Source organism: Candidatus Cloacimonadota bacterium, assembly GCA_019429305.1.
Taxonomy (GTDB): Bacteria; Cloacimonadota; Cloacimonadia; order Cloacimonadales; family JAJBBL01; genus JAHYIR01.
This window is the reverse complement of the sequence record JAHYIR010000015.1, coordinates 1-46,781: the sequence shown is the minus strand read 5'-3', so window position 1 is coordinate 46,781 and position 46,781 is coordinate 1. Positions and strand designations below refer to the sequence as shown.

Annotated in this window: 33 protein-coding genes; 25 read left to right on the top strand and 8 right to left on the bottom strand. The window is 38.9% G+C overall.

Going from position 1 to position 46,781, the window contains the following annotated elements:
- The coding region (locus K0B81_06875; protein ID MBW6516322.1) for a hypothetical protein at positions 1-4,010 on the bottom strand (4,010 nt) is incomplete at its 3' end.
- Positions 4,011-4,961: 951 nt separating this feature from the next.
- Here K0B81_06875 and K0B81_06870 point away from each other — a divergent pair.
- From K0B81_06870 to K0B81_06820, 11 genes are all read left to right on the top strand, one after another.
- Positions 4,962-8,627: a T9SS type A sorting domain-containing protein gene (locus tag K0B81_06870; protein ID MBW6516321.1), complete on the top strand. Its 3,666-nt coding sequence runs from the start codon at positions 4,962-4,964 to the stop codon at positions 8,625-8,627.
- Positions 8,628-9,227: 600 nt separating this feature from the next.
- The gene (locus K0B81_06865; GenBank protein MBW6516320.1) at positions 9,228-9,716 is read left to right on the top strand and encodes a ferritin family protein; all 489 of its coding nucleotides are present in this window, start codon (positions 9,228-9,230) and stop codon (positions 9,714-9,716) included.
- An 897-nt stretch (positions 9,717-10,613) separates the two neighbouring features.
- Entirely contained in the window at positions 10,614-11,966 is a 1,353-nt protein-coding gene (dnaA, locus tag K0B81_06860; protein ID MBW6516319.1) for a chromosomal replication initiator protein DnaA, read from the top strand.
- A 289-nt stretch (positions 11,967-12,255) separates the two neighbouring features.
- A complete protein-coding gene (locus K0B81_06855; protein ID MBW6516318.1) occupies positions 12,256-13,524 on the top strand; it encodes a hypothetical protein in 1,269 nt (422 codons plus the stop codon).
- A 25-nt stretch (positions 13,525-13,549) separates the two neighbouring features.
- Positions 13,550-14,377 (top strand): peptidyl-prolyl cis-trans isomerase, encoded by an 828-nt coding sequence (locus tag K0B81_06850; GenBank protein ID MBW6516317.1) that lies wholly within the window; start codon positions 13,550-13,552, stop codon positions 14,375-14,377.
- A gap of 9 nt (positions 14,378-14,386) precedes the next feature.
- On the top strand, positions 14,387-15,643 hold the full coding sequence (locus K0B81_06845; protein MBW6516316.1) for a peptidylprolyl isomerase: 1,257 nt from the start codon (positions 14,387-14,389) through the stop codon (positions 15,641-15,643).
- Between the two features lie 27 nt (positions 15,644-15,670).
- Positions 15,671-16,126, top strand: coding sequence for a phosphatidylglycerophosphatase A (locus K0B81_06840; protein MBW6516315.1), 456 nt, complete (start codon positions 15,671-15,673; stop codon positions 16,124-16,126).
- 480 nt (positions 16,127-16,606) lie between these two features.
- A complete protein-coding gene (yajC, locus tag K0B81_06835; GenBank protein ID MBW6516314.1) occupies positions 16,607-16,945 on the top strand; it encodes a preprotein translocase subunit YajC in 339 nt (112 codons plus the stop codon).
- Positions 16,929-17,528: a peptide deformylase gene (gene def / locus K0B81_06830; GenBank protein MBW6516313.1), complete on the top strand. Its 600-nt coding sequence runs from the start codon at positions 16,929-16,931 to the stop codon at positions 17,526-17,528. The genes yajC and def overlap by 17 nt, the downstream gene beginning before the upstream one ends.
- On the top strand, positions 17,467-18,453 hold the full coding sequence (fmt, locus tag K0B81_06825; GenBank protein ID MBW6516312.1) for a methionyl-tRNA formyltransferase: 987 nt from the start codon (positions 17,467-17,469) through the stop codon (positions 18,451-18,453). The genes def and fmt overlap by 62 nt, the downstream gene beginning before the upstream one ends.
- A gap of 46 nt (positions 18,454-18,499) precedes the next feature.
- Positions 18,500-19,276, top strand: a complete 777-nt coding sequence (locus K0B81_06820) for a DUF116 domain-containing protein (GenBank protein ID MBW6516311.1) — start codon at positions 18,500-18,502, stop codon at positions 19,274-19,276.
- Between the two features lie 183 nt (positions 19,277-19,459).
- On the opposite strand, the gene K0B81_06815 is transcribed toward K0B81_06820, so the two are convergent.
- From K0B81_06815 to K0B81_06805, 3 genes are all read right to left on the bottom strand, one after another.
- Entirely contained in the window at positions 19,460-20,257 is a 798-nt protein-coding gene (locus tag K0B81_06815; GenBank protein MBW6516310.1) for a bacteriocin family protein, read from the bottom strand.
- Between the two features lie 12 nt (positions 20,258-20,269).
- On the bottom strand, positions 20,270-20,605 hold the full coding sequence (locus K0B81_06810) for a ferritin-like domain-containing protein (protein ID MBW6516309.1): 336 nt from the start codon (positions 20,603-20,605) through the stop codon (positions 20,270-20,272).
- A 95-nt stretch (positions 20,606-20,700) separates the two neighbouring features.
- Positions 20,701-21,351 carry a fumarylacetoacetate hydrolase family protein gene (locus tag K0B81_06805; protein ID MBW6516308.1) on the bottom strand — a complete coding sequence of 217 codons (651 nt, stop codon included), beginning with the start codon at positions 21,349-21,351 and terminating at the stop codon, positions 20,701-20,703.
- A gap of 675 nt (positions 21,352-22,026) precedes the next feature.
- Between K0B81_06805 and K0B81_06800 the strand changes: the two genes are divergently transcribed.
- The 12 genes from K0B81_06800 to hutI all read left to right on the top strand — a co-directional run bounded on the left by K0B81_06800 (position 22,027) and on the right by hutI (position 38,104).
- Positions 22,027-25,575: a VCBS repeat-containing protein gene (locus K0B81_06800; protein ID MBW6516307.1), complete on the top strand. Its 3,549-nt coding sequence runs from the start codon at positions 22,027-22,029 to the stop codon at positions 25,573-25,575.
- A gap of 40 nt (positions 25,576-25,615) precedes the next feature.
- Complete coding sequence (locus K0B81_06795; protein MBW6516306.1) at positions 25,616-26,500, top strand: DMT family transporter; 885 nt, start codon at positions 25,616-25,618, stop codon at positions 26,498-26,500.
- A gap of 1 nt (position 26,501) precedes the next feature.
- On the top strand, positions 26,502-26,987 hold the full coding sequence (locus K0B81_06790) for an SRPBCC domain-containing protein (protein MBW6516305.1): 486 nt from the start codon (positions 26,502-26,504) through the stop codon (positions 26,985-26,987).
- Between the two features lie 92 nt (positions 26,988-27,079).
- Positions 27,080-28,981 carry an amino acid permease gene (locus K0B81_06785; GenBank protein MBW6516304.1) on the top strand — a complete coding sequence of 634 codons (1,902 nt, stop codon included), beginning with the start codon at positions 27,080-27,082 and terminating at the stop codon, positions 28,979-28,981.
- A gap of 53 nt (positions 28,982-29,034) precedes the next feature.
- Positions 29,035-29,463 carry a hypothetical protein gene (locus K0B81_06780; GenBank protein MBW6516303.1) on the top strand — a complete coding sequence of 143 codons (429 nt, stop codon included), beginning with the start codon at positions 29,035-29,037 and terminating at the stop codon, positions 29,461-29,463.
- Positions 29,464-30,118: 655 nt separating this feature from the next.
- Positions 30,119-30,964, top strand: a complete 846-nt coding sequence (locus tag K0B81_06775; GenBank protein MBW6516302.1) for a PHP domain-containing protein — start codon at positions 30,119-30,121, stop codon at positions 30,962-30,964.
- On the top strand, positions 30,942-31,496 hold the full coding sequence (locus K0B81_06770; GenBank protein ID MBW6516301.1) for a hypothetical protein: 555 nt from the start codon (positions 30,942-30,944) through the stop codon (positions 31,494-31,496). Before K0B81_06775 ends, K0B81_06770 begins: the two co-directional genes overlap by 23 nt.
- Positions 31,493-32,617 carry a glycosyltransferase gene (locus K0B81_06765; protein MBW6516300.1) on the top strand — a complete coding sequence of 375 codons (1,125 nt, stop codon included), beginning with the start codon at positions 31,493-31,495 and terminating at the stop codon, positions 32,615-32,617. The genes K0B81_06770 and K0B81_06765 overlap by 4 nt, the downstream gene beginning before the upstream one ends.
- The gene (locus K0B81_06760) at positions 32,614-33,903 is read left to right on the top strand and encodes a glycosyl transferase (GenBank protein ID MBW6516299.1); all 1,290 of its coding nucleotides are present in this window, start codon (positions 32,614-32,616) and stop codon (positions 33,901-33,903) included. Before K0B81_06765 ends, K0B81_06760 begins: the two co-directional genes overlap by 4 nt.
- Positions 33,900-34,991 (top strand): metallophosphoesterase, encoded by a 1,092-nt coding sequence (locus K0B81_06755; GenBank protein MBW6516298.1) that lies wholly within the window; start codon positions 33,900-33,902, stop codon positions 34,989-34,991. Before K0B81_06760 ends, K0B81_06755 begins: the two co-directional genes overlap by 4 nt.
- Before the next feature lie 277 nt (positions 34,992-35,268).
- Positions 35,269-36,801 carry an AMP-binding protein gene (locus K0B81_06750; protein ID MBW6516297.1) on the top strand — a complete coding sequence of 511 codons (1,533 nt, stop codon included), beginning with the start codon at positions 35,269-35,271 and terminating at the stop codon, positions 36,799-36,801.
- A gap of 10 nt (positions 36,802-36,811) precedes the next feature.
- The gene (gene hutI / locus K0B81_06745; protein ID MBW6516296.1) at positions 36,812-38,104 is read left to right on the top strand and encodes an imidazolonepropionase; all 1,293 of its coding nucleotides are present in this window, start codon (positions 36,812-36,814) and stop codon (positions 38,102-38,104) included.
- Positions 38,105-38,202: 98 nt separating this feature from the next.
- On the opposite strand, the gene K0B81_06740 is transcribed toward hutI, so the two are convergent.
- The 4 genes from K0B81_06740 to K0B81_06725 form a co-directional block, all read right to left on the bottom strand.
- Complete coding sequence (locus tag K0B81_06740; GenBank protein MBW6516295.1) at positions 38,203-38,766, bottom strand: nitroreductase family protein; 564 nt, start codon at positions 38,764-38,766, stop codon at positions 38,203-38,205.
- A gap of 31 nt (positions 38,767-38,797) precedes the next feature.
- Positions 38,798-39,634 (bottom strand): hypothetical protein, encoded by an 837-nt coding sequence (locus tag K0B81_06735; GenBank protein MBW6516294.1) that lies wholly within the window; start codon positions 39,632-39,634, stop codon positions 38,798-38,800.
- Between the two features lie 669 nt (positions 39,635-40,303).
- Positions 40,304-42,007 carry a T9SS type A sorting domain-containing protein gene (locus K0B81_06730; protein MBW6516293.1) on the bottom strand — a complete coding sequence of 568 codons (1,704 nt, stop codon included), beginning with the start codon at positions 42,005-42,007 and terminating at the stop codon, positions 40,304-40,306.
- A 121-nt stretch (positions 42,008-42,128) separates the two neighbouring features.
- Positions 42,129-43,085, bottom strand: a complete 957-nt coding sequence (locus K0B81_06725) for a DUF523 and DUF1722 domain-containing protein (GenBank protein MBW6516292.1) — start codon at positions 43,083-43,085, stop codon at positions 42,129-42,131.
- A 586-nt stretch (positions 43,086-43,671) separates the two neighbouring features.
- Here K0B81_06725 and K0B81_06720 point away from each other — a divergent pair.
- Both K0B81_06720 and K0B81_06715 read left to right on the top strand, forming a co-directional pair.
- Complete coding sequence (locus tag K0B81_06720; protein ID MBW6516291.1) at positions 43,672-46,098, top strand: YfhO family protein; 2,427 nt, start codon at positions 43,672-43,674, stop codon at positions 46,096-46,098.
- On the top strand, positions 46,079-46,781 hold a 703-nt coding region (locus K0B81_06715), incomplete at its 3' end, for a 16S rRNA (cytidine(1402)-2'-O)-methyltransferase (protein MBW6516290.1). The genes K0B81_06720 and K0B81_06715, both read left to right, overlap by 20 nt.

Here is a 46,781-nt window from a genome sequence, read left to right as displayed (position 1 = left end):
AAATAACTTATCCCCGTGATCATCAGGTTTCCGGGAGCATTGATCTCGCTGGCCAGATAGATGGTCTGACTGAGGCTGTTCCGCCAGTTCATACACATCGGTAAGATATTACTGAAATTGACCCTGGTCCCCATTTCAAAAGCCCACTCGTCTGCCAGTTGGAAAACAAAGGTCGTATTCGGTATGGCATCGGTTAAATAGCCGCCGGTAGGATTTGTATGACTGAAGGGTACAGAATTTCCATAGTTAAAACGGCTCTGAGCCGCCAATCCGGTCGAGGTAGTCAGAAATCTATTCTGGTCACTATAAGAAAAAAGTTCAAAGTTTCTTTCGATCATGACTACCAGATTCTGACCACTGTAATAATAATCAGTATCAAACGGGATATTGATCGTATTAGAGCCGGCAGGAAAATTCACCGACCCGTAGAATACCAGTTGCAGATTATTCGACGATATCCAGCCACCGGAGAGATTATTGGCTCCGGTTTCACCTACCCAGACCCTGATCTGCTTATTGCCTACCGCTTCGGTAAAGTTGCTGTAGTATTTGATCCCCTTTACATTACCTTGAAAGGCAAAATTATGAGCTGGATAGATCGTCTGAGAGAGGCTTGTCCTGTTATTCATACTGACCGGTAACCTGCTGTGCAGTTCTGTCCCCGCCCCGACATCGAATATGTGATCAGTTGATGTTGAGGGATTGAGTATAATTCTGATATCAGGAATAGCTGTATGGTAGACATGACCATCTGAAGGTGGATTTTCAGGGTCGAATTGATCATTGCTCATAAGTACCATAGCCAATTTATACTCATCAACCCCCCAGGTACACTTAGAACGATTAAAGTATTGTGGTGGGGCTGTACCTTCAGGATCATAGACCCGGTATGCTTTGATAGCTAAATGCCCGCCATTGTACTCAAAGTGAGTTGACAGGGGTATCTCAATAACACTTGGTCCAATAGGGAATTCTATCATCCCGTCAAATACCAGTTGATACAGATCAGAAGGGATCCAGTATTCGTCGTCCATATAGCTGTCATCAACCTCACCCATCCAGATCTTGACATGCCTCTGACCGGTGTAATTGTTATAATTAGAGGCTGCAAAAAAAGTTATCTGTTCTATAGTTCCCTGTCTTCCTATCAAGTAATTAGGATAGATCTGTTGGGTCAGACTATTTGATTGAACGAAAGAAAAAGGCATTATTGAGCTTGATGTACCGGTTCCGATGAGGATCTCCGTGTCGATTGCCGGCACTACGGTAACACTCTGTGAGGGACCCGATTCAATACCGTCATAGACCCCCTTGACATAATACACATAGGTAGTGCCGTTCAGCAGGTAATAATCACTGTAGGTATTACCCGTTAGGGGAGTGGTGGTGATCAGGACATCGTTACGGTAGACATTATAACCATCGGGTGAGCCGATACCCTCCCAGTTCAGGATAGCAAACCGGTCTCCGGTAGTGAATGTCAGATTCTGGGGTGGTCCCATAAGAGATAATACTGCCGTCCAGCCATCCCTTCTGTTAGTCCCATTGGATAAAAACTTGAATGTAAGAGCACCACTACTATTATTAGATACGATAGTTACCGGATCGGTTGACATCCCATGCAGATACTGGATCAGAGGTTTGCTAACATCGAATCCATCATAGATATATAGATAATCAAAATCCTCTTCTATATCATAGAGAAGGAATTTACACATCATCTGGGCATTGGGGATTGTTGTCCTGAATGTCATTGTTTTATATTCATTATTCCTGTATTGCCCGAACGGTCCTAATGAATCGTAAAAGTACCGGCTATCTTGGCTGTTAAAAAATACTATGTCATTATTCATCCAGTATTCATTTGGACCTGGCGCACCAATGGTCGTGAATGACCACACCGGGCTCCAACCCGATCCGTAGGAGTTATCGGCACTGACCATCCAGCGGTAAAGGGTCTGTGGTTCCAGGGAGCTTGCATTGTAGATATAGCTTGGCTCCGTCAGATTTGATATATTGATCAACTCCTGGTATGGATCATCCCGGAAGAAAATAAATGAATATGTCTGAGCATTAGAGCTGCCCGGCCACTCGAAACTGATCATTGTCCGGTCAGTTTCCGGGTCGCCATTCTCAGGTCTGATCGGTTCGCTCGGACCGATCGGCATTCCGTTCGTTGTAGCAAAGATTCCTGTACTGCTGGTAGCTGAACCGTAAGGATTTTGAGCAGTTACCTTCCAATAATAAGTTGTACTGGGCTGCAGCGTCGCCTGGATCACATATTGCTGATCCATAATATTACTTGCTGATTCTATCAGCAGATAGGGATTATTTTTCCAGACCTCGATCGAATATGATTGGGCATTAACATGGTTCCATTCCAACAAGCAGTTACTGAAGTTGTCTATTAGAGTTCCATTAATGGGAGAGCGTAATGTCGGCTGAGAAGGTGCCAATTCCATTTGAACCTTAAAACTGATCGTCTCTCCTGCTTCGCTGACATCATAAATAGATAAGCCACCCACACTGCCATCCCGCAGAAAACTGGTCGGATTGGTCAAATAATCGTTAATACTAGCTCTGCCGGAGTTAGAAGTGAAATGTGCTCTACTGAGCTGTCCGTTGGAGGCAGAGGGATTATCGGGGTTTAAGACGGTACCGCCTGGTCGATATATATATACCTCCAGACGGTTGGGGTGATTATTACCATGATCGGTTGGAAAGATCCGGTAAACTAACAAGCCTGAACCTGGAAGATTATTCTCATAGTATCCCTCTTTTTTCCTGTATTCAACAACGAAGAACTGATTATCTGCGTTGGGAGAGGCGATCATATAGGCATTATTTACCGGTGAGGTCAAAGGGTTCAGGGTGTAGGTTCCGGAAGCTGTTATCTCAGGTATTGAGGAGATCCAACTATTACCCGTATATTTATATTTCATCCAGGCACCCATGTGGACAAATCCGTGAGCCATAAGATCCCATTCGCCTACAGGCGTATAACCGTATCCGGTATAGAGATCAGGTGCAAATTTTCCTGTTCCCTGTACCCCTTTGGTATGAAAAGTCTCGTGCGATAAGACATAAACACTACTCATATTTTCACTCTGCAGAGTAAATTGCCAGAGCAGTTTATTGTTGATGGAGGTGTCGTAGAAAAGATTATCCCACGCCATTCTGGGCCAGAGCCAGGTACCGCTGGAATGGTTACCCCTGATTATAAAGGTGACGTTATCAAGATAACCGTCGTTATCGGAATCTATTATCAGACCACTCGGAACCTGATCTCTGATGGCGAAGATGGCATTCCTGAACAACGTATGAACTCTCTGCCACTGCTGACCGGTACCACTTTCATAACCTATCGGATTATTCTCCGGATGATAGGGCATATAGTAATTACGGGGTTGAGGATCCTGATAGGAGAGATTGGTGGATATATCACAGACCGGGAAATGATGACTGATAATATCCATCTGATCGTAAGAAACTTCCTGAAAATAGTGCCTGACTGAAGCTGAGGTAAGACTGTTAAATCGATTATCGAAGTTCTGGCGGCTCGTGGCAAACTCTTCCTGGTCAGCAAATCTGATGTAGATCACGATGTTATTGATCACTCCGGTACTCGGTGAGATGCTCAGCCACTCTCTGCCGGTTCTCTCCATTTCATTCCGGCGTGACACATATTCCTGTTCTGATATCCTTAATCCCGGCTCCAGAGCAGCCATAGAGGGATCGGTCTGACTTACCCGGTATGTTGAGGGAACGAGAGCATCCCCTTCCCTGACGGCATAATAATGATAGGCATCCGGACCTTTCAGTATCGTATAACCGGCTGCATCATGCAATCTATTGTAAAACTCGTCGCCGGAAGAAAAGATCTGTAATATCTCTCCGTTAGGCTCGATGATCTCAGTCGGAACATCTGTCAGAAAAGCTCCCGATAATAAACTCACGATAACTATCAAACATGATAAACAGGTCAGAATTTTTAATGATCTTACTTTCATAGTAATCTCCTTTCATTTCAATTTTGGATCTATCTGTCTCTAAGACGGGTATGAGCCGGATAGAGGGATAAAGATAGTCTATTCTTAAGAATATTCTTCTATAGTTTAAGTATAGAGTAATACAAACACTTGAATAACTCAGCTAAAAAAACAAAAGATCGACTACGGTTCTCATAAATACAATATTCCATCAAAATCTCCTTGAATAGTGAAATTAATATGCGCCTTTCCTTGTCAAGATAAAATTTATTTGCTTTTAAAAATTCAACAATTTTTCGTCTATCTGACTTTAGCAGATAATGAAGTTCAGCTCCATTGGGCGGCGGGCGGGATTCGATCCATTTCAATACCTGACATTGAAATGTCAGGCTATCTTATTACATACCCCATTCGGGGCATGATTATTTACGCTTGCTTGGCTCCGGTAGCACCCTTCGATACAATCAGGCAAAAGAGCCGGATCACTCAGGATGACAGATAAACAGGCTGAAGTCTATGTTACAATGATTTTAAATTAAACAAATTTTTTTTAGTGGCAAAAGATAATGCTTGACAAATTGAGTGAGATTGCGGACTAATAACTATAGTAGATATCATGTCGAAATAAAATTCAATGCCGATAGGCAAAGATGTTAGAGCGAGATTTGAACTACTGAATTAACGGTAGTTTGGAGTTCATAGTTAGGATTTTTGCGGCGGTGGCATTACAGATAAAAGCTTAAATTTTATGACGAGGTGTTGTGTTTAATTGTCTATGCTTTGAGGTTAGTTTGGCATGAGGCGATTTTGGATCTATCAGACTATAATCTATTTTTACCCACTATCATATAATATCTATCGCTACCGGCGGTAAACCAACCACATATTTCATTATCTGACGATAACGGACAAAGTGTCCAATAGTGCATCAATAATAAATAACAACTATCTTATTTATTTTAAGGAGAAACAATGAAAGAGTATTTTGCTATGATCTTATCCCTGACACTGTTGTTAGGGTTATTCACCTGTTTAGAAGCAACCCCGACCATGTCTTCATCCGATAATACAAACAGAGACCTGACGGGGTCATATATTGATAACGTCACAACCGGCTATACTCCCGGTGAAAATGGAGTGGTCCTACAATTTGCTACTGCTGCTTATTCAGTTGATTGGGAATATGTAGTTTACGCTGAAATGGACTTTCCGACAGGAATAACGGTAGTTTCGGCAACCATGATGGGTACAATCCCATACAACGGGCAGACCGGCAATGGTGTGATCTCTACCTGGGGCGACATTAATAATTGGAATGATTGGCTTTATAATCAAACGGTCAATTTTAGTGTAACTGTCAATATAGCTGCCGGGTTTTCCGGTGACATGATAATTCCTTGGATGCTGCACGGTGACGTTTATGGCTCTCCCCCACATTCAGTAAACGGAACCGTTGTGATACCTGAGGGTGGTACTCAACCACCGGGTATTCTCTGGTCGCAGATGTCACCATCCGGATTTCTCTGTGCATCTCAGGAGTTTGAGCCGGATTTTGATACTTATGACTGTAAAGGGGCTGATGATTTTATCGTAACGAATGGTCCATGGACGATCAATCATGTTAAATTTGTCGGCGGTTTTTGGAATGGAGCTGGTCCGCTTCAGAGTGTCAATATCGAATTTTATCAGAACAGTGGTGGACAGCCGGGTACTTCCATTGTCAGTTTTACCAATCTCCCCTATACAGAGACAGCTAATACATTTAGTGTAGATCTTCCTGCCGGTCAGCAACCTGTCTTCAATGACGGACATTATTGGATCTCCATTCAGGGAAGAATGGACTATGCTATTGGAGGGCAGTTTGGCTTGAATCCTCATGCCACTCCACAGGTAGAGTTAGAGAGGCATTGGATCAATCCGGGGGGTGGTTTCGGACCCTATACGACCTGGACTGCCGGTTCTGTTGTTTGGGATACTCAAACTGAACGAGATTTCTGTTTTCAGTTAGAAGGAGAATCAGGAGGAGGAGGACCCTTCTACTATTTCGAGGATTTTGAAGGTGGAGACGGTGGTTGGACGAGCGGTGCCGTTACCGGAAATAATCAGTGGGAATTTGGTACTCCGGCACAGGGAACAATCAACTCCGCCCATAGTGGTGCTAATGCCTGGATGACCAAACTGGCAGTTAATTATGAGAACAACGCCAATAGCTGGCTGATGTCTCCGGAATTTAACTTTGCTGATGTAGATACCCCCTTTATGTCGGTTTGGTTGAACATCTACTGTGAAGGGTACTATGATGGCATGATCCTTGAATCGTCAATAAACGGCGGAACAACATGGGATCATGTATTAGGTGACGATGGATTTTATAACAATTTTGAAACATATGGTGCTATTCCAGCTCCGAACTGGTCGGGATATAACGGCACCTGGTCACAGTTCTCAACATTCTTGCCACAGCTCGCTAATCAGCCGTCAGTAAAATTACGTTTCCGTTTTGGTTCAGACGGTTCTGTTAGTGCAGATGGTATGGCAGTTGATGATGTCCTGATCTATGATGCGGAACCCGGAGCCATAGAGGGAACTGTCTCGCTAATGGGTGGTACCGGCAATGTGACCAATGTCACGGTCTCGGCTGGTGGTGAGAGTGTTCATCCCGTAGCAGACGGTAGTTATGTTCTTACTCTGAATCCGGGAGATTATACGGTTACAGCCGAACTTTTAGGTTATCAGACCGAGATAGTTGAAAATGTCTCTGTGATGGGAGGAGAAGCCACAACCGACGTAGATTTCGTACTAGGTAACATCGAGATCGCTGTAGATCCGTTATCCATAACAGCAGATCTTACTCCGACCAGTCCAACCCTAACCATACCATTAACGATTACGAACAATGGGTATGGAGACCTGAATTATCAGATCTCTTATGCTTTTGATCAGGTTAACAGAGGGGTGTTACCTGCTTCAGTTCCAAGAGGGATCACAGATCATAAATTTAATCCCGAAAATACCTTACGAGCTACCGATAAAATCTCATACCCTGTTAGCCAGCCAACAGGCACACGGGACATGTTCGATCTTCTGTTTGAATTCCCAACCCATACAGATCTTGGCGAATTCGGGGTGATTACCGACGGGTATTATATCTATACTGCAAGATGGAATGATTCACTATTCTATAAATTTACGCTCGATGGCACATTTATCAATGAATTCTCGATACCGGGCATTACCTTAGGTGTGCTCGATATGACCTTTGACGGTCAATATGTCTTTGCCGTTGCCTATCCCGGAAGTTTCAGTAATATCGTCTATAAGCTCGATCTGGAAAATGCTACTCTGATAAGTCAGTTCACTACCAATGAGGCCTCAGTCGGTATTGCTTATGATGCCATAAATGACGGTTTCTGGCTGACCAGTGGCTGGTATTCTCCACTTAGATTAGTTGACAGAACAGGAACCCTGATGCAGAGTATTAATGTTACGCCCTCAGGAATTGCCTCTTTAGGATGGGAAAATGTTACCCCTGACGGTCCACATATCTGGGTTTACTCTCATGAAGGGAGCTCTTATAATCTATTAACACAGATCGAGGCAGCAACCGGAAATACTGTGCAATCTTATGATCTTACTTCAGTACTTTCACCAGTTAATTATGGCGGTGGTATGGATTTCACAAATCTGCTGGTACCGGGACTCAAGACCTTCCTTGGTGTTGTTCAGAACCAAAAAGTCTGGGTAATGGAGTTGGGACCTGATAGTACATGGCTATATGTTAGCCCTATGTCGGGTACCGTACCCTCCGGAGGAGCTGTTGTTTTGGATGTCGTTCTCAATGCGGAAGATATGGAGTTAGGTACCTATACTGCTGATATTATTATCAATAACAATGCTCAAGCTGATCCTATCATCATACCGGTGACCTTGATCGTGGCGGAACATAGCCCTAATCCATCAGCTGCCCATAGTCCTATCCCGGCTCACGAAGCAATTGATATCCCTCACAATACCCCTATCGGCTGGACTTATACATCGAGTGGTATCTGGACCGATCCGCTCGGATATAAGATCAACATGTGGGTCGGAGATACTTCGGGAGATTCCTTTACTGTTTATGTGTTGGGCGGTCCGGGAGTTTATTATTTTGAAGAACACCCGTTTGTTTTCGATTATGAAACTACTTATTTCTGGCAGGTGATTCCCACAACTATTGTCCCTGTAGGAAGATCTGAAGAAACCAGCAGTACCCGCATCTTAGAGAGAGACGTGGTTAATACAAGAGGTGATGCTGAGGGATGTCCGATCTGGACGTTTACGGTAGCGAGTGAATCTTCTGTAGATCTGCCTGATTTGCCGTTAGTCACCGAATTGAGAAGTAATTATCCCAATCCGTTCAATCCGGAGACAAAGATCAGTTTCAGCTTGGAAAAGGGTGGATTCGTGACTCTCGATATCCTGAATATTCGGGGACAGAAAGTGACGACGTTGGTCAATGAGTATCGAGATATGGGTCATCATGAGATCCTCTGGAACGGACGTGACAGCAGTAACCGCGAAGTTGCCAGCGGTATCTATTTCTATCGCATGAGCAGTGGAGAATATCAATCCACGAGAAAGATGTTGATGATGAAGTAAAAAAGTGTGATCTGTGATCGGAGAAAAACCGGAGGAAGGATAGCAAGCATTGAACCACGGATGAACACAGATTAAAAACAAAACAGATTTAAAAATGCAATGTAGGGGCGGTTGACTTCGTCGAGCTCGGAAGCAGCCACGAAGAAGTGATTTCCTCGGTTCACGAACCGCCCTTTTTTTAATCAATAGAACACGGATCTAACGGGAAAAACCGAAAAAGAGGGATCAAAAAAATAGAATTCCTGCGGGGAATTCATCATACCCTGATAGTGGTATTTGTTATGACCTAGCCCCTAAAACCTAACACCTAAAACCTATTTATTTCCTTCTTGATTGGCTCCAGTATCACCCTGAGCGTAGCAATGGGTGACATAATATAGCCTGCGACTTTAGTCGCAGGTAATGGAGCTCTGCTACATTTGGGCGGCGGGTGGGTTTAGATCATCCAATCCAGACACTGAAGTGTCTGGCTATGATATTTCATACCCCATTCGGGGCATTCATTCTCTTCTTGCTTACCTTCCACAGGATTTTACTTGCCAGAATGGATAAGTTGCTTAACTTGTTAGATATAAAAAAAAAGAGGTTAAGGAGTAAATTATGGATTTCTTTGATATTGCAATGGGTATTGAAAAAGAGGGGGAAGATTTTTACAATTCGTTGGCTGAGGGTTGTGCCGCTAATGAAGGGATGAGTAATATTTTCAAGATGCTGGCGAATGATGAGAAAAAACACTATGCTACCTTCAAGAAGATGAAAGAGAATAATCCGCAAGATTTTAAGAAAAGCGATATCTTTGAGAGTGCCCAGGAGATCTTTGCCGGATTTCGCAAACAATTTGATAAGGTGAAATGTGACGGATCTCAAACCGACCTTTACCATAAGGCACTGGAATTAGAGAAAAAGAGTTATGATTTCTATATGGAAAAATTGGACGAGTTTACTGATCCGGTGCATATGGAGATCATCCGCAAAGTAGCTAATGAAGAAAAGAAGCATATGCTGCTACTGGAGAATATAATTGAGTTGGTGGAGAGACCGGAATATTGGCTGGAAAATGCGGAGTTCTTTCATTTAGAAGATTATTGATCCACGGTAGCAAAGCAAGAATTAACCACTGATTAACACTGATTATAAAAGGATTAGCAAGAATTCCCCAGCAGAAGAAAAGGCAAGCAAAGATGGAAATAGTTATTAGTTATTAGCTATATAGATATTAGTGAAATCCTGCGGAAGATTTGCAGGAAGGATTAGAACACGGATTTGACGGTAAAATTAGACATTACGGATGGAAAAATAAATTATAGGGGCGACTGCAGAATGTATCGATGAAGAAAGATTAGCAAGTCCATGGGAAACAGAGCAAGCTTTGGACCACGGATGGACTTGGATGAAAACGGATTAACACTGATAAAAAAAAACGCTTAAAAAAGCTTTGTAGGGGCGACCAGTGGTCGCCCTTATTTATAAACAGACTAAAGTCTATGATACAAGACCGTGTCAGTATCTCTTGCCCTTAAACAGCCACATTATACATAAGTAGTTGCTTGATAAGGATTTAAGTAATAACAACGATCAGAGTTTCGAGATAAGAAAAAAAAATTTTGACCTTTGCTATAGATAAATTATCAAGCAGATAATAGCGGTAACTACCGGAATGAGCAGAAAAAAATAATTTCTATAAGTCTTTGTATTTAGATTATTTATGCTGTAATTTTTCTTCTCTTTCTATCTTCTTCATCTTTATAGAATGCTTGACAAAGGAGTGTGTTTAATAATTCTTGTGAGCGTTATCGACGTCAAAACAAAATGAAATGATGATTTATCGGGATAGATGAATTTGGTATTTGATCCAACTTAATCTTTGTTGGTAACTTAGGAAATCATAATAAGAGAGAAACATCCATATTCGATAAATCTGTGAATATTTTGTGGATAACTTAGTAAGGCAAATAAAATTAAGAATAAATAGATGAAGGTCTCGTTATGGAAGAAGCACAGCAGAAATGGAATCAGATATTGGACACATTAGAAGAAACGATAAACTTACAGAGTTTCAAGACATGGTTTAATGAAACGAAAGTTGTGGATAAACCTAAAGAAGATACCTTTTTGGTTATAGTACCGACAAAATTTGCCGCAGATTATCTTAATAAAAATTATGCTGACTTTATCACAGAAATCTCTCAAGGTTTATTCAACAAGAAGTACTTCTTTCGTTTTACCAGTAATACCGTAATAACCAAAGAGATTCCCAGATCGGAATACGATTTCAAACAAATGATGTCCAATGGTAAAACTTACCTTTTGAATCCTAAATACAATTTTGAGCAGTTTGTAGTCGGTAAAAGTAATAATTTTGCCCAATCGGCTGCCTTAGCAGTTGCCGAGTCACCGGGAAATATCTATAATCCACTCTTTATCTACGGAGAATCAGGAATGGGTAAGACACATCTGATGCAGGCCATTGGTAATTTTATAATGGAAGAACGACGAAAGAATAATACAATACATTATATAACTGCCGAAGAATTTACCAATCAGATGATAGATGCGATCAGAAATCATACCATGCCAGATTTCCGGAACAAATATCGTAATATTGATGTTCTATTGATCGATGACGTGCATTTCTTAGCCAAGAAAGAGGGTATTCAGGAAGAGTTTTTCCATACCTTTAATACGCTTTATGAAAGTAAACGCCAGATAGTGATGACCAGTGACCGCCCACCAAAAGATATTCAGGATCTGGAAAAGAGATTAGTAACCAGATTTGAGTGCGGACTTTTAGCTGATCTGAAGACACCCGATTTCGAAACAAGAATGGCAATTCTTAAAAAGAAGTCAGAAACAGAAAATATTATTCTCAACGATGATATCCTCGAATATGTAGCCGAGAATATTATCAGTAATGTCAGGGCTCTGGAGGGTTCTCTGATCCGTATTCTCGCCTATTGCTCCTATAATAATATCAATCCTGAAGAGATAGATAAAGTTCTCTGTCAGGAGATCCTGAGTGATATGATCTCGGATAAAGTCTTTGATATCAATATAAACGGTATAATGAACAAAGTATGTGCTCACTATCAACTTACTCCGGGTCAACTATTAGGGAATACGAGAAAGAAGAATATCGTCTTTCCAAGACAGGTTGCCATGTATCTGACCAACCTTTTAATACCGCAACTATCTCTCAAAGATATCGCTCTATATTATCAACGAAAAGACCATACAACTGTCTTACACGCCAAAAAACATATAGAAAAACTCTTTCGCAGTGATGTTGATTTTCGTATCCAATTAGAAAAAATCATCAAAGATATTAGAGCGGTAAGTTAAATCCTTGATTCGTATAGTTTTCTATGATCTTAAAACCACTTATCCACATATCCACAAACCTTATTGTTGATAGTTGTTGAGAAATGATTTAAATGATTGGTACAACTAAAACTTCGTGGATAAGAGATCGGTTAAGAAAAAAATATTCACAAGTTATACACATCGTTCCCGAAGAGATAAAAATAAGGTTAACAAACAACTTACGAACATTAAACTTGACTTATCCCCTTATCCACCAAACCTAATACTATTACTAAAAATATATCAAAGAAAGGAATTATTAATAACAATGAGAATAGTTACATTGATCACTTTAATCATCTTAACCTTAGTCATGATCTTTGGTTGTTCAACGAGAAAAAATATTATTGGAGAAGATAGCGATCTTGAACCTAATGTAGTCGAGATCAAAGCAGAACAAGGTCTTTTTGAATATTATTATTCTTATGAGAATGAGACGGGAAATTTCATGCGAAATACCAAGAGTATAACCGGTCATTTTCGCGGCAATGAATCTATAACCCTGCTTCGGTTTACTAACTTACCTGATTCCGGTTTTGTACTTACAGAGGATCCGACACTGACCTTAAAGATCAGGAATAATTATAACGCTGAAGGGATGACATTAAGATTTGGTTTGATAAGACAGAACTGGCATCATTTTTTTGCTACCTGGGAACAGGCAGAAGAGAATATAGAATGGGAATTGAGTTGGGATGATCAAAGTGCTATGGAAATCTTAGACGGTCTATTAGGGATGGTTACTGAAGAAGATTCACTTGTGATAACGATCCCGTCGGTGAAGATGCAGGATATCATAGAAGGATGGATACAAGAGGAGCCGGAAAGTTATGGTTTGGCTATATTCAGCGAGGTATCAAATGGCAGAAATGACCAATATGTTGAGTTTTATTCGCGGGAAACAACAAACGGACCAATATTAAACTTTGAGTATTATACTGCCGAAACGGACACAATAATCTATACTTACGAGAGAATGCCTCTACAACAGACTTTTATCAATTCGAAAAAGCCGGTAGAAGGTTACTATGCTGGAGAAGAAATAATAATAGGAAATATCGTTCCGACTAGAAGTGTGATCAAATTAAATCTGGAAGAAGATTCTTTTGATCTTCCTCCTAATATTGATCTAAAAATGATAACAGTAAATCGGGCTGATCTGATCGTGCACAGGAAGACTGATGAAGATATGTATCACTTTACAGTTGAGCCATTTGAGTTCTATCCCTATTATCTGTTGGAAGAATTTGCTCCGTCAGAAACCGAAAAATTACCGATAGAAGCCGAAAATATTGGCAATTTTACAACAACTGTAACATCTTTCTTTGGTGTTGATGCCGAATATGTATCTCTGAACATAACACCGATAGTACAGGCACATATCTCGGAGATCAAAGAGAATTTCGGTTTACTGATAACTTCTTCACTGGAGAATAAAGATAACGGATTTATCGGGTTCTATACACCTGATAGTGTGGAAATTGAAAAAAGACCGTACTTAAGAGTTATATACACACTGCCGTTCTTACCTGAATAGATTTAGCAAAAAAGAGATGACTTCTATGCGAAAAAAGACATTATTTATGAACATATCATTGATAGTAGTATTCCTTTTGCTCTTATCATGTGCTAAAGAAAGACCAGAAGATACAAATAATGTTATTGCTATTGTAAATAATGAATTGATAACCAGAGAGGCACTGCTGGAGTTTGCCGAAATTGATGATTTAAGTCAGATATCGGAGGCAGAATTAAGGGAAAAGATCGACGATTTGATTAAATTAACTATACTCGCACAAGAAGCAACAGATCTGCTCAAGCAACCAATAATTAGAGAAAGAGTTAAATTAGCCCAGAAAAAAGTTTTGGCAAACGCCTATTTAGCAAAGATAATTCATGAATTTAATCCGACAGAGACAGATCTGTTCAATTATTATCAAATGCATAGAAGCCGTTATATAGATGAAAGAGAAGAATACAGGATCCAGAGGATATTTTTGACTGAACCTATGATGGCTGATTCGGTAACAGTGATGTTAAATAATGCAGAAATTACTTTTGCATCAGCAGCAAGAGCTTACTCTCAAGAAGGGGTACGAAATAACGATGGTTTTATAGGATATCAGACTTCAGAAGAGATGGAACCTGCTATTTGGAGAAGTATTAGTGGGTTAGCTCAACATCGCTTTGCCCGAGTTCCTGTTAGTAACGGAATTTATCTGGTACGTTATACCGATAAAAGAACAAGGTTAATAGATCGTCCCTTCACTGAAGTAGTTGATTCAGTAAGAATAGAATTTCTTAATGAGAAGCGACGAGAAATAGTAAATAATGATCTTAATGAGTTAATGTATAAAGCAGAGATAATATATAAAAAATACGATAGATAGAGGATATTAATGAAATATTTAGTACTAATTATACTTATAATGGTCTCAACCATGTTGATAGCCGAAGAGTTAGTAGATCAGATAGTAGCTAAAGTAGGGCGGGAAGTGATCTTAAGGAGTGATCTTGTGCGACAGATGCAACAAATGGAACAACTTGGTTTACTGGAACAGGAGATGACAGAGCTGGATATGATCAACGAAATGGTAGAATCAAGATTGATCTTGCAGACAGCGAAAGATAAAAACTATCGTCTCGATGAATACAGGATCCGTCAAATGATAGATACGCAGATCAATAATCAAATATCAAGAATCGGTTCTGAGACATTATTACGTGCTGAATTACAGAAAGCTGGTATGTCATTGTCCGACTTAAGGGATTATTATGATCAGATGATCAGAGAACAAAGACTGCGGGAGATGATAATCCAGAACGAGATAACCGATCGTGTCCATATAACAGAAGCAGAGGTAGAAGAATACTATTATGATAATATAGAAGAGCTTCCTTTGAGACTGGAGATGATTGAGTTAGGTTTGATAAGAAAAGAGATAATAGCGAGTGAGAGAACCAAAAAGAGGGTTTTAGCCGAAATTAATCGTATTTATGATAGACTAAGAGAAGGTGAAGATTTTGGTGCTCTGGCTAAAGAATACAGTGATTGTCCAAGTGCAGAAAGAAGAGGAGATTTGGGATTTTTCGGACCGGGAACAATGATCAAAGAATTTGAAGATGTCGCCTTTGCTCTTAAACCGGGAGAGATCAGCCGGGTAGTTGAAACACAATTCGGATATCATATCATAAAAATGGAAGAGAGAGATGAAGAGGATATCAGAGTAAGACATATATTGAAAATGATTGAACCGACCGATGAAGATATAACCCAGATAATGACAACAATGGAGGATTTGCTTGTTAGTTTAAGGGATGGAGCTGACTTTCAAGAACTCGCTACCACATATTCTGATGATGATACAGCAGAACAGGGTGGAATAATTGGAGAGTTTCCCGATAATGAATTTCCTGAGATGTTCAATAGTTACATCAACAGTTTGGAGATAGGTGAATATACTGATATTATCAGGGAGGGAAACAACCTCTTTGTCTTTACTAAAGTAAGAATAATACCTCAAAGGGTTTATCAGTTAGATGAGATCAGAGAAGAGCTAAGAGAATTTCTGCATACTCATAAACAAATAGAGCATTTTGATAGATGGATCAAAAATTTACGAGATAATTCCTACGTTGAGATCTTTTATAATTAAAAAATAGTTACTGACAGGTAAAAAATATTGTTTAGGTATATCAGTAAACTAATCTCTACTCTCTTTTATACAGGGTATTTTCCTGTCGCACCGGGTACTGCCGGTACTATTGTTGCCTTCGCTGTTTATCTGTTACTACCGAAAACATTTATCGAGTTGCCCTGTTTCTGGATGTTTCCCCTATTATTGACTATACCTGTTGTAGCGGTGGTCAGTGAAGCAGAAAAGGGTATGAAACGTGATGATAAGAGAATAGTCCTCGATGAGTTTTTAGGATATTTTTATGCCGTTTTATTTCTACCGAAATCTCTTGCTATCGGTATTGCTGCCTTTATTCTCTTCAGATTATTCGATATTCTGAAGCCAGCACCGATAAATAAACTGCAAAAATGGAAATCTGGCTGGGGTGTAGTGGCTGATGATGTGATGGCTGGGATCTATGCTAATCTGATAGTACAGATCGGGTATTTTCTGTTGCGATAAAAAACTCTCCACTGATTTACACAGATTAAAAAATGATTACACGGATGCTCCAGCGGAATTATAGCAAGAAGGGGAAAATTAGGTGTTAGATTTTAGGAGATAGAGGCTAAGTAAGAATAACAATTTCTATCAGGGTATAATGACTACCTATAAGTCCTTTTAATTGTTTTTAATCCCTTTTTTTCCTTTAAACCAGTATTCTATTCCTCAAAAAAGGGCGGTTCTTGAACCGAGGAAATCACTTCTCCGTGGCTGCTTCCGAGCTCGACGAAGTCAACCGCCCCAACAATACGTTTTCCTTATCACCTTATCACCTTTCCACTCTTTTATCTGTGTCTATCATTTTTTAATCTGTGTTAATCTATGGACTATACATGCTCTGCTTCCAGAGGTTTTTGATGACAAACTAATTAGAGCTTGACATAAGCTTTTATCTATCATTCTGGTAAAAGTCAAAATTTAATAACCAAGGAGTCAAATATGTATTACGTTTTATTACAAGCAGGAACTGAAGCACAACCTAATCCGTTCATAAGTTTTTTACCCTTCGTATTTCTGATCTTAATTCTCTACTTTTTGATAATTAGACCTCAACAGAAGAGACAGAAAGATCACCAAAGACTTTTAGATGATTTGAAGATCAACGATGTCGTGATAACTTCCGGAGGTATTATCGGTAAGATAACCAATTTCAGGAAAGAGAAAGATACCGTAATTTTAAAGATCGATGACACCAATAATACTAAGATAGAAGTAAGAAGAGTTGCTATTGCCGGCATATGGCAGGAACCAACTATAACTAATGAACCAGTTGAATAATTATCCAGGTAAAGTTTTAGCTGTTAGAATCTACGGTGATCCTATTCTGCGGCAAAAGTCAGAATCTGTCGAGCAGGTAGACGAAGATATTAAGAAATTCGTAGCAGATATGATCGTCACGATGTATGAAAAGGATGGAGTAGGTCTGGCAGCTCCACAGGTGGGAAAAAATTTACGCATATTTGTAATTGATCCTGAGTGGTCACGGACCAATCAGAAAAACCCTCAGATATTTATTAATCCCAGGATCATCTCAATGTCGGGGGTCGAAGTGGATGATGAAGGGTGTCTCAGTCTACCGGAGATCTTTGCAGAAGTTAAAAGAGCTGAAAAGATCGTTTTGGAAGCTATGGATCTTAACGGAGAACTCAAAAGATATGAAGCGGAAGGTTTTTATGCCAGAACGATCCAGCATGAATTTGATCATATAGATGGGGTTCTCTTTATAGATCGAATTTCAAAACTGAAATTATTATCGCTGAAATGGAAATTGAAAGCTCTGGAACAGACAAAAGACGAGAATGGAGTCAATCTTGACAAATATTTCATCGATAAACAAAACAGTGTTCATCGGAACTCCTGATTTTTCTGTTCCAACACTGCTTAAACTATCAGAAACCAATTATAAACCACTCTTAGTAATTACACAACCGGATAAACCACAGGGAAGAAAGCTTAAACTTGTTCCCACGCCAGTTAAGCAAACAGCTGAACAACTTGGGATTAAGGTAATTCAACCGGAAAAGATAAAAGAAGAAGATGTAATTCGAAAGCTCATAGAGATCAACCCCGATGTGATAATTACAGTAGCTTACGGTGGATTTCTTACTAAGAAGATCCTTGATCTTCCCTCTTTCGGCTGCCTTAATATTCACCCTTCACTCTTACCCAAATACAGAGGAGCTACACCGATCAACCATGCTCTCTTTGAAGGAGAGAAAGAGACCGGAGTGACCATTACCAAAATGACACTTAAGATGGATAGTGGTCCGATTCTGCAACAGAAGATAGTTACTATTGAGAAGGAAGACAATTACAGTTCATTATCAGCCAAACTTGCAGAGATCGGAGCAGATGAGCTGATAGATGTTTTGCAGAAATTAGAGAAGCATGAGATCATAGCAATTCCGCAAAACGATGAAGAAGCAACGTATTGTTATAAATTACAGAAAGATGATCTCTATCTGGATTGGAATGAAAAGGCAACAGATATTCATAACAAGATACGTGGATTAGCTGAAGAACCTGGAGCAATGACAACATTTCGCGGAAACAAGATGAAGATCTTGGCAACTAAGATACTACAAGAGAGAGCAGATCTATTGCCCGGAAAAGTTTCTGCAATATTAAAAAACGAAGGTATCGTAGTCTGTTGTAGAGACCAAAAAATTCTCTTGACCAAAGTGCAACCAGCCGGCAAGAGAATAATGAGTGGCTTTGAGTATCATATAGGAGCAAGAATTGAGATTGGGGAGAACTTTGTAAGTGGAATTCGTGATCGATCATAAAAGAAAGAACCTCTTTTTGATTTTAGCAACTGTTAGTTTAATACTAATGATGATGATCACAACCTTGCTCTGGTGGTTTATTTCTCCCAGACTCCATGAAATAAGTACTTTTCTAGCCCTTTCAGTACTTAGTACTCTGAGAGTTTTTTACTCTATAATTGTTGTAGGTATACTTCTCGTTTTGTTGACATCATATCTTGAAAAGAATTTTCTGATCGCCCGTACTGCAGTTAGATTATCTATCATATTTGTCTTTCCTGCTACAATAATACTCGGCAGAATGATCGGAATACCGAAAGATAAGATAAGAGAGTCGTTTGTACATGTTAACAATACCTTTGTTAAAGTACTAACCAAAAAATATCAACCACATGAGATATTAATATTGCTTCCGCATTGTCTACAAAATACCGATTGTCTGATCAGGGTGACAATCGATATCAATAACTGTCAAGATTGTGGAAGATGTAAAATCACCAATCTGAAGAAAATAGCCCGTGAAACAGGTGTTCATATAGCCATAGCTACCGGTGGTTCTTTAGCGCGGAGGATAATCATCAAACATCGCCCTAAGTTTATTATAGCCGTTGCCTGTGAGAGGGATCTGGTTGATGGATTACTCGATGTCTTTCCCATACCGGTGTATGGCGTTTTGAATGAACGACCTTTTGGTCCTTGTGTTAATACTTCAGTTGCTATTGAAGCTATCGAAACTGCCCTGAAGAGTCTCTGTCTGGTAAAAGATGGTGAAGCAAGTCCGTTGGGAGTAAAGCAAGCATTTATTAACCACGGAGACACAGAGAACACGGAGAAAAGATTATGATGCCCCAGCGGAAGAAGAGCAAGAAGTTATGGAACGCGGATAAAACTGAAAAATAAGATTAATAGATAAAAAAGTAGGGGCGACCGGTGGTCACCCTTATTTTTTAGACTGACTAAAGTCTATGTTACAGACAAAAAGGGACGAACAAAAGTTCGTCCCTTTGATATTTATTAAACAAATAGTTTACTTGATCTGGATCTTCATTGTAGCTTTCGGTTCCAGAATCTGGAGAGTGAATGACTCGGTCAAAAAGAGGGTAACCTCTTTATTGGTATGATGTTCATAGCCGATCGAAAAGTCAGTTCCCAGAACCATTTTGAAATCTCCACCACGTGTAGAAACCAAGAGACCGGAATCTATAAAATTGGATAATATAATTTCACCTTGCAGTACATCTTCAATCTGTGGGAAGAGTGGGTAACACTCTGCGAAATAATTAACAGTTTTCCAGACCGAAGGTGGTAAAACAAGGGCATAAGGACCTTCAATTGCATTATCTTTCATCTTTAAGACACCTTCTGTAATTGCTGCCAACCACTTGGAAGGCTCTTTTGGGAAAGTCAGAGACTCTTTATTAGCCGTTAACAATCCTTCTATTTTAGCATCTTTCAAACCGTAATAAAGAGCTTTTTCTTCAAAGAAGGCAATTTTCTTTACTGCCTCTACCAAATTATCGAGCTCGATATCTTCAGCACCTCTGGTGGCATTATCTAACTCCCAGATATTGAGAGAAAAACTGATCCGTGGTTCAACAATAGGTAATGTTTCTCTTATACCATAACAAAATTGTTTGTCTTTAGGTGTTTCGACTAATTTCATTCTTCCCGTTGGAATACCGGCAAAGTCCCACCCTTTAGGACCTTCAACATCAACTATTTTACGAGCCGAAAGAAGACTGATCAATCCTGCCTTTGCTTGATCTTCAATCTGCTCCCAAGCTTCTGCACTTATCGGTGCTAAATTTCTTCTTAAGTTATTCATAGATCACCTCACTTATTTTAATTTTCCTATGCCCAGATCTTTATCTCCACCCTCACCTTCTTCATCTTCCAGTTCCGTAACCGGTTTAGTGGTAAAGAGATAAGTTCTCATTTGTTCATCCCAGCCAGGCATATTTCGTCTCAGCCATTCCAAGACCATAACCGCGTGTTCAATCTCTTCATCACGGTTATGCGCAACTATTTTCTGTAATTCTGGATCAGTAGTTGTGGCAACTCTTTGCTGATACCAATCAACTGCTTCAATTTCCTCTTTCAGACTATTTAAAGCTCTGGAAAAATCGCGGTCTTTATTGGTTAATTCATCAACTGGCTCATGATAAGCACTCATAATTCCTCCTTACTATAAGATGTAGTGATTACTTAAAATAATATAATACATAATCTTAGTAATGCTAAACAGTTTTTTCTTAGCGATGATATTATCTACTGCAGATCTCTTCTTACCTGGCATTCCAGAGTGACAAATTTACCCAGAGATGCTTTGACGACATCTCCATCTTCAAGTTTTCCAACACCTTTGGGAGTGCCGGTAAAGATAACATCCCCCCTCTCTAATGAAAAAAAGTTAGAAATGTAAACAATAATTTCATCAATCCGGAAGACCATAGAAGCTGGGCTATTATGTTGTTTTAACTCATCATTGACCCAGAGTGATATCTCTTCATGGTATATATTAGGTATCAAATCCTTGGGAACAAAGCGAGATATAGGTGCTGATGTATCGAATCCTTTAGCCAATGTCCAAGGATAACCCTTTTCTTTTCCGGCTAATTGAATATCTCTCAAGGTAACATCAATTCCTACGCCATATCCTGCTATGTGATCAAAAGCAGAATTTTTCTGTATCTTTTTTCCGTGTTTACCAATCAAGACTGCTAATTCGACCTCATAATGAATATCATTACTTGCCAGTGGCAAAATAATAGTTCCCTTATCCCGAATCACAGCTGTGGATGGTTTTAGAAAAAATACCGGTTCATCTGGAACTTCGCTCTTCATTTCATTAATATGATCAACATAGTTCATGCCCAGACAAAAAACCTTGCGAATCTCAAAATCCTCTTCAATGTACATATTTTTTCTCCTTTAACTAAGAAAATAGACTCTATTGTATTAGGCAATTTATTTTTAGTGATCAGTGATCTGAGAAAAGACTTACGAGAGGAGAAGTAAGTCTATGGGGAGGATAGCAGTAAGAGAATAGAACGCGGATTTGACGGTAAAATAAGATCAAACGGAATAATGCATTTTAGGAGCGACCGGTAGTCGCCCTTTTTTAATGCCCCTTAGGGGTATGAAATTGGATAGCCAGACACTTCAGTGTCTGGATTAAGATGAACTAAACCCACCCGCCGCCCAAATGGAGTGGAACTCCATACCTGAGACTGAAGTCGCAGGCTATTATATGGTACCCGTTACAAAGCTCCAGGAGCTATCTTCGGAGCCAAGCAAGGGAAAAGAGTTATTATTCATCAGAAAAAAACAAAGGGGTATAGCAGGAAGGAATAGAACAGCTATATTATGGTAAAATAAGATCAAACGGAATAATGCATTTTAGGAGCGACCGGTAGTCGCCCTTTATTCACACACAATGTTAAGGCTATTCAATCACCAGGTATCTTGCCTGTAATATCCTGTAAGTGACAATATATAGTGTCATCCTGAGTATTTAACTACAAGATCATTGATCACTTTTGATATTGACACAATAAAAATAGAATTGATAATTGGAGGTGATTGGAGGTGTTTATGAAAACTACATACATTTCAGTACTCATCATATTATTGTGTTCCACATTATACGGACAGTTAAGCTTTACAGCGGTAGATGCCGGATTGCATGAAGTGTATTATGGAGATGCCGTCTGGAGTGATTTCAACAATAATGGTCTTCTTGATATTCTATTAACTGGTTATACCTACGGAGAAGGGTCTCTGAATTTTCCCTATACAGAAATTTTTCGTAATAATGGTGACGGAACGTTCAGTAATATGGAAGCGGGTTTATTTGATTTAGGGGTCAGTAAAGCGGTAGCTGGTGATCTGAATAACAATGGTTGGAATGATATTGCAATCTTTGGTTATACAGGATTAGGCGGCAGTAGCTATTTCAAAGTTTATATGAATAACGGAGATGAGACATTCACAGAAATGATCAGTGGTATACCCGATCTTTATCTTGGTGATCTGGTGTTGGGAGATTTTAACAAAAACGGTTTATTGGATATACTCGTTGCCGGGCAGATGCAAGATGGACAAGGGATTACCCGGATCTACCTCAATAATGGAGATTTTACTTTTATAGACCTGGGAGTCGATATAATAGGGGTAACGCATTCAGCTGTAGCTTGTGGCGATCTGAACAACAACGGATGGCTCGATATTGTGATCAGCGGTAGGATCGGTTCTTTCAATTATGTCGCCTATATTTATATGAATAATGGAGACGGAACATTTACCGAATCTACCCAACCGTTAATAGGATTACGCTATTCCTCAATTTCATTAGGTGATTATAACAATGATGGCTACTTAGATATTCTGATGAACGGTTCAGATAATTCCGAAGAGAAATATACTCTTATTTATAAAAATAACGGAGATGGAACTTTTATCAATATCAATGCCGATATTGTCGGAACAAGACAGGGTTATGTCGCTTGGGGAGATTTCAATAATAACGGTTTACTCGATTTTGTTGTGAGTGGCGAGATTGATAATGCTTGGACGACAAGACTTTTTTTGCAAACAGGAACTGATACCTTTACTAATTCTAATTTGACTTTTGTTGATGCCCGAAGGTCAACTGTAGTACCAGCAGATTATAATAACGATGGTAAACTCGATTTTCTACTCATTGGTTGGGCTGCTTCACAAAACTATTTAGCCATCATCTATGAGAATATGATACCGACAGTTAATACACCTGCTTCTGCTCCAACAGGTCTGTTCACTACTTTGACAGATGATGGAGTGCAATTCAATTGGCAACAGGCAACAGGAGGAACGACCCCTGCAAACGGTCTGACGTATAACTTAAGGGTTGGCACTAATTCAAATGGTTATGATATAGTTTCTCCGATGGCTCACATAGATACCGGATTCAGAAGAGTAGCTGCCTTGGGAAAATATTCTTTTAACAGTGCTCAACTCAATGATCTGGAAGATGGTGTTTATTATTGGAGTGTGCAGGCGATAGATCATATCTATAGTGGTTCTCTCTTTAGCACTGAACAGATATTTACTATAGGCGATATTCCTGATCCCACAGACCCACCGTTGCTTTTTTTACCACCTGATGAGAGTGAAGATCTAGCCACCAATGTTCATTTACAATGGGAAGCAGTAACTAATGCTGTTTACTATACGGTTCAAGTAGCTACCGACACAGATTTTGATGATATTATCTATACAAGCAATCTTGCTCTGACAAACAACTGGATAAGTAGTCTCGATTTTAATCAAACCTATTACTGGAGAGTAAATTCCAATAACGGAGTTTTTCCCAGTGCCTGGTCTGAAGTATGGTCTTTCAATACAATTGAGAGTTTAGCAACAATTGAGATTTTCGAAGCAGAAGTTCTGAACATAGATAATGTAGATTTGACATGGCAAGAACCGGTGTCCATCCGAAACAGACAGGAAGAAGTCAGCGGTTACAGAATCTATCGCAACAATGCTCTTATCATGACAATTGAAGATTCCGTTGTATTGAGCTATCTTGATGAAGGATTAAATAACGGAGATTATACTTACCATATTACGGCTTTGTTTGGTGAAGATATGTTCGGTGGTTTATATGAATCACTCCCTTCCGAACCTCAATCAGTAACTATCTATCTCTTACCACCACAGAATCTGACTGCAGATTCAGGAGCAGGATATGTTGATCTCTTTTGGGAAGCGCCGACTGCAAACGATCTTCGTCAACGCGCCTTAGAAGGGTATAATATTTATCGCAACGGAGTACAAATTGGGTCAGTCTCTTCTTCGGAGCTGTTATATACCGATACAAATGTTACCAACGGTGTATTATATAATTATTTTATCAGAGCCGCCTATAGTGGAGGAGTATCAGTTCCCTCAAATTCTGTATCAATAGCACCGGCTATACCTGCTCTGTATCCACCTCGTGATCTCACTTATCAGTTGGAAGGGGATGAAGTTCATCTGCAATGGTATTCTTATCTCGATGGAGAATGGTTTTCCTGGGATAATGGTATGAATTCAGGCGGTATTGGAACTAATAGTCCTGTCCAGTTTGAAGTAGCAGCAAGGTTTGAACCGGCAGATTTACTACCATTTGACGGTAAGTTACTCCAATTCATCTCTTTTGTTCCCAGACAAGTTCAATGTAATTACTCTGTGAGAGTTTGGATCAATGGTTCAATTGTAGGAGATGTTTATGATCCGGGAGATCTGATCGTAGATCAGGCAATCAATACAACAGATCTGGTCATGATGGAGTGGAATGTTATTGAATTAATAGAACCTGTTTTGATTAATGTCAATCAAGAGCTTTGGATCGGTTATCATATTGATACAGAGACCGGTTATCCTGCAGGTAGAGATGCCGGACCTGCTGTCGTTAATAAAGGAGATCTGGTAAATCTGGAAGGTTGGGAGAGCTTGTCTATCATGAATCCTAATCTTAACTATAACTGGAATATACAAGGGTTAGCAATCAATAATACCAATGGGGAAATAATTACTCTGCAACCTCTCCCCTATAATGCGAACCAAAGAAATAACAGAACAGAGATACTATCAAGCCAAGAAGCATTTGAACCAGTCCGTTTCTTAGATTATTTCAGATATCTGACAGGATACAAGGTATATCGTAATGGAATAGAACTTGTTGAGATCACAGAACCGCAAGAAACTTTCTATATAGATACTCTTCCTAATTATGGAGTTTTTCATTATTATATTACTGCACTTTACGGTGAATACGAATCTCTCCAATCTAATATCCAGACAGTAATCTTTACTTCTGTTGATGATGAAGTGACTAATGCTCCAAAGACACATCTAAAACAGAATTATCCCAATCCATTCAACCCCGAAACCCAAATTGATTTTTCACTGGCTAATGACTGTTTTGTAAGGATTGAATTATTTAATGTTAAAGGGCAACATATCGTAACACTGATGGCGGAAGAGCTTAGAGCAGGGGAATACTCTATTAACTGGAATGGAAAGGATAGTAAAGAGAGAGAAGTTCCGGCTGGCATATACTTTTATCGCTTAAGAACCCAAGAAGAAGATTTGATCAGAAAAATGATACTATTAAAGTAGTAAAAGAGACGAATACTAATTGATATAGGCATGATAACTAATGACAGATAAAGGGAAAGGTTTACTGGCAATTAATCTTGCAGTTCTGCTCTTCGGAACAGCCGGATTGTTTGGCAAACTATTAACTTTCTCACCCATATTGATTGTACTCGGGAGAGTCTTCTTTGCTTCCATAGCATTGTTTCTCTTTCTCCTGCTTAAAAAAGATTTTATGACTATAAAGAAGAAGGCTTCACACTACTTTTTTATGTTGATTTTAGGTATATTGTTGGGAATACACTGGCTAACTTTCTTTCATGCGATTCAAATATCAACTGTGGCTATCGGGTTGCTCTCCTTTTCAACCTTTCCAGTATACGTAGCTTTTTTGGAGCCGATAATCTTCAAAGAAAGGTTCTCTATTAAGTACATTGTTTTAGCATTGGTTTCTTTTATAGGGATCAGATTACTCATTCCAAGGTTCGAACTCACGGATAATATATTGCAGGGCGTGATTTGGGGTTCTCTTTCAGGATTATTGTTCGCTTTTTTAACATTACTGAACCGCAAGATGGTTTCATATTATCGTGCTGGTACTGTAGCACTATATCAGAACTTAATAGCTTTTTTAGTACTCTTGCCATTTTCATTATCAATACTCCAGCAAGTGAATAAGATTCATGATATTATAATGTTAATAGTTTTAGGTGTGGTGTTTACAGCTCTTTCTCATACCCTTTTCATATATGGCTTGAAGATCATCAAAGCGAAAACGGCCAGTATTATTGCCTGTTTGGAGCCAGTATATGGCATCTTATTTGCCTTTTTGATATTGAGTGAAATACCTGAAGTCAGAACTATAGTAGGTGGTATGATCATTATTGGAGCAGTAATGTTCACAACATTTACCCTTAAACAAAAAAAGAAAAAATATATAGAGGTATAGAATGAATGAAATTATCCATATTAAAACGTTACTGGATTGTGATGTAAATAAAGCATTCACCATGTTTAGCGGGAAACGTGAGGTCAGTTCATGGTTAGCGGTAGATGCCAATATTGAATTGAGAATAGGTGGAAAATACGAGCTTTTCTGGGATGTTAAGGACAGAATGAATAACAGTACTGTTGGTTGCCGGATTAATGGTCTGGAACTGGGAAAATTTATCGCTTTTGAATGGAAGGGTCCTATCGAGTATAAAACCCTGATGAATAATGTTGATCCCTTGACCCAAGTAATAGTATTCTTTTCAGCCATAGAGAATCCTGTAGTTTCTGATAAACCACAAACCGAGATACATCTTATTCATACAGGATGGAGAAATACAGAAAAATGGGAAGATTGTCGTCGCTGGTTTTTTAAAGCATGGGAATCCGCTTTCAAAAAGCTAAAAACAGAGTGTTTAGCAGAGCATAGTAAAAATTCTTGGTAGAAAAAAATTGCCAGGTCAAAATAGTTTGATATTTTTTGTACAAATCCCTGATCTTCGAATTAGTTGGATTATAAGCAGATAGCGGAGTATTTATGCAATTAAAAAAGGAATTAGGACTTTTTGAGGTCTTCTGTATTGCTACTGGAGCAATGATCAGTTCCGGACTGTTTATTCTTCCCGGATTGGCATATAATTATGCCGGACCAGCAGTTGTTTTGTCCTATTTTATAGCAGGTTTGTTGGCTATGACAGGTATGTTGAGCATTGCTGAAATGGCAACAGCGATGCCGAAAGCGGGTGGAGATTATTTCTTTATTACCCGTGGTTTTGGGCCTGCAGTAGGGACAATATCCGGTCTCTTTAGTTGGTTTTCCTTATCCCTGAAAAGTGCTTTTGCTTTGATCGGCATGGCAGCATTTACTTCGTTAGTACTTCCCGGTTATGATATCAAGTTTATTGCCATAATACTTTCTCTTATCTTTATGATGATCAATATTATAGGTGTTAAAGAAAGTGGCAGATTTCAAGTATATCTAGTATCAGCACTATTGGCATTGATGGCTTTTTATATCATTGTTGGCTTGCCCAAGGTCAGTTCTGAATATTTTCTCCCCTTTTCTCCCTTCGGTTTCGATGGTATTTTCAGTACGGCAGGATTTGTGTTCACTGCCTATGGAGGTTTGCTGTATGTTGGTTCTGTTGCTGAGGAAGTAAAGAATCCCAATAAAGTAATTCCCCTTGGGATGATAATATCACTCTTAGTTGTTAGCATCTTATATACTTTGATGGTTTTTGTGACAGTTGGAGTTGTTCCAGGCTCTCAATTAGCAGGGAATTTGACACCAATATCTGCCGGAGCGCATGCTTTAATGGGTCATTGGGGGATGTTAGTTTTAAGTTTTGCTGCGATATTAGCTTTTGTATCAACAGCCAATGGTGGTTTGCTTTCTGCATCCAGATATCCGATGTCATTAAGCAGAGATGGCTTAATGCCTAATTTCCTCAGTAGAATAAGTACTCGATTTAGAACACCATATAAATCAATCATTTTGACGACAATAGCCTTGATAGTCTTTCTCCTGCTTGATCTGGAGATTTTAGTCAGGGCTGTATCAACATCAGTTATCTTAACCAATATCCTCTCCTGTTTAGCTTTGATAGTTATGCGAGAGAGCAGATTACAGAATTATCGACCAGTATTTAAGGCACCTCTTTATCCCTATATTCAGATCATAGGTATAATCGGCTTTATCTTTCTTTTATTTGAAATGGGATTATCTGCTATATTGATCACGTTTTTGCTCATTTTAATCGGGTTCTTTACTTACTGGTTTTACGGAAGAATCAGGAGTAGCAGAGAATATGCTCTCCTCTATTTATTAGAAAGGATATCATCGAAAGAAATTACAAGTTATACTTTAGAAACCGAGTTAAAGGAAATTATCAGAGAAAGAGATCAAATTAGTGAAGACCATTTTGACCAGTTGATCAAAACCTGTCATGTACTCGATATTAATGAGTATTTACAAGTCGAGCAGTTTTTTCATTTAGCAGCCGCAGAGATACAAAAAGACTTAAAACTTTCGGAAGAAGAAGTTTTTAAAGCATTGATCAAGAGAGAAAGAGAATATACGACCGTCATAGGTGAGAATCTGGCTATTCCTCATATTATTGTACCGGGAGAAGAAACATTTTCAATTCTTGTAGCTCGAAGCAAGAAGGGTATAAGATTTTCTGATCAACATCCGAGAATAACAACAGTTTTTGTTATAGCTGGTTCTAAAGATCAAAGAACATTTCATCTACGTGCCTTGGCGGCAATAGCCCAAATAGCCAATGACCCACTTTTCAATAAAAAATGGTTACATGCTAATAGTGTAGATGCTTTGAGAGATGCAATACTGCTTGCTAACCGTAATAGAGATAAATACTTTACTCACATAAGTAAGAATACCCTTATTACGAATGGGTATGATAATCGAAAAGATAATTAGTATAAGAAAACAATCAGTTGAACTAACTGTGAGTTTAACCAGAGGGAGGAGTAATGGATGAGATAAAGAAGAAACCGAAAATCAATATAACATACTTGCTGGTCATTGTTATTTTCACATTAGCCGGCTTTTTTATCGGTCAGTATCATGCTGAGAAAAGAATAACGCAAAAGATTGATCCTACACCTATTACCAAATATCTACCGGCAGATAGACATATTGAGAATCTTATGTTAAAAACCGGCTGGGAGGATCCGGAAGCAAAACTAATAGAGGATCTTGCTTCCAAGCCGGAAGTTATTCCGGTTGATCCTGTTTTAGGCGGAACGATGGGTTTTTATGATCATGATAACATTTATTTGTTAAATGATAAATGGGTTCTTGCTCCTTTTGAAGACGGGCATATAGGGGGATATCTCTTGCTGGAATTTCATATAGAAGAAGAAATCGAGTGGCATGTTCTGAGTTATTATTTGGAATAATTATCTGCAAGGAGTGAAGCAAGAAAAAAGAGTGATTAGCTATTAGCTATGTAGTTATTAGTGTTCATGAGTGACAAGCAAGTCCATTGGGAGCAGAGCAAGTATTTACCACGAATGGACACAGATGAAAAAAGATGAACACGGATAAAAGAGTGGAATGGTGATAAGGAAAAACGTATTGTTGGGGCGGTTGACTAAGTTAAGTTTGTATGCAGCCACAAAGATGAAAATTCCTCGGTTCACGAACCGTCTTTTTTATCTGAATTGAACGCGGATTTGACAGAAAAATAAGATTAAACGGATGAAAAAATGTGATCAGCTACCTGTGTTATGAGAAAAAACGGAGGAAGGATAACATGTCCATTGGGAGCAGAGCAAGCATCATCCACTAATTCACACAAATACAAAATGATATTCACAAATAAAGACAAATATGTTTAAAATACTTTGTACTGGCGGTTGACTTCGTCGAGCTCGGAAGCAGCCACAAAGATGATAATTCCTCGGTTCAAGAACCCCCCTTTTTTACAGGTATTTGTATTTCTAAAACTTATCATGAGATAAGAATCCCTGAAATCTGGAAAAAACTTGACCATTACTCTGCAGAGAATTTAAAGAAACAAGAAAAGAGAAATTAATATTTAAGGATAGATATGTGAAAATTGATTTACACCTACATACGAATTACTCGGATGGTAGGCTTGACCCTGGTGATCTTTTATCTTTATGTAGAAAACATAACTATAATGTTATTTCTATAACAGATCATGATAATATTGAAGCCTACTTATCGGTAAAAGATATTGCTCCCAAGTATGGATTAACTCTTATTCCCGGGGTTGAGTTGAGCAGCAATTATGAAGATAGTGAAGTTCATATCTTGGCATATTATTATGATGATGAACATCCTAATTTACTCTCTTTATTTGATTATATCAATGAGAACAGGATCGATCGAGCCAAAAAAATTGTTTTAAAATTAGCTGATTTAGGACTCGATATAGATATTGATTCTCTGTTAGCTGAGACAGAGAGATCGGGTATAATTGGTAGAATGCATATTGCCAGGGCTTTAGTAGCCCAAAAATATTGCTCTTCTATCAAAGAAGCTTTTGATAAATACCTGCACGATAAAAGTCCAGCTTATGAGCAAAAAGTTACTTTACCTGCAGAAAAAACGATCGAGATGATCCATTCTGCGGGTGGTATATCTGTACTGGCTCATCCTCATAAATTGGACAATATATCAATAATTATGGGTTTAATTGATATGGGGATCAAGGGTTTGGAGGTTCATTGTCCTAAATCATCTAACTATGCTATTAATCTCTTTACCCAAATAGCGAATGAAAATAACTTATTGATAACCGGTGGTTCAGATTTCCATGGAGAACAAGAAGAGATACAAGATTTTGGAAAATTTAGTATACCTGTTATGATTTGGGAAGAGTTCAGCAACTATTATCAGGAAAGTCTAAATGAAGAAGTTCGAAGCGTATAACTTGATCGATATCAATAAAAAGAAGGGTTTCCCCAGAACATATCGCTTTAATCAGTTTGTTCGATGGCTTGTTATCTTATTATCACTCTTTGCCATAACTTATGCAGTTTATTACATCTTTACTGGTATAGATGCAGATTCTTCCACTATACATAAAATTGTACCTTTTGTAATCATCTTTCTGGCTATCCATTCACTACTCCGGAATCTATTCTCACTCAACTCTATTCGTTTTAAATCAGAAGGGATAGAGTTCCGCTATATTGCTAACAGGAGTGTTTTCATTAGATGGGAAGATATCAAAAGATTAGCACTTTATCAGGGGAAAACAAGGGCAATAAAACTAACTTATCAATTAAATGAAAGAGAGAAAGAGCTGATCTTTACGATGGTTTTTCCTAATATGTTAGAGATTATTAACAGTATTGCCGAGATGTGCCCCCATTTGGCAGTAGATGAGTTTATGAGGAATGTCACGCTGACAGAAGAAGAACGTGCTGAAGCAAGGGAAAAAGAAGAACGACAGGAATGAGAATTGTTATTATAGGACCGGTATATCCTTTTCGCGGAGGAATTGCCTATTTTAGCGACTGCTTATATCGAGAGTTAATAAAAAAGAATCATCAAACCAAACTAATCAATTTTAATCAACAGTATCCAGCTTTACTATTTCCGGGTAAAACCCAAACAGAAGAGTGTTCAAATTTCTCAGATATATTTTCAACTAGAGTACTAACCCCTTATAATCCTTTTACATTTAAGAAAACACTACATGAAACCCTGACATTTCGACCTGATGTTGTCTGTTTTAGTTTCTTTCTCCCCTACTTTGTCCCATCTTATCTTTATCTGATAAGACGTTTAAAGAAAAAAGGCATTAGAACAATGATCTTAGCTCATAATATTAATTTTCACGAAAAATGGTTCATGAGTAAGCAATTGACCAAGAGATTACTGAATAGTTCTAATATCATAATGACTCTTTCAAAAAGTGTCTATGAAGATGCTTTGAAACTGATCAAATCTTCGGAAGTGCAAGTCATCCAAGGGTTTCACCCTCTTTATGATTTTCATAATCAGAATAGATATTCAAAGGAAAGTGCCAAAGAAAAACTTGGTTTAAAGAATAGAAAAGTAATCCTCTTCTTTGGCTACATCAAGCCCTACAAAGGAGTTGACCTTCTTATTAAGAGTTTTCCGTTGGTAAAGGAGAAAATATCTGATGCTTTTCTTATTATAGCTGGTGAGATATACGGTAACAAACGTTATTATAAAGAGTTAATCAAACAAACAGGTTTGGAAGTAGATATCAATCTCCAAAATGAGTATATCGGTTCTGATCAAGTTGAGTTATATTATAAAGGAGCAGATGTTTTGGTATTACCGTATCTTCAGGCAACGCAAAGCGGAGTCTTACAGACTGCCTATGCAATGGATCTGGGAGTAGTTGTTACCCCGGTAGGGAGTTTACCCGATATGGTGATTCCAGGCAAGACAGGACTAATAACGGAATCGTTATCAGAGAATGATTTGGCAAAAGCAATAGTTCAATATTTCTCCCTGGATGAAGGTATTGTTAAACAGAATATAAAGGATCATAAGACAAACTATTCTTGGGATAAGTTTGTAGAATTATTAGTAGAGAGTTTATGAAAAGATTACTTCTAATTTCCTATTATTTTCCTCCTTGTGGAGGAGCAGGGGTACAACGCTGGTTAAGATTTATCCGCTATTTACCTAAATATGGATGGATGCCGACAGTAGTTACTACTTCTGAAGGCGATTATCCTGTCTTTGACTCCTCTCTCTGTAAAAAGATCCCTGATGAGGTAAAAGTAATCAGAACAAAGACCCCTGCCTTTAATCAAATATTCAAGATGATTAAATCCGATAAAGATGATAATTATCCATACGGTAGTTTACGAACATCTAAGGAAGATAGTTTCTTGAAGAAGTCACTCTATTGGATGAGGATCAACATGGTAGTTCCGGATAGTAGGGTAGTCTGGAACAAAATTGCCTTCAATACTGCCTTGGATGAAATTAGAAAGAAAAGATATGATTTGGTTGTTACAACAGGACCTCCTCATTCTACTCACCTCGTTGGTCTGGAAATTAAGAAGAAGATCCTGATAAACTGGATTGCCGACTTTCGTGATCCCTGGACAAAGATATACTATCTGCAGGATTTACCCCAAAACAAGATTCTCCATAAAATCAACCAAAATTTTGAAAAGACAGTCCTTGAAAAAGCCGATTTAAGTTTGATTATATCCAATTCTATAGCAGACTCACTACCTGCTGGTAATAAACAGGTGCTCAGCAATGGTTATGATCCTGAAGACTATTTTAATACCGATATTATATCTTCTTCATTCTTTCGCATCAAATATGTCGGTAAGTTAACTGAAGGTCAGGACATAAAAAAACCGCTGAATTGGTTGAACGAGATTAGTAAGGAACGAAAGATCGGTAATATTGAATTTAGCTTTGTCGGAACATTATCCGGAGTAGCAAAGTATGAAAGAGATTTTCCTTATCTTCATATCAGAAGCATTGGTTATCTTAATCATTTGAGGGCGATCAGTGAGATGAGCAATGCTGACATACTAATTCTCTTGATAAACAAATGTTCTGATAACAAAGGGATATTAACCTCCAAGTTATTTGAATATATAGGTTCAAAAACTTTTATAATTGGTATTGGACCAACAGATGGTGAAGCGGCAGAAATATTGGAGAAATACAACGCAGGAAAAATGGTTGAATACGATGATAGAGAGGGCTTTGTTAACATCGTGACCGAACTCTACAAAAAATGGAACAAAAGAACCAACATTAAGAATTCGACTGAAATAAGTAAACTCTCTGCCCCTAATCAAACAAAAGAATTGTCAGAAATTTTGGAGCAAATATCACTTAATAAAAAGTGGAAATGAGGAGCCATCCTATTATATTTTTACTATTCATTCTGATTGCATTTTTTCTTCTCAACTGGGTCATCTATTTTCCAATAGTAAGAGCTTATAAACCTTCCCGTAAAACTCGCGGATTGATCATCTTGGTTTTACTTGTTCTAACTTTTGTTTTGGTTTGGGGTGAATTGTTAAAACGTATCTGGGGAGTTTACTGGTTATCTCTGATTGGCAATATTTGGCTGGGTGTCTTAGCAATATTATTCACTTTAATGGTTATCAATCTGTTGATTTTGCTGATCATTCCCAAAATCTCAAGATATTCAACTACACTGCTCCTGTTTTTAGCAGTCTTCTTATCTATTGTTAGCTATTATAATAATCTCAGACCTCCACAGATCATAGAGTATGATATCTATAGCGATAAGATCTCGGAAGATGCCGATCCATTCAAGATAGTCCTTACTTCAGAATTTCATTTAATGAGCAATACAAACATAAAAAGGTTGGAAAGAAATCTTATCGCCATTAATCGATTGGATCCGGATGCAATAATTATTGCTGGCGATTTGATCGACGAACCATATGATAAGCTAAAACATCTGGCTCCATATTTTTATACACTAAATCCACAGCTTGGTATTTATGCTGTTCCGGGTAATCATGATTATTATAGTAAAATAGGTTCCTATTACTCTTTCACACAAGATGCCGGGATAATCAATCTATTAAACGACAACATTTATATTACCGAAGATATTATCTTAGCAGGTGTTACTGATAGAACAGCTTCCATAGATCCTCCGGATGTTGAAAAGGCAATGAAAGGTATCGATACCGACAAATATATCATTTTTATCTCTCATCAACCTCTATATTATAAAGAAGCAATCTCTTATAGTGCTGATCTGATCTTGGGAGGGCACACACATCGAGGACAGATACCACCACTGAGTTTCTTTATTGGTCTGTTTTTTAGATATCCTTATGGTTTATATGAAGAGAATGGAGTTAGTATTTATACAACATCGGGTATTGATACTTGGGGACCACCCATGAGACTCTTTTCCCGTAACGAGATAGCTGTCTTTAACATATATCCTCAGAAGTAGCATAAACTTAAGTCTGTGAAAAATGGCGACCACTGGACCCCCTACAATAAACCCCTAATACCTATCACCTAAGACCTAGTTTTTTTATCTGTGTTTTTTCTTTTTTGTCTGTGTCGATGGCTTCGCCGAGCTCGGAAGCAGCCACGAAGAAGTGATTTCCTCGGTTCCGTGGATAAAACCCTGCTATTCTTCCGCAAGTTTTAACTCGTTGAACAAAGTATTTGACACTTCATTTAGTTTTATCATCCTAATATTTAGTTAAATAAAGAGGTAAAATATGCAACTGCAGTGGGTTTTTATCAACAAAGCACATTCTCAGGGGAAAAAAACAGCCCTTTTTGATACGATAACTGATAGAACTTTCAGTTATAACCAACTTCTAATTGGTAGTTTATTGCTGAAAGACAAGATTTCATACTACTCAGGTAAGTATATTGGGATCATGCTGCCTCCAGGGGCAGGAAGTATTTTGGCAATTCTTGGTAGTCTCATGAACGGTAAGGTACCTGCTCTAATAAATTATTCTACAGGAGCATTGGAAAATGCCCATTATGCGCAAAACAAGTGTTATTTTCGTACTATTATTACAAGCAGACGTATGTTAGAAAAGCTAAATTTAGAACCAATTGAGGGCATGGTTTTTATTGAAGACTGGTTAGCAAAGATAACATATTTCAAGAAATTAGGAGCTCTTATCAAGTCAAAAATTCCGCTCTCACTCTTAAAAACTACAATTCATGATGGAAACGAAGATGAAACAGCAATTATTCTTTTTACCAGCGGGAGTGAAAAAGAACCAAAAGCTGTTCAACTGACTCATCGTAATTTTATGCATAATATTGAGAATGTACCCAAAATAATCAACCTATCATCTGAGGATATTTTCATTACTAATCTTCCTTATTTTCATGTTTTCGGGTTGACGGTTAATCTCTGGCTTCCCATATATTTAGGGGCTACTATTGTAGGAGTACCCAATCCGCTTGATTATAAGAGTATTTGTGATGCTATCAAAAAATATCAGGTTTCTGTTATGGTTGGAACCCCTACATTTTTCTGGGGATATCTAAAGAAAGCAGATACCGATACTTTTAAATCTGTGAGAATTGCCATCGCCGGAGCAGACAAATTACAACCCCGAATCAGGCAGGCCTATATCAAGAAGCATAATTTGACGATTAACGAGGGTTATGGGACGACAGAGACCAGTCCGGTAATATCAACCAATACACCAACAGATGATAAACCGGGAAGTGTGGGAAGACCTTTACCGGGAGTATCTCTGAAGATCTGTGATATAGAAACAGGTAAAGAGCTTCCTGCTGGCCAGGAAGGAAAGATCCTTGTAAAGGGAGATCTGGTCATGAAAGGTTATTTTGGTGATCTGGAAGAGACTTCTCTCCGCATCAAAGATGGTTGGTACGATACAGGCGATATGGGTGTTCTTGATGAAGAGGGGTATCTCTGGCATAGAGGTAGATTAAAGAGATTTGTAAAGATAGGTGGCGAAATGATTTCTTTGGTCAAGATAGAGGGATTATTAGAAGAGATTATCCCCGAGGGTAGCGTATGTTGTGTGGTTGATGTACCTAATCTGGAAAAGGGTGCTGACATAGTTGCCTGTGTCACAACAGAACAGATCGATAAAAATGATATGATCAAACATCTACGGGATAAGTTACCTCCTATTGCAATACCGAAAGAATTTTATGTAATAGAGGATCTACCTATGATGCCAAGTGGTAAAGTAGATTTCCGAGAAGTAGAGAAGATCTGTCGAGAAAAACGGGACGAGCAAAAAGCTAAATAAGGATTAAGATATGAAAACCAAAGTTGATTTGATTCTATATAATGCGAAGGAACTGCTGACACTTAGGGGTGAGCAAATACCACGATGCGGGAAAGACATGAATGATATCGGCATCATTTATGAAGGGGCTATTGCTATTGATAAAGGGAGAATAAAAGGGGTTGGAAACTCCCAGAATATCTTAGCTAACTTTATTTCAACCGAGCAGATAGATTGCAGTGATAATGTCGTAATGCCCGGATTTGTTGATCCGCATACCCATCCGGTCTTTTATCATACCAGAGAGAATGAGTTTGAAATGCGGATCATGGGGAAATCCTATGTAGAGATCTCTCAAAGTGGCGGTGGTATAAGATCGAGTATAGCGGCAGTTCGCAACGCTACAGAAGAAGAGCTCTACCGGTTAGCCCAAAAGCGGATTATGCGCATGATCAGTTGTGGAACAACTATGATCGAAGCTAAGAGTGGATATGGTCTATCAACCGATAGTGAATTGAAAATGCTCCGTGTTATAAAAAAGCTTAAAGAAACGCTACCGATAGATATTGTAGCTACGTTTTTGGGAGCACATGAGTTTCCGACAGAATACAAAGATAACAGAGAAGAGTATATCAAGATTTTAATAGATGAAATGCTTCCTGCTGTAGCTAACGAGAAACTTGCCGAATACTGTGACATCTTTACTGAAGAGCATGTTTATACGGTTGAGGAATCGCGCAGAATATTACAGAGAGCGAAAGAGTTAGGTTTCAAGATCCGTATGCATGCTGACGAGTTAAAACCAATAGGTGGTTCAGAGTTAGCTGCTGAACTAGGAGCTGTTTCAGCCGATCATCTCGGAGCTGCTTCACCTGAAGGGATCAGAGCTATGAAAGAGAGCGGAGTCATCCCTATTCTCTTACCCGGAACAATCTTTAGTCTGGGTCTAAAGAATTATGCTAAAGCAAGAGAGATGATAGATTCAGGATTGCCGGTAGCTCTTGCTACTGACTATAATCCCGGTAGCTGTAACTGTGACAGTATGCAATTCATAATAACGCTGGCTACCCTGCAAATGAAGATGACAGTCGCCGAAGCCATTACTGCCGCAACGATCAATGCCGCATATTCTTTAGGAGCAGGGGATATACTCGGCAGTATTGAAGAGGGAAAACAGGCAGATATTTTGATAATGGATATGCCTTCTTATCGTTATCTCCCCTATCACTTCGGCAGTAATAATGTATCGATTGTGATTAAAAAAGGTAAAACGATCTACCAAAATCGTGATCTTCAGATCATAGGAGATCTTATTAATAATTAGTTTATGATAATATTTTCATCCTGATTGTTCTGCACCAAATTTTTAGCTCTGTTCAATAGAGCCGGCAAATACGGTGCAGAATTTAATGAAGGATAAGTTTATTCAAAAGTCCACTTATTATAGCAGACCATTTCATCTATTTTTTGTCTAAAGTTACTACTGGCAAATAGTTTGATCACCTTACCATAAATTGATTCTTTGGCTTTAGGATATCCAAAGGGGCTGATAGCAACGACGCGGATATTTTTCGGGATCGAGAGAAACTTCTTAACCTTATCTTCATCAAAAGCAGCCATCCAGCAACTACCAATCCCATAATTCCAGGCAGCTAGCATCATTTGTTGGAAGGCAATTGTGGTATCTACCAGATAATAGCTCTGTTTGTTAACAGTTCCACTTTTTGCAGGATCGGCACACCCAACAATGATTATTGGAGCATCTTTGATAAAGAAATTTACTTTTCCGATTAATCCAATGTTGGACGAGAACCGTTTGATCTCTTCTCTGTTATTGATCACAACAAAGCGCCAGCACTGTTTGTTTTGGAAAGATGGAGCATTACGTCCTGCTTCTAATATTCCCTGTAGAACATCATCCGGTATCGGTTCAGAAAGATAACTGCGAACACTTTTACGGGTCATTAAGAGGTCATTAAATTCCATGAAACCCCTCCCTTGCTTATAAAAAGTCGTTTTACAAAGATAATCCTAAACCTAAGGTGATTACTTGATATTGAGATATTGTGTAGTCTGCATTAAGGTGAATAAAGGGTAGAATTGCATATCGGAATCCGGCTGTCATACGGAAGTTATTATCCCCTTTGACTTCGAATTCGACCGGATCGGGATCTGATATGTGATCATACTTAGCTTTTAATGTCGTCTCTTCATAGCCGAGACCACCATATAATGTCCACATCAACAAGGACTTACTGGCATGGGCATTGACGGCAAAGCTTGTTATATCAACAAGCTCACCGACAGAAAATGATTGATATGCACCCTGTACAGCCAGATTAATTGGGAATAGCGGAATGTATTGATCTATACTATGCTTTAAACCAACTCCCCAAAAGGTTACATCTCCATAGTCCTGTAATTCTAATGGAGGCAGATAACGTACCAGCAATTCATTACCGGCAGGTAACCCAAAGCGGAATTGAGGAACAAATAATGGCAGCATCGAGACATTAAAACCATCGGGGTAACCTGTTATACCTTTATCTCCGAAGACAGTAGAAGTATTTCCCTCTACTAAAGAAGCTTCGAAAGTCTTGTCAGAACTCGGTATCATGGCTAACATTGTATGGAAAGTAAAACCAAATCTGATCGGTCTCAGAATACTCGGTTTTAAGACATCGGCTGTGTTATACAATCCAGAATTCAAATTAGAACCATAAGCAGTTACCAAAGGTTTGACGTAAGCTTTGCCATCTTCTTCCAATAATTGTTGCAGATTTTCGTCAAATTCCGATGCAAACAGACAGCTTATGAACAACAGAACCGATAACAGAATAATTAATATCTTCATAAGAACCTCCAATTTAATCTTTTTATCTCAACAATACCCTATTTTGTCAACTGTAATTGTTTATATCAAATGGGTAAACACAGGTCACCCCTCCAATTTTTTATCCCTTATGCTTTAAAACCCAACACCTGAAACCTAGTTTTTTTATCCGTATAATCTTCATTTTCCGTCAAATCCGCGTTCTATTTCTACCTATTAAGCTTCCGCTGGTGCATCAATTTTTTTTATCTGCTTTCATTGTTTTTTCATCGGTGTGGATAGCTTTGCCAACCCTGTCCTGAGCTTTAGCGATGGGTGACATATCATAGCCTGAGGTTTCAACCTCAGGTAATGGAGCTCCGCTCCATTTGGGTGACGGGCGGGAACAGATCCATTCAATACCTGACACTGAAGTGCCAGGCTATCTTATTTCATACCCCTGCGGGGCATGATTATTTATTGTCTTGCTTTGCTACATTAAACAAACCCGGAGCATAGCGAACCGAGGAAATTGCTTCATTGTGGCTGCTTCCGAGCTCGACGAAGTCAACACATTCGTTGGCTTTGTGGCTGCTTCCGAGCTCGACGAAGTCAACCGCCCCTACAATGCATTTATCCGTTTGATCTTATTTTTCTGTCCAATCCGTGTTCTATTCTCTTCTTGCTTCGCCTTCCGCTGGTTCGTCAATTTTATTTCATCAGGATCATCTTCTTCGTTTCGGAGTAGTTTTGGGTAGTCATATTATAGAAATAGATACCACTACTTACTATCTGACCATTGTCATTCTCTCCGTTCCAGACAATTCTATGTTCACCGACATGTAACATATCATTGATCAGGGTTTTAACCTTTTGACCTTTGATATTATAAATGTTGATAGAGACAACACCGGCTTCAGCCAAATAAAATTCTATGTTTGTATCTGGATTAAAAGGATTGGGATAGTTACCCCTTAGTATAGTAGCATTTGTTATCGTCTCTATGTCATCAACACTGGTTTCTTCACGCCATTCACCATCGAAATAGATATCTATATCATCTACTGACCAGTGTTCAGCCCAAGCAACAGCGCTTTTCGGCACACCATTGATCGGCAATACAATAATCGCACTGATATCACTCTCACTGACATCTGTTTCGGTTTGTTTTATGGGTGCAGGTTCAGACCAATCTTCAAAATCGAGATCGAGTGCTTTAGTAACATAGACCTCATCAGGCAACATTGTATAGACGACATAGACATCACTGCCGACTGAACCGGTCTTAAAGGATGAAATATTTGGGAAGCGTTCATGATATACTTGTTGTGCTAAAGGAAGATTATCGGTAAAAGTACTTCCGGCGTTATTGGAATAGGCGTAATGTATATCTACGTCGAGCTCAGTGAACCAATATTCGAATACTACAATAATATTATTGTTATCTACAACTCGTATTTGCGGTAATCCCAGATCTTTATCAGAAGAGATAGTGATCGGAGAACCCCAAGTGCTACCTGAATTGTTGGAAACTAAAACTTTGATAGCTTCATGATCACCTTCTCTATCGACATAAGTGATGGCGATATTAGTCCCAAAAACATCAATCGAAGTATGTAAATTATCACTATCAACCAAGGGACTAATGGTCGCTAATATCTGAGGTGCTTGCCATGAAATACCGAGGTCAACACTTCTCTTGTATAACAATTGTCTCGGAGAAGCAGACCCATTGATATAAACGGCATGGATATACGGTTCATTGGAAAAAGTCAGATAATCGGAGCATAGAGATGGTTTTGTTAACTTTGCGATAGTTACATCAACAGACGATTCTTCGTTTTCCGAAACGTTAGCGGTTGAAAAGCTTCTGAAATAAACATCCCAATCATCGACATCATACTGTCGTACATAAATCATACCTATCTTATCGGCAGATATCTGATATAGCTTAGGCATCATATAGGGATGTTCTACAATTCCAGGAATGAGATAATAATTATCATTCGTCATTGTCCAGTTTTCTCCGTGATCAACACTCCTTTTGATAGCAATATCCTTCGGAACAGTATTAGCTTCCCAAATCTCTGCTGCTATGAAAATTCGCTCATCGTTATTGACATCATAACACATCGAAGGGTGTTTTTCATGATTTGTTGAGTTAAAGACCCAGATATTGTCATCCCAGCGGAATAATTCTTTTTGCGGATCACTTTGTTCTGCTCTTGCTTTGTTTAAATTATAATCCTCAATAGATATTTCTTCTGCTGCTCTTTTCTCAAGAATCTTCAATTTTTCCCGCATTGCTTCATCATTTTCCAATGAGTTAACATTGATACCGGCAAAGATGCTTGTCGAAGTAAACATAACGGCTAACAAGAGTATAAACACTCTTTCAATTATCATTGTTTTCATAATCTTCTCCTCCAAAGTTTATAGGTTTAATTTTATTTTATCCCTAAGACACAAATGATATCACTAAACATAAGTCATTTTGTCAATTAGTATTTCAAGCAGGGATCTGCTTATGACTTTTTCAGCAATGATTTCGTAAGTTCAGCTCTTTCGGATGTGGATTGAGATAGTATTGCTCTGCCAAATATGGTTTGTGATATTTCCTAACATAATGGTTAATAAGGGTAATTGGAACAATCAAGGGTAGGTGTTCTGTTTTAAACTGCTCAATGATCTCCAGTAGTTCAGCTTTTTCATCGGATGTTAGATCTTTCTTGAAATAACCCAAGATATGAAGCAGTACATTTTGATGTTTACGACGGGTAGCTATTCTCTTTGTTCCTTCCATCAAGAGAGTCAGATATCTTTCTGCAATTTCAGCGAAGGGATTTTTAGCAGCATCAGCAACGAGTTTTCCTAAAACTCTATAATGTTCAGGACTGTGAGCCATGATCAATAACTTATGTTTGGTATGAAACTTGACCAGCTCTCCAACTTTAGGTTTGTTATTGAGCATTTGTTGCCAACGATGCATAATAAAGATCCGTTCAATAAAATTTTCTCTTAAAAGCGGATCATTAAGTCTGCCATCTTCTTCTACAGGCAAAAGAGGGAAGGAGTTCATAAATTCACGAGCAAATAAGCCGACACCATTTTTCTGGGCTGTGCCTCCCTTTTCTGAGTAAACCTTAACCCTTTCCATTCCGCTGCTGGGAGATTTACTTTTGAAAACGAAACCACAAAGTTGTTCTTTATGTATATCTTTCACTTTTTTTCTTGAAAAATTGAGCATCCGGTCAGTATGATCTATGCCGGTGTTGGTAGTCAGCAGTTTCGGATTTTGCGGATCACCCACCAAACGCATTGCCTCTCGCGGTATTGGTAAACCACTTTCGACTTCCGGACATACCGGAACATACTCAACGTAAGGACCGAGAGTCTCCACCAAGAAACGATCATATTTATGCTGTCCGTCATAACGAACTTTTTCTCCTAAGAGACATGTACTGATGCCTAATCTTATTCTATCTTCATTCATTCCTAACCTCCATGGAGCAAACTGATTTCCTGTATACTCTTTTTGGCAAGGTTTTTGTAGCTTAGACATCGGTCTTTGTATAAAAAAGGGCAACCACCGGTCGCCCCTACAATGCATTTTATCCGTTTGATCTTCTTTTCCCGTCAGATCCGCGTTCTATTCCTTCCTGCTATGCTTCCGCTGGTGCATCAATGTATTCAATCCGTGTGTATCCGTGTTCAATGCTTGCTCCACTCCCAATAGACTTGCTATACCTATCTCCTTTGTTGGCTTCGCCGAGCTCGGAAGCAGCCACAAAGAAGCGTTATCCTCGGTTCGATACATTCTGCTGTAAGTTAAGCAAGAAGCTGCCAGCAGAATACTCAGGATGACACGTTTTTATAATGTATCTATCATATTGTTTTTTAATGATATAACATTTACTTCTTGCTATTATTCCGCTGGGGCATCTCATTCTTTTCTCCGTGTTCTCTGTTTCTCCGTGGTCCAATGCTTGCTTTGCTTCCCATGGACATGCTTATCTCTTTTTTATTGACTGGAAAGTCCAGAGCTGTAAATTAAAGAAAATTCTGCAAGGTAAGGTAAGATGAAGAAAAAGAAGAAGTTAGAACCAATCGTGAAGAGAGACTTTCTTGAACCATTAGTTAATCATCGTTATAACCATTTACTCTTTATAGGGTTGATACTTGTCTTATTATCGATCTTCTTTATTAGGATGGGATATCTCGGTTATGCTCCTAAATCTAATGATAATCTGCAATGGCGTGGTGCTGCAGAGGTGCAGATCAGATATAATGAAGAGAATCCAGATTTAGCTCTCTGGAACAGTAATCTGTTTTCCGGTATGCCCGGTTATTTGATCAGCTATCCGGCGCGTTATCCCTTTGTGAAAAACATCTTTGATTTCTTTACCACTTACCTGATCAACTGGCGGGTATTTTATATGTTTCTTGCCGGGTTAGGAATGTATATTCTCATGTTGTCACTCGGTTTTAAGCCGTTACAGGCATTCATTTCCGGGATGGCATTTGCTCTCTCCTGTCATTTCATAGGGTTGATAGAGATCGGTCACGATACGAAATACCGAGCAATAATATATATCCCTTGGATATTCTGGGCTGTCAATTATCTCTTTAAGAACAGAGATCTTCTTGGTATGGGTTTAACGGCGATGTTTCTTATCCTGCAGTTCCGGGAAAATCATGCCCAGATAACATATTACACGATGTTAATGATCTTAGTTTACGGAATTTTTAGTCTCTTCTGGCATTTGAAAGATTACAAGAGTAAGGAGTTCTTAACAGCAGTAATTCTCTTTGTCATAACCCTGTTAATAGTTGGATTGGCGGTAGCACAGCCCTATTTAAGTGTTTGGGAATATGGGCATTATACTATCCGTGGTGGTGATACAGGGTTGGGTCGAGATTACGCCACCAGCTGGTCTTTTCATCCCTTGGAGATCCTGACTTTTATCATACCGGAGTTTTTTGGTGGCATTTCACCCTTCTATTGGGGCTGGATGCCGTTTACCCAAACACATATGTATATGGGTATCATAATCTTTGCACTGGCGTTATTGGCGATCTTTCACTGGAAATCCCGCATTGTCAAAATGTTAACTGCTGTCTCACTGGTCAGTCTCTTTTTCTCTTTCGGCAGACATTTTCCTTTGCTCTCTAATTACTTGCTCTCCTACTTTCCTTTCTTTAACAAGTTCCGCGTACCGGCAATGATCCTTATCTTGCTGCAGTTCAGTATGGCAATCTTAGCCGGATACGGGATCAAGCTGATCATCGACAAGATGGAAGAGGGGAACGAGAAATTTAACAAATTGATCCGCAAGTTATTGCTATTTTCAGGGATAGCGTTTTTATTGTTTGTTATCTTATCGGCTGCCGGTTTCTGGAATGTTCTCCCCTTTCAACATGCTTCCGACACCGGTCGTTATGAACCAAATCAGATCGACTTTTTACAAGATGTTCGTCAAAGCCAGTTTAAGACAAGTGGTGTTATTGCCTTTGCTTTTCTAACTGTTTTCTTCCTGTTAACTTATCTCCTGCTCAAGAGAAAGGGTATAACCCCTTATGTCTATATGACAATCTTAGCAGTTTTAGTTATATCGGATCTAATGTTAGTTAACCGCAAACATTTAAAGAACTTAGTGCCCCAACAAGAGATCCAGGCAGCATTTCAAGATACTGAAGCGGACAGATTTCTCTTAGAAGATGAGGATCTGTTCAGGATCTATCCGATAGGAGGAGAGTTCGGGCAGAGCAGATGGGCGTATTATCACCAAACTATAGGTGGCTATCATGGTGCTAAATTACAGAGATATCAGGATATACTCGATCATTCTCTCAATGCCGAGGTTCAATACCGGGTACCGATCAATTGGAATGTAGTGAAGATGCTAAATGTCAAATACCTGATCTCACCTGTTCAGTTACCATTTGATAATCTCAGCTATGTTCTATACGATCGGGATAGACGAGTGACAATCTATGAGAATGCCGATTATCTTTCCCGTGCATGGTTTGTTGAGCATATCGAAGTAGTAGAAGAGTCGAGACAAATCTTCCGTTTTCTCAATCATCCGGAGTTTGATCCGGCAAAAATAGCCCTTGTTGAGAAGCCGATGTTTGGTATAGAAGCACCGGAAGAGAGCTCCATCGAACTGACAGATTATGGGCTTCATAACATAGAATTTGCCTTAACTACTGACAAAAATAGTCTGCTCGTAGTCAGTGAGATCTATTATCCTGCCGGTTGGAACGCCTATCTGAACGGGAGTAAAGTTGAGATTATACCGGTCAATCATATTCTCAGAGGGGTAGTCATACCTCCTGGCGAACATCTTTTGGAGATGAGATTTGAACCGGCAAGTTATCGCATAAGTTTGATAATGAGTCTACTTGGTCTGATAACGACAGTGCTGCTGGTCATCATTGGACTCATCCAGTATTACAGAAAGAACTATCGCGGCGAAATAGTCTATGTCATTAAAAATGACTAAGATAGGAGAAATTCTTGAAGAATTGCTCCGACAGGAGTTAAGAGCAGGATTATATGTCATCGCTACCGATATCGGTAATCCCGGAGATATCTCACTCCGAGCACTGGCTATACTCAGCAAAGTTGATCTGATAATCTGCGAAGAACGAAAGGTCGGGTTGACTTTCCTGAAGAAATACGGGATCGAGAAACCGCTGGAACTATTAAACGAGCATAATGAAGTTAAGCAGAGCAAGATCCTCTTAGAGAAGCTTCTTACCAAAAAAATGACAGCTGCCCTGATATCGGATAACGGCACCCCTCTCTTTGCTGATCCGGGGAGTAAACTGGTTTATCAATGTCATTATTATCAAATTCCGGTCTTTTCTGTACCGGGAGCATCTTCTATCATGGCTGCTCTGATGATTGCAGGGAGGAAGAAACAGAGCTTCCATTACTATGGTTTTTTGCCGGCAAATAAAGAAGAACGGATCATAGAACTGAAGAAACTCAAAAGAGAAGCCGATGTTGATTATCTCTTTCTGGAAGCACCATATAGATTAGAGGCATTTCTCAGAGACATGCAAATGATTCTGGGTAAGGAGCGGCAGGGGATCATTGCCTATAAGCTGACCCATCCTGAAGAAAAACTCTTTACGGGTACGTTGCAAGAGTTACAGACGATGATAGAAGAACTTCCCAAAG

What these genes read in the sequence shown, in the direction of transcription:
- K0B81_06870 (MBW6516321.1), top strand. Translation starts at nt 4,962, where the DNA reads ATGAAAGAGTATTTTGCTATGATCTTATCCCTGACACTGTTGTTAGGG.
- K0B81_06865 (MBW6516320.1), top strand. Translation starts at nt 9,228, where the DNA reads ATGGATTTCTTTGATATTGCAATGGGTATTGAAAAAGAGGGGGAAGAT.
- dnaA (MBW6516319.1), top strand. Translation starts at nt 10,614, where the DNA reads ATGGAAGAAGCACAGCAGAAATGGAATCAGATATTGGACACATTAGAA.
- K0B81_06855 (MBW6516318.1), top strand. Translation starts at nt 12,256, where the DNA reads ATGAGAATAGTTACATTGATCACTTTAATCATCTTAACCTTAGTCATG.
- K0B81_06850 (MBW6516317.1), top strand. Translation starts at nt 13,550, where the DNA reads ATGCGAAAAAAGACATTATTTATGAACATATCATTGATAGTAGTATTC.
- K0B81_06845 (MBW6516316.1), top strand. Translation starts at nt 14,387, where the DNA reads ATGAAATATTTAGTACTAATTATACTTATAATGGTCTCAACCATGTTG.
- yajC (MBW6516314.1), top strand. Translation starts at nt 16,607, where the DNA reads ATGTATTACGTTTTATTACAAGCAGGAACTGAAGCACAACCTAATCCG.
- def (MBW6516313.1), top strand. Translation starts at nt 16,929, where the DNA reads ATGAACCAGTTGAATAATTATCCAGGTAAAGTTTTAGCTGTTAGAATC.
- fmt (MBW6516312.1), top strand. Translation starts at nt 17,467, where the DNA reads ATGGAGTCAATCTTGACAAATATTTCATCGATAAACAAAACAGTGTTC.
- K0B81_06820 (MBW6516311.1), top strand. Translation starts at nt 18,500, where the DNA reads ATGATGATGATCACAACCTTGCTCTGGTGGTTTATTTCTCCCAGACTC.
- K0B81_06815 (MBW6516310.1), bottom strand. Translation starts at nt 20,257, where the DNA reads ATGAATAACTTAAGAAGAAATTTAGCACCGATAAGTGCAGAAGCTTGG.
- K0B81_06810 (MBW6516309.1), bottom strand. Translation starts at nt 20,605, where the DNA reads ATGAGTGCTTATCATGAGCCAGTTGATGAATTAACCAATAAAGACCGC.
- K0B81_06805 (MBW6516308.1), bottom strand. Translation starts at nt 21,351, where the DNA reads ATGTACATTGAAGAGGATTTTGAGATTCGCAAGGTTTTTTGTCTGGGC.
- K0B81_06800 (MBW6516307.1), top strand. Translation starts at nt 22,027, where the DNA reads ATGAAAACTACATACATTTCAGTACTCATCATATTATTGTGTTCCACA.
- K0B81_06795 (MBW6516306.1), top strand. Translation starts at nt 25,616, where the DNA reads ATGACAGATAAAGGGAAAGGTTTACTGGCAATTAATCTTGCAGTTCTG.
- K0B81_06790 (MBW6516305.1), top strand. Translation starts at nt 26,502, where the DNA reads ATGAATGAAATTATCCATATTAAAACGTTACTGGATTGTGATGTAAAT.
- K0B81_06785 (MBW6516304.1), top strand. Translation starts at nt 27,080, where the DNA reads ATGCAATTAAAAAAGGAATTAGGACTTTTTGAGGTCTTCTGTATTGCT.
- K0B81_06780 (MBW6516303.1), top strand. Translation starts at nt 29,035, where the DNA reads ATGGATGAGATAAAGAAGAAACCGAAAATCAATATAACATACTTGCTG.
- K0B81_06770 (MBW6516301.1), top strand. Translation starts at nt 30,942, where the DNA reads ATGAAGAAGTTCGAAGCGTATAACTTGATCGATATCAATAAAAAGAAG.
- K0B81_06765 (MBW6516300.1), top strand. Translation starts at nt 31,493, where the DNA reads ATGAGAATTGTTATTATAGGACCGGTATATCCTTTTCGCGGAGGAATT.
- K0B81_06760 (MBW6516299.1), top strand. Translation starts at nt 32,614, where the DNA reads ATGAAAAGATTACTTCTAATTTCCTATTATTTTCCTCCTTGTGGAGGA.
- K0B81_06755 (MBW6516298.1), top strand. Translation starts at nt 33,900, where the DNA reads ATGAGGAGCCATCCTATTATATTTTTACTATTCATTCTGATTGCATTT.
- K0B81_06750 (MBW6516297.1), top strand. Translation starts at nt 35,269, where the DNA reads ATGCAACTGCAGTGGGTTTTTATCAACAAAGCACATTCTCAGGGGAAA.
- hutI (MBW6516296.1), top strand. Translation starts at nt 36,812, where the DNA reads ATGAAAACCAAAGTTGATTTGATTCTATATAATGCGAAGGAACTGCTG.
- K0B81_06740 (MBW6516295.1), bottom strand. Translation starts at nt 38,766, where the DNA reads ATGGAATTTAATGACCTCTTAATGACCCGTAAAAGTGTTCGCAGTTAT.
- K0B81_06735 (MBW6516294.1), bottom strand. Translation starts at nt 39,634, where the DNA reads ATGAAGATATTAATTATTCTGTTATCGGTTCTGTTGTTCATAAGCTGT.
- K0B81_06730 (MBW6516293.1), bottom strand. Translation starts at nt 42,007, where the DNA reads ATGAAAACAATGATAATTGAAAGAGTGTTTATACTCTTGTTAGCCGTT.
- K0B81_06725 (MBW6516292.1), bottom strand. Translation starts at nt 43,085, where the DNA reads ATGAATGAAGATAGAATAAGATTAGGCATCAGTACATGTCTCTTAGGA.
- K0B81_06720 (MBW6516291.1), top strand. Translation starts at nt 43,672, where the DNA reads ATGAAGAAAAAGAAGAAGTTAGAACCAATCGTGAAGAGAGACTTTCTT.